Origin of the sequence: Sphingomonas sp. GC_Shp_5, from assembly GCF_026540855.1 — a bacterium.
Lineage (GTDB): Bacteria > Pseudomonadota > Alphaproteobacteria > Sphingomonadales > Sphingomonadaceae > Sphingomonas.
The window spans coordinates 54,397-103,373 of record NZ_JALNUP010000014.1; the positions used below are offsets into that span (position 1 = coordinate 54,397).

51 protein-coding genes (1 of these 51 running past the window's edge) are annotated in these 48,977 nt (G+C 68.7%); 21 read left to right on the top strand and 30 right to left on the bottom strand.

Annotated features, from left to right (window positions below; all coding sequences use genetic code 11):
* Positions 1-891, top strand: the 3' portion of a protein-coding gene (locus tag OXR60_RS12380) for a bile acid:sodium symporter family protein (RefSeq protein ID WP_267396218.1). 114 nt of this gene lie to the left of the window's left edge; only the last 891 of its 1,005 coding nucleotides appear in the window; its start codon lies beyond the left edge, outside the window; the stop codon is at positions 889-891.
* Positions 892-911: 20 nt separating this feature from the next.
* Here OXR60_RS12380 and OXR60_RS12385 read toward each other — a convergent pair whose 3' ends face one another.
* The 10 genes from OXR60_RS12385 to OXR60_RS12430 form a co-directional block, all read right to left on the bottom strand.
* A complete protein-coding gene (locus OXR60_RS12385) occupies positions 912-1,643 on the bottom strand; it encodes a 3'(2'),5'-bisphosphate nucleotidase CysQ (RefSeq protein WP_267396219.1) in 732 nt (243 codons plus the stop codon).
* A complete protein-coding gene (cysN, locus tag OXR60_RS12390) occupies positions 1,640-3,553 on the bottom strand; it encodes a sulfate adenylyltransferase subunit CysN (RefSeq protein ID WP_267396220.1) in 1,914 nt (637 codons plus the stop codon). The genes OXR60_RS12385 and cysN overlap by 4 nt, the downstream gene beginning before the upstream one ends.
* A gap of 40 nt (positions 3,554-3,593) precedes the next feature.
* Complete coding sequence (cysD, locus tag OXR60_RS12395) at positions 3,594-4,493, bottom strand: sulfate adenylyltransferase subunit CysD (protein WP_267396221.1); 900 nt, start codon at positions 4,491-4,493, stop codon at positions 3,594-3,596.
* 57 nt (positions 4,494-4,550) lie between these two features.
* On the bottom strand, positions 4,551-4,781 hold the full coding sequence (locus OXR60_RS12400) for a hypothetical protein (protein ID WP_267396222.1): 231 nt from the start codon (positions 4,779-4,781) through the stop codon (positions 4,551-4,553).
* 76 nt (positions 4,782-4,857) lie between these two features.
* Complete coding sequence (locus OXR60_RS12405; protein WP_267396223.1) at positions 4,858-6,099, bottom strand: N-succinylarginine dihydrolase; 1,242 nt, start codon at positions 6,097-6,099, stop codon at positions 4,858-4,860.
* An 8-nt stretch (positions 6,100-6,107) separates the two neighbouring features.
* Positions 6,108-7,124 (bottom strand): arginine N-succinyltransferase, encoded by a 1,017-nt coding sequence (locus tag OXR60_RS12410; protein WP_267396224.1) that lies wholly within the window; start codon positions 7,122-7,124, stop codon positions 6,108-6,110.
* Complete coding sequence (locus tag OXR60_RS12415) at positions 7,121-8,329, bottom strand: hydrolase (protein ID WP_267396225.1); 1,209 nt, start codon at positions 8,327-8,329, stop codon at positions 7,121-7,123. The genes OXR60_RS12410 and OXR60_RS12415 overlap by 4 nt, the downstream gene beginning before the upstream one ends.
* Positions 8,330-8,351: 22 nt before the next feature.
* Positions 8,352-9,269 (bottom strand): DUF481 domain-containing protein, encoded by a 918-nt coding sequence (locus OXR60_RS12420; RefSeq protein WP_267396226.1) that lies wholly within the window; start codon positions 9,267-9,269, stop codon positions 8,352-8,354.
* Between the two features lie 37 nt (positions 9,270-9,306).
* Positions 9,307-9,795 (bottom strand): RNA pyrophosphohydrolase, encoded by a 489-nt coding sequence (locus tag OXR60_RS12425; protein ID WP_267396227.1) that lies wholly within the window; start codon positions 9,793-9,795, stop codon positions 9,307-9,309.
* The gene (locus OXR60_RS12430; protein WP_267396228.1) at positions 9,792-10,775 is read right to left on the bottom strand and encodes an alpha/beta hydrolase; all 984 of its coding nucleotides are present in this window, start codon (positions 10,773-10,775) and stop codon (positions 9,792-9,794) included. Before OXR60_RS12430 ends, OXR60_RS12425 begins: the two co-directional genes overlap by 4 nt.
* A gap of 53 nt (positions 10,776-10,828) precedes the next feature.
* On the opposite strand from OXR60_RS12430, the gene OXR60_RS12435 reads away from it, so the two are divergent.
* Both OXR60_RS12435 and OXR60_RS12440 read left to right on the top strand, forming a co-directional pair.
* Complete coding sequence (locus OXR60_RS12435; RefSeq protein WP_267396229.1) at positions 10,829-11,728, top strand: histone deacetylase; 900 nt, start codon at positions 10,829-10,831, stop codon at positions 11,726-11,728.
* A 64-nt stretch (positions 11,729-11,792) separates the two neighbouring features.
* The gene (locus OXR60_RS12440; protein WP_267396230.1) at positions 11,793-13,010 is read left to right on the top strand and encodes a cyclopropane-fatty-acyl-phospholipid synthase family protein; all 1,218 of its coding nucleotides are present in this window, start codon (positions 11,793-11,795) and stop codon (positions 13,008-13,010) included.
* A 95-nt stretch (positions 13,011-13,105) separates the two neighbouring features.
* Here OXR60_RS12440 and OXR60_RS12445 read toward each other — a convergent pair whose 3' ends face one another.
* Together OXR60_RS12445 and purF are read right to left on the bottom strand one after the other, a co-directional pair.
* Positions 13,106-13,816, bottom strand: coding sequence for an SDR family NAD(P)-dependent oxidoreductase (locus OXR60_RS12445; protein ID WP_267396231.1), 711 nt, complete (start codon positions 13,814-13,816; stop codon positions 13,106-13,108).
* Positions 13,817-13,824: 8 nt separating this feature from the next.
* Positions 13,825-15,282 (bottom strand): amidophosphoribosyltransferase, encoded by a 1,458-nt coding sequence (gene purF, locus OXR60_RS12450; protein ID WP_267396232.1) that lies wholly within the window; start codon positions 15,280-15,282, stop codon positions 13,825-13,827.
* A 145-nt stretch (positions 15,283-15,427) separates the two neighbouring features.
* Between purF and OXR60_RS12455 the strand changes: the two genes are divergently transcribed.
* From OXR60_RS12455 to OXR60_RS12475, 5 genes are read left to right on the top strand one after another with little or no spacing between them, the layout of a single operon-like run.
* A complete protein-coding gene (locus OXR60_RS12455; protein ID WP_267396233.1) occupies positions 15,428-15,679 on the top strand; it encodes a Rho termination factor in 252 nt (83 codons plus the stop codon).
* A gap of 59 nt (positions 15,680-15,738) precedes the next feature.
* Positions 15,739-16,098: a phosphoribosyl-AMP cyclohydrolase gene (gene hisI, locus OXR60_RS12460; protein WP_267396234.1), complete on the top strand. Its 360-nt coding sequence runs from the start codon at positions 15,739-15,741 to the stop codon at positions 16,096-16,098.
* Positions 16,095-16,595 (top strand): hypothetical protein, encoded by a 501-nt coding sequence (locus OXR60_RS12465; protein WP_267396235.1) that lies wholly within the window; start codon positions 16,095-16,097, stop codon positions 16,593-16,595. The genes hisI and OXR60_RS12465 overlap by 4 nt, the downstream gene beginning before the upstream one ends.
* Positions 16,596-16,625: 30 nt before the next feature.
* Complete coding sequence (locus OXR60_RS12470) at positions 16,626-17,051, top strand: MerR family DNA-binding transcriptional regulator (RefSeq protein ID WP_267396236.1); 426 nt, start codon at positions 16,626-16,628, stop codon at positions 17,049-17,051.
* A 4-nt stretch (positions 17,052-17,055) separates the two neighbouring features.
* A complete protein-coding gene (locus tag OXR60_RS12475; RefSeq protein WP_267396237.1) occupies positions 17,056-18,882 on the top strand; it encodes an acyl-CoA dehydrogenase C-terminal domain-containing protein in 1,827 nt (608 codons plus the stop codon).
* A gap of 232 nt (positions 18,883-19,114) precedes the next feature.
* Here the strand turns inward: OXR60_RS12475 and OXR60_RS12480 are convergent, their stop codons facing one another.
* From OXR60_RS12480 to OXR60_RS12490, 3 genes are read right to left on the bottom strand one after another with little or no spacing between them, the layout of a single operon-like run.
* Complete coding sequence (locus OXR60_RS12480; RefSeq protein ID WP_267396238.1) at positions 19,115-20,485, bottom strand: cell wall hydrolase; 1,371 nt, start codon at positions 20,483-20,485, stop codon at positions 19,115-19,117.
* Positions 20,482-21,402, bottom strand: a complete 921-nt coding sequence (gene cysK, locus OXR60_RS12485; RefSeq protein WP_267396239.1) for a cysteine synthase A — start codon at positions 21,400-21,402, stop codon at positions 20,482-20,484. Before cysK ends, OXR60_RS12480 begins: the two co-directional genes overlap by 4 nt.
* Entirely contained in the window at positions 21,399-22,712 is a 1,314-nt protein-coding gene (locus OXR60_RS12490; protein WP_267396240.1) for an MFS transporter, read from the bottom strand. Before OXR60_RS12490 ends, cysK begins: the two co-directional genes overlap by 4 nt.
* A gap of 235 nt (positions 22,713-22,947) precedes the next feature.
* Between OXR60_RS12490 and pdhA the strand changes: the two genes are divergently transcribed.
* Both pdhA and OXR60_RS12500 read left to right on the top strand, forming a co-directional pair.
* On the top strand, positions 22,948-23,982 hold the full coding sequence (gene pdhA / locus OXR60_RS12495; RefSeq protein WP_267396268.1) for a pyruvate dehydrogenase (acetyl-transferring) E1 component subunit alpha: 1,035 nt from the start codon (positions 22,948-22,950) through the stop codon (positions 23,980-23,982).
* A complete protein-coding gene (locus tag OXR60_RS12500; RefSeq protein WP_267396241.1) occupies positions 23,982-25,400 on the top strand; it encodes a pyruvate dehydrogenase complex E1 component subunit beta in 1,419 nt (472 codons plus the stop codon). Before pdhA ends, OXR60_RS12500 begins: the two co-directional genes overlap by 1 nt.
* A gap of 100 nt (positions 25,401-25,500) precedes the next feature.
* Here OXR60_RS12500 and OXR60_RS12505 read toward each other — a convergent pair whose 3' ends face one another.
* The 4 genes from OXR60_RS12505 to OXR60_RS12520 form a co-directional block, all read right to left on the bottom strand.
* Positions 25,501-26,205, bottom strand: a complete 705-nt coding sequence (locus tag OXR60_RS12505) for a TadE family protein (protein WP_267396242.1) — start codon at positions 26,203-26,205, stop codon at positions 25,501-25,503.
* Entirely contained in the window at positions 26,196-26,570 is a 375-nt protein-coding gene (locus OXR60_RS12510; protein ID WP_267396243.1) for a hypothetical protein, read from the bottom strand. Before OXR60_RS12510 ends, OXR60_RS12505 begins: the two co-directional genes overlap by 10 nt.
* Before the next feature lie 105 nt (positions 26,571-26,675).
* Positions 26,676-26,786 carry a TadE/TadG family type IV pilus assembly protein gene (locus tag OXR60_RS12515; protein WP_267396244.1) on the bottom strand — a complete coding sequence of 37 codons (111 nt, stop codon included), beginning with the start codon at positions 26,784-26,786 and terminating at the stop codon, positions 26,676-26,678.
* A gap of 116 nt (positions 26,787-26,902) precedes the next feature.
* Positions 26,903-28,852: a TadE/TadG family type IV pilus assembly protein gene (locus OXR60_RS12520; RefSeq protein ID WP_267396245.1), complete on the bottom strand. Its 1,950-nt coding sequence runs from the start codon at positions 28,850-28,852 to the stop codon at positions 26,903-26,905.
* Positions 28,853-28,952: 100 nt separating this feature from the next.
* Between OXR60_RS12520 and OXR60_RS12525 the strand changes: the two genes are divergently transcribed.
* Positions 28,953-29,615 (top strand): squalene/phytoene synthase family protein, encoded by a 663-nt coding sequence (locus OXR60_RS12525; RefSeq protein WP_267396246.1) that lies wholly within the window; start codon positions 28,953-28,955, stop codon positions 29,613-29,615.
* Between the two features lie 66 nt (positions 29,616-29,681).
* Positions 29,682-30,158 carry an EF-hand domain-containing protein gene (locus tag OXR60_RS12530; protein WP_267396247.1) on the top strand — a complete coding sequence of 159 codons (477 nt, stop codon included), beginning with the start codon at positions 29,682-29,684 and terminating at the stop codon, positions 30,156-30,158.
* On the opposite strand, the gene trmFO is transcribed toward OXR60_RS12530, so the two are convergent.
* Positions 30,091-31,464 (bottom strand): methylenetetrahydrofolate--tRNA-(uracil(54)-C(5))-methyltransferase (FADH(2)-oxidizing) TrmFO, encoded by a 1,374-nt coding sequence (gene trmFO, locus OXR60_RS12535; RefSeq protein ID WP_267396248.1) that lies wholly within the window; start codon positions 31,462-31,464, stop codon positions 30,091-30,093. The two genes, OXR60_RS12530 and trmFO, sit on opposite strands and share 68 nt — an antisense overlap.
* Before the next feature lie 38 nt (positions 31,465-31,502).
* Between trmFO and OXR60_RS12540 the strand changes: the two genes are divergently transcribed.
* The 3 genes from OXR60_RS12540 to OXR60_RS12550 all read left to right on the top strand — a co-directional run bounded on the left by OXR60_RS12540 (position 31,503) and on the right by OXR60_RS12550 (position 33,469).
* Positions 31,503-31,937: a DUF488 domain-containing protein gene (locus OXR60_RS12540; protein ID WP_267396249.1), complete on the top strand. Its 435-nt coding sequence runs from the start codon at positions 31,503-31,505 to the stop codon at positions 31,935-31,937.
* A 130-nt stretch (positions 31,938-32,067) separates the two neighbouring features.
* Positions 32,068-33,045, top strand: coding sequence for a quinone oxidoreductase (locus OXR60_RS12545; protein WP_267396250.1), 978 nt, complete (start codon positions 32,068-32,070; stop codon positions 33,043-33,045).
* Between the two features lie 13 nt (positions 33,046-33,058).
* On the top strand, positions 33,059-33,469 hold the full coding sequence (locus OXR60_RS12550) for a reverse transcriptase-like protein (RefSeq protein ID WP_267396251.1): 411 nt from the start codon (positions 33,059-33,061) through the stop codon (positions 33,467-33,469).
* A gap of 15 nt (positions 33,470-33,484) precedes the next feature.
* Here the strand turns inward: OXR60_RS12550 and OXR60_RS12555 are convergent, their stop codons facing one another.
* The 7 genes from OXR60_RS12555 to OXR60_RS12585 form a co-directional block, all read right to left on the bottom strand.
* Entirely contained in the window at positions 33,485-34,360 is an 876-nt protein-coding gene (locus OXR60_RS12555) for a D-alanyl-D-alanine carboxypeptidase family protein (RefSeq protein WP_267396252.1), read from the bottom strand.
* Positions 34,357-34,689, bottom strand: a complete 333-nt coding sequence (locus OXR60_RS12560; RefSeq protein ID WP_267396253.1) for a hypothetical protein — start codon at positions 34,687-34,689, stop codon at positions 34,357-34,359. Before OXR60_RS12560 ends, OXR60_RS12555 begins: the two co-directional genes overlap by 4 nt.
* Positions 34,690-34,700: 11 nt before the next feature.
* Positions 34,701-36,194, bottom strand: coding sequence for a L,D-transpeptidase family protein (locus OXR60_RS12565; protein WP_267396254.1), 1,494 nt, complete (start codon positions 36,192-36,194; stop codon positions 34,701-34,703).
* 110 nt (positions 36,195-36,304) lie between these two features.
* Positions 36,305-37,291, bottom strand: a complete 987-nt coding sequence (locus OXR60_RS12570; protein WP_267396255.1) for an FAD:protein FMN transferase — start codon at positions 37,289-37,291, stop codon at positions 36,305-36,307.
* Positions 37,288-38,241 (bottom strand): DUF4198 domain-containing protein, encoded by a 954-nt coding sequence (locus OXR60_RS12575; protein WP_267396256.1) that lies wholly within the window; start codon positions 38,239-38,241, stop codon positions 37,288-37,290. Before OXR60_RS12575 ends, OXR60_RS12570 begins: the two co-directional genes overlap by 4 nt.
* Positions 38,242-38,252: 11 nt before the next feature.
* Positions 38,253-38,723: a DUF2271 domain-containing protein gene (locus tag OXR60_RS12580; RefSeq protein ID WP_267396257.1), complete on the bottom strand. Its 471-nt coding sequence runs from the start codon at positions 38,721-38,723 to the stop codon at positions 38,253-38,255.
* A 28-nt stretch (positions 38,724-38,751) separates the two neighbouring features.
* Positions 38,752-39,477 carry a PepSY-associated TM helix domain-containing protein gene (locus OXR60_RS12585; protein WP_267396258.1) on the bottom strand — a complete coding sequence of 242 codons (726 nt, stop codon included), beginning with the start codon at positions 39,475-39,477 and terminating at the stop codon, positions 38,752-38,754.
* 254 nt (positions 39,478-39,731) lie between these two features.
* Between OXR60_RS12585 and OXR60_RS12590 the strand changes: the two genes are divergently transcribed.
* The gene (locus tag OXR60_RS12590) at positions 39,732-41,528 is read left to right on the top strand and encodes a DUF885 domain-containing protein (RefSeq protein ID WP_267396269.1); all 1,797 of its coding nucleotides are present in this window, start codon (positions 39,732-39,734) and stop codon (positions 41,526-41,528) included.
* A gap of 141 nt (positions 41,529-41,669) precedes the next feature.
* Here OXR60_RS12590 and OXR60_RS12595 read toward each other — a convergent pair whose 3' ends face one another.
* Both OXR60_RS12595 and OXR60_RS12600 read right to left on the bottom strand, forming a co-directional pair.
* On the bottom strand, positions 41,670-42,443 hold the full coding sequence (locus OXR60_RS12595) for a phytanoyl-CoA dioxygenase family protein (protein ID WP_267396259.1): 774 nt from the start codon (positions 42,441-42,443) through the stop codon (positions 41,670-41,672).
* Between the two features lies 1 nt (position 42,444).
* Complete coding sequence (locus tag OXR60_RS12600) at positions 42,445-43,230, bottom strand: phosphocholine cytidylyltransferase family protein (RefSeq protein ID WP_267396260.1); 786 nt, start codon at positions 43,228-43,230, stop codon at positions 42,445-42,447.
* A gap of 98 nt (positions 43,231-43,328) precedes the next feature.
* Here OXR60_RS12600 and aepX point away from each other — a divergent pair, with 98 nt between their 5' ends.
* Genes aepX through OXR60_RS12620 form a run of 4 tightly spaced genes read left to right on the top strand, consistent with a single transcriptional unit; the run spans position 43,329 to position 48,140 of the window.
* Positions 43,329-44,960 (top strand): phosphoenolpyruvate mutase, encoded by a 1,632-nt coding sequence (gene aepX / locus OXR60_RS12605; protein WP_267396261.1) that lies wholly within the window; start codon positions 43,329-43,331, stop codon positions 44,958-44,960.
* Positions 44,960-46,096 (top strand): phosphonopyruvate decarboxylase, encoded by a 1,137-nt coding sequence (gene aepY / locus OXR60_RS12610; RefSeq protein WP_267396262.1) that lies wholly within the window; start codon positions 44,960-44,962, stop codon positions 46,094-46,096. The genes aepX and aepY overlap by 1 nt, the downstream gene beginning before the upstream one ends.
* Positions 46,093-47,046, top strand: a complete 954-nt coding sequence (locus tag OXR60_RS12615; protein WP_267396263.1) for a lysylphosphatidylglycerol synthase domain-containing protein — start codon at positions 46,093-46,095, stop codon at positions 47,044-47,046. The genes aepY and OXR60_RS12615 overlap by 4 nt, the downstream gene beginning before the upstream one ends.
* Before the next feature lie 2 nt (positions 47,047-47,048).
* Entirely contained in the window at positions 47,049-48,140 is a 1,092-nt protein-coding gene (locus tag OXR60_RS12620; RefSeq protein ID WP_267396264.1) for a 2-aminoethylphosphonate--pyruvate transaminase, read from the top strand.
* Here the strand turns inward: OXR60_RS12620 and OXR60_RS12625 are convergent.
* Positions 48,120-48,704, bottom strand: a complete 585-nt coding sequence (locus OXR60_RS12625) for a CDP-alcohol phosphatidyltransferase family protein (protein WP_267396265.1) — start codon at positions 48,702-48,704, stop codon at positions 48,120-48,122. The two genes, OXR60_RS12620 and OXR60_RS12625, sit on opposite strands and share 21 nt — an antisense overlap.
* Positions 48,705-48,832: 128 nt before the next feature.
* Between OXR60_RS12625 and OXR60_RS12630 the strand changes: the two genes are divergently transcribed.
* Positions 48,833-48,977: 1-deoxy-D-xylulose-5-phosphate synthase N-terminal domain-containing protein (locus OXR60_RS12630; protein WP_267396270.1), on the top strand; the 145-nt coding region annotated here is incomplete at its 3' end.

A 48,977-nucleotide genomic window follows, 5' to 3' on the forward strand; every position in this document is an offset into this window, starting at 1 on the left:
GCCGCCGACATCGGCATCGTGCTGCTGTTCTTCCTTCATGGCGCCAAGCTGTCGCGCGAGGCAATCTGGGAGGGCGCGCGCAACTGGCGGCTGCACGCTGCGGTGCTGGCGACCACCTTCGTGCTGTTTCCGTTGCTGGGGATCGCGATGAGCCACGTGCCCGGGCTCACCGCGCCGGTTGCGATCGGCATGGTGTTCCTCACCCTGCTGCCCTCGACGGTGCAATCCTCGATCGCCTTCACCGCGATCGCGCGCGGCAACGTCGCCGCGGCAGTGTGCAGCGCGTCCTTCTCCAACCTGATCGGCATCGTGCTGACCCCGGCGCTGGTCGCGGTGCTGATCGGCGGGATGGGCGGCGGCGGCAGCGGCATCTCGCTCGGCGCCGTCGAGTCGATCGTGCTGCAGCTGCTGGTGCCGTTCGTCGCCGGGCAGTTGCTGCGGCCGTGGATCGGCGGCTTCGTCAGCCGCCACAAGGCGCTGCTCGGCGTGGTCGATCGCGGGTCGATCCTGCTGGTGGTCTATAGTGCGTTCGGCGCCGCGGTGGTCGAGGGGCTGTGGCACCGGGTGTCGCCCGCAAGCCTCGGCGTCATCCTGCTGCTGTGCGCGATCCTGCTCGCCGTGGTGCTGGCGGTGACCTGGCTGGTCGGGCGGGCGCTGAGCTTCAGCCGCGAGGATGCGATCGTGCTGCTGTTCTGCGGCTCGAAGAAGAGCCTCGCGTCGGGCGTGCCGATGGCCGGCGTGCTGTTTCCGCCGGCGCAGGTCGGCGTGGTGCTGCTGCCGATCATGCTGTTCCATCAGATCCAGCTGATCGCCTGCGCGCTGATCGCGCGGCGCTATGCGGGCGCGCGCCCGGCGGGGGAGGACGTCCAACGGCAACCGACGAACGGGTGAGCGGCATTCGCCCGGTCTGGTCAGCCCGCTGCGGCGATCGCGGCGAGCACCGGGGCGGCGAGGTCGCGGCGGCAGATCAGCAGGTCGGGCAACAGCGGGTTGTGGCAATTGTAGACCAGCGGCGCGCCGTCGATCCGCGACGCGTGCAGCCCGGCGGCGAGCGCGACTGCGGCGGGCGCGCAATTGTCCCATTCGAACTGGCCGCCGTCATGCAGGTAGATATCGGCGCGGCCGTCGACCACCGCCATCGCCTTGGCACCGGCCGAGCCCATCGGGATCAGCGTCGCGCCGAGCGCCTCGACGACGCGGCGGGCGACGTCGGGCGCACGCGTGCGGCTGACCACCATCCGCGGCGGGTTGCTGCAGGGGTGGTCATAAGGCGCGTCGCCGGTGACATAGACCTTGCCGGCGGCAGGCACCGCGACCGCGCCGATGCTGGGGCGGCCGTCCACCGCGAGGCCGATGTGGACCGCCCAGTCGGCGAGCCCTTCGGCATATTCGCGGGTGCCGTCGAGCGGATCGACGATCCACACCCGGCTGGCGGCACAGCGGGCGGTGTCGTCGATCGACTCCTCCGAGAGGATGAAATCGGCCGGGCGCGCGGCGCGCAGGCGCCTGATGATCAGCTGGTTGGCATCCTCGTCACCGCGGTCGCCCAGCGTGCGGCCGGTGCAGCCGCTGTGGGCGCGGATGTCGAGCAGCAGCGCGCCGGCCTCGAGCGCGATCGCGCGGGCAAGATCGGCATCAGTCACAGGTCGGGGCTCCACACGCCGAGCACATGCTCGACGATCCGCTCGGCAGCGGCCTCCGGGCTCTCGCGCCGGGTGTCGATGCGGATCTCGGGCGCCTCGGGTGCCTCATACGGGCTGGAGATGCCCGTGAAATGCGCGATCTCTCCGGCGCGCGCCTTGGCGTACAATCCCTTCACGTCGCGAGCTTCCGCGGTTTCCAGGGGCGTGTCGACGAAAATCTCGACGAACTCGCCGGCGGGCAGCAGGCTGCGGACCAGCGCGCGCTCGGCGCGGAACGGCGAGATGAAGGCGGTCAGCACGATCAGCCCGGCATCGGTCATCAGCTTGGCGACCTCGCCGACCCGGCGGATGTTCTCGATTCGGTCGGCATCGTTGAAGCCGAGATCCTTGTTGAGGCCATGGCGGACGTTGTCGCCGTCAAGCAGGAAGCTGTGGCGGCCGAGCGCGTGGAGCTTCTTCTCGACGAGGTTGGCAATGGTCGACTTGCCCGAGCCCGACAGGCCGGTGAACCACAGCAGCCGCGGTGCCTGGCCCTTCTGGCGGGCGTGCGCCTCGCGGCCGATGTCGATCGACTGCCAGTGGACGTTCTGCGCACGGCGCAGCGCGTGGGCGATCATGCCGGCGGCAACGGTGGCGTTGGTCTCGCGATCGATCAGGATGAAGCCGCCGAGCTCCTGCGACTCGGCATAAGCCGCGAACACGACCGGCCGGTCGGTGAACACCTCGGCGACGCCGATGTCGTTGAGCGCCAGCGTCTTGGCGGAGAGCTCGGCCTGGGTGTTGACGTCGACCACGTGGCGCGGCGGCTGGACGGTGGCGCCGACCGTCTGGGTGCCGAGCTTGAGCCAATAGCCGCGGCCGGGAACCAGCGGATTGTCGGCGAGCCAGACCATCGTTGCCAGGAATTGGTTGGCGGCCTCGGGCGGGTGATCGGCCGCGGCGATGACGTCGCCGCGCGAGCAATCGACCTCGTCGGCGAGCACCAGGGTAACCGCGTCGCCGGCGCTCGCCTGGTCGCGGTCGCCGGCGAAGCTGACGATCCTCGCGATGCTGGTGGTGCGGCCGGAGGGCACCAGGCGCACTGCGTCGCCGGGGCGGACCGTGCCGCTGGCGATCGTGCCGGCAAAGCCGCGGAAGTCGAGGTTGGGGCGGTTGACCCATTGCACCGGCATGCGGAACGGCGCCGCGGCGGCGCGATCAGCTTCGACCGGGATCGCCTCGAGATGCGGCAGCAGCGCCGGGCCGGTGTACCAGGGCATGTCTGGCGAGGCGCTCGCGACATTGGCGCCGCTGAGGCCGGACAGGGGGATAGCGGTGAAGGAGGCGACGCCGATCGAGGCGGCGAAATCGCCATAATCGGCGACAATAGCGTCGAAACGCGCCTGATCATGGCCGACAAGATCCATCTTGTTCACCGCGAGCACGATGTGGCGGATGCCGATCAGATGCGCGAGAAACGAGTGGCGCCGCGTTTGGGTGAGCACGCCCTTGCGCGCGTCGATCAGGATCACCGCGCAATCGGCGGTCGACGCGCCGGTGATCATGTTGCGGGTATATTGTTCGTGACCCGGGGTATCGGCGACGATGAACTTGCGCTTCTCGGTGGCGAAGAAGCGATAGGCGACGTCGATGGTGATGCCCTGCTCGCGCTCGGCGGCGAGGCCGTCGACCAGCAAGGCAAAATCGATGTTCTGCCCCTGCGTGCCGAGCCGGCGGCTGTCCGCCTCGAGCGCGGCGAGCTGGTCCTCGAAGATCGTCTTGGAATCGTAAAGCAGGCGACCGATCAGCGTCGACTTGCCGTCGTCGACCGAGCCGCAGGTGATAAACCGCAGCATCGACTTGCGCGCGTGAAGGTCGAGATAGGCGTGAATGTCGGCGGCGACCAGCGCGTCGGGGGTGTAGGCGGTCATGCGTCTGCCCCGGCGACGCGGACGCGGGAGGAGTGGCCCATCAGAAATACCCCTCGCGCTTCTTCTTTTCCATGCTCGCACTCTGATCGTGGTCGATCGCCCGGCCCTGGCGTTCGGAGGTGGTGGTGAGCAGCATCTCCTGGATCACCGCGGTCAGCGTGGTCGCCTCGCTCTCCACCGCACCGGTCAACGGATAGCAGCCGAGGGTGCGGAAGCGGATCGAGCGCTGGACCGGCACCTCACCGTCGCGCAGCCTGAAACGATCGTCGTCGACCATCAGCAGCATGCCGTCGCGCTCCACCGTTGGTCGCGGTGCGGCGAGGTAGAGCGGCACGATCTCGATGCCCTCGGCGAGGATGTACTGCCAGATGTCGAGCTCGGTCCAGTTCGACAGCGGGAAGACGCGGATGCTCTCGCCGCGGTGGATGCGGGCGTTGTAGAGATGCCAGAGCTCGGGACGTTGCGCCTTGGGATCCCAGCCGTGGCCAGCCGAACGGAACGAGAAGATCCGCTCCTTGGCACGGCTCTTCTCCTCGTCGCGCCGGGCGCCGCCAAACGCCGCATCATAGCCGCCGGCGGTGAGCGCCTGCTTCAGCCCCTCGGTCTTCCACAGGTCGGTGTGGCGGCTGCCATGATCGAACGGGTTGATCCCGGCCGTCTCGGCATCGGGGTTCTTGTGGACGATGAGCTCCATGCCCGCCGCCGCCGCGGCGCGGTCGCGCAGCGCATACATCGCCTGGAACTTCCAGGTGGTGTCGACATGGAGCAACGGAAACGGCGGCCGTGCCGGGAAGAAGGCCTTGCGCGCGAGATGCAGCATCACCGCGGAATCCTTGCCGATCGAATAGAGCATCACCGGGCGCTCGGCCTCGGCGACGACTTCACGCAGGATGTGGATGCTCTCGGCTTCGAGGCGATCGAGATGGGTGGGCCCGCTCATGCCACCTCAAATAGTGGCCGGTTCGCCGCGCGCGATCAACTTATCCTGTGCCGCGCCCTAGCGGGCGTGCGGGTCTGCCTGCCGGCGCTCGACCGAATCGATCAGCTGGCCGCCGGCCATGAACACCGCGATCGGGCAGACCGCGAACAGCAGCCAGCCGCCATAGCCGGGATATTGCTGGAGATAGTGCATGCCCCGTTCCACCGCGCCGAGCCCGAGGCCGTAGATGATGAGGAAGGCCTCGAACTTGGTCTTGATGATGAACAGGCGACGGATACGATTCCACATGCCGGGTGATCAGCAAGGACAATGCCAATCGCGCAAATGCGCCACTCCAGCCGAGGCTGACATGGTTAGCTGTCAGTTAACCCGACAGGTGCAACGTTTCCAATAGAGCGGCACGCGCGGCCTCGACATTGCGGATCAGCGCGTCGCGGCCGAGATCGCCGGGATCGATCTCGCTCGGCCAAGTGGCGGTGACGGTCGCGGCGATCCGATCGAGCGCGGCCTCGTCGACCAGGAAGCGCGGATCGACCGTGGCCGGAGCGGCGACGACGCGCAGTCGCAGGCACGCCGGGCCACCGCCGTTCGCCATCGATTCGGTGACGTCGACCACCTCGACCCGGCGGATCGGGCCGTTGCCGGCGACGTGGCGCTTCAGCCAGCCCCATACCGCGAGGTTGGCACGCGCCTCGCTCGGCACCACCAGCGCCATGCCGGCGGCGGTTGTCACCAGTTGCGCATTGAACAGATAGGAAGCGATTGCATCGGCGAGGCTGACCTCGGCAGCGGGCACCTCGACGATTTCGACCTCGGGCAGCAGGCGGCGGCAATCGGCGTAGAAGCCGTCCCGGTCGGCGAACGCCTGTTCGTGCGCAAACAGCACGCGCTCGTTGGCGACCGCGACGACGTCATTGTGGAAGGCGCCGGCGGCGATCGCCTCAGGTGATTGCTGGACCAGGAGGGTGCGCGCCGGATCGAGCCGGTGGGCGCGCGCGACCGCCTCGCTGGCATCGCGATGCTGGCGCGCGGGGAAGGGGCCACCGGGCAGGGTGTAGACGAAGATCTCGATCCCCGGCGTGTCGTGGCGCGCGCACAGCCGCATGTGGTTGGCGGCACCCTCGTCGCCGAACGGCGCCGGGATCGGGCCGTGGACGGCAAAGGCGTCGGCGGCGAAGGCGAGGCGGAGCTGGGCGAGCGTCTCGGGCCACTCGTGGCTGCGATGCGGCATCGTCATCAGATTGGCGACCGAGAGGTGGCAGCGGCCGTCGGCAGTGTCGGGCGCGGGCGATACAGTCGCGGCATTGGCGGCCCACATCGCCGAGGCGGACATCGCCTGCGCCTGGAAGTGCCGGGGAGCGTCGGCCTGGGTGGTGGCGAGCGCCGCCAGCCAGCGGTGATCGGGGCGGGGATGAGGCAGCAGGATACCCTGGACGAGCCCGAGCGCGAGGTTGGCGCGCATCTTGGCAATGCCCTGCAGCGCGGCGGCGCGGGGGCGCGACAGCTGCCCGGCATGCGCGGTGGCGGCGAGGTTGCCCGGCGACAGGCCGGCATAATTGTGGCTCGGCCCGACGATGCCGTCGAAATTGATCTCGACCAGCTTCATCCCGGCGCTCACCAGCGGCCCACGTGAAGCACGTCATCGTCCTCGTTGACGCCGAGCGCCCAGGCGCAGTCGGTGGAGAGCACCACGGTGTCGCCCACCGTGCGCACCTGCCCGAAGGTGCAGCGGAAGTCCGCCAACCGGCCGGTGGCGACCAGCGATTCCACCCCGCCATCGGCATCAATCGCGATCACCGAGGCGTGCTTCGCCTCGGCCACCGAGCGCACCCGATCGGTGCGCGCGGTCATAGTCGGCCCGCCATCGAAAATGTCGACGTAATTGTCGAAGGCGAAGCCTTCGTTCTCGAGCATGCGCATCGCGGCGCGGCCGTTGGGATGCGGCAGGCCGATCGCGGCGCGAGCGGTGTCGGTGAGCATGGCGATGTACACCGGGTGCTTGGGCATCAGATCGGCGATGAACTGGTGGCCGTTGATCGCGTTGAATTCGTCGGCATCCTGGAAGTTCATGCCGAAGAAGCGGCCGGCGATCCCGTCCCAGAACGGCGAGCCGCCGGCCTCGTCGATGATTCCGCGCAGTTCGGCGAGGATGCGATCGGCAAAGCGCGCGCGGTGCGCGGCGATAAACAGGTAGCGGCTGCGCGCGAGCAGCAGGCCAAGCCCGCCGGCGCGCTCGCCGGGGTGGAGGAACAGCCCGCCGACCTCGCAGCTTCCCTCCAGATCGGTCGCGAGCGAGAGCATCTCGGCACGGAAGGTGCGGCCGAGCTCCTTGCTATGCTGGGTCAGCGTGCCGCGCCGATAGCTGTAGAAGGGGTGACGCTGCCCGACCTGGGTGAACAATTGGCAGGTGCCGCGGACGTCGCCAGTGGCGACATTCTCGAGCACCAGCACGAAGGCCTCGTCGGCCAGGCTGTCGTCGGTGCGGGCGAACGCCTCGTCGCTGCGCTCGAGCTTGGCGCGCAGCGCGCGGCGGTCGGGAGGCAGGTTGGTGAAGCCGCCGCCGGTGAGCTTGGCCATTTCGTAGAGATGCTGGAGATCGTCGACGGTGGCGGCGCGAATGCGAAAGCTCATGGCCGGCCCCGTGCGGCAAGGCGCAGGATGGTGACGGCGGACAGCGCCGCGCGTTCGGCGAGGCTGTCGACGATCATATATTCGTCGGCTGAATGGATTGCACCGCCGCGAACCCCCATCGTATCCACCACCGGTACCCCTGCTGCCGCGATGTTGTTGCCGTCGCACACCCCGCCGGTCGCGCGCCAGCCGATATGGAGTCCGAGATCACCGCCGGCTTCGCGGATCAGCGCGAACAGGCGGGCGGCGCCCGCGTCGATCGGCTTGGGCGGGCGGTTGAAGCTACCGTGGAGCTCGAGGTGGACGTCGTGCCGCGCGGCGACCGCGGCGATGGCTTCGTCGATATGTGCCTCGGCGCGGACGATTTCGTCCATATTCGCCGGGCGGAAGTTGACGCGCACCACCGCGAGGTCGGGGACGACGTTGTTGGGGCCACCGCCATCGATCCGGGCGGGGTTGACCGACAGGTGCGGGCTGCGCGCCTCGGCGAGGCGGAGCACGAGATCGGCGGCGGCGACGATCGCATTGCGGCCATCATCGGGGTTGCGGCCGGCGTGGGCGCTGCGGCCGCGGACCAGGATCGAGAAATTGCCGGTGCCGCCGCGTGCGCCGGCGAGCGTGCCGTCGGCAAGCGCGGGCTCGTAGGTGAGTGCGGCGTGCTTGCCGCGCGCCGCCTCGGCGAGCAGCGATGCCGATGACAGCGACCCGGTTTCCTCGTCGCTGTTGATCACGATCTCATAGCCGAGGTCGGCCGCCGCAGGACTGGTCTCAACCGCATCGAGCGCGGCGAGCATCACCGCAAGGCCGCCCTTCATGTCGGCAACGCCGGGACCGTTGAGCGTGCCGTCGTCGCGATGACGGAGGGCCTGGAACGGGTGATCGCGGCCGTAGACCGTGTCCATATGGCCGGTGAACAGCAGTTGTACCGGCGCCTGCGGGCGGACCACCGCGTGAAGATGCTGGCCGTGCGCCAGGGCATCGACCCGGCCGTCGGCGTCGAGCGCGTCGACCGGCGCTGGTGCGACGAGGCGGATGGTGGCGGGCAGCGCGGCGGCCGCGTCGGCGAGCAGGCCGGCCATGGTGGCAACGCCGGCGAGGTTGCGGGTGCCGCTGTTAATGGCCGACCAATGTTCCACCCGGGCAAGCATCGCTGCCTGGTCGATCCGGTCGACTGCTGCCTGTTCCGCCGGTGAAAGCCCTGTCATCGCGGCATCCTAGCGGCAAGGATCAGAAGCTGTACACCAGCGATGCGCGGGTCGCGGTGTCGGTGGAGACCGATCCCACCGGCGGCTCGCTTTCATATTGGAGATTGTACGACAGCGAGGCGGAGAGCGGCCCGATCAGCTTGGCAATGACCGCGGTGGTGCTGCTCAGCGTCGAATTGGCGCTCTGGAAATAGCCATTGGCGTTCTCGGTGACCGACAGGCCGGGGAGGATCTTCCAGCTGAACACCGCCGAGCCGCGCGCGGCAACGTTGCTCTGGATCGTGTCATCGGTGAAGGAGGTATAGCGATAGGCGGGCCCGAGCTCGACATCGAGCCGGATCGCAGGCGACTTGATCGCGCTGTAGCCGAACCCCGTCGAGGCCGAATAACGATCGAAATAGCCGAGGAAGCGGTCGCTTTCATATTGCGCCGAGCCGTAGATATAGAGCCGGTCGTCGATCTTGAGATTGGGCTCGTAGCTCGCGAGATAATGCTCGCGGTTGGTGATGTTGTCGTTTTCCTGGTAATCGGCCTGGGCGTGGAACTTGTGGCGCCAGCGCAGGCCTTCGCGGACGAGATCGAGGACCGCGCTGCCACCCGCCGACTTGGTGTTGCCGGTGGTGAGATAGCCGCCGAGCTCGGCCTTGCCGGTCCACAGATCGAACACCCGGGCCTGCTTGATCTTCTCGTTGCGCGCGGTGGCCCGGTCGCTGCGCCACTTCTGGGCGATGGCGAGCACGGCATCGGCGCTCGCAGGATCAGCGAGACGGGCATATTTCACCACCACCGATACGTCGCCGTCGTTGCCGGACTGGATCGCGGCATCAAGCATCGAGCGGATCGCCGCCGGGATCGGCACCGGATCATTGCCCGGCGCTCCAGGCGCGGCTGCATTGGCGAGCAGCAGCGGCACGGCGAACAAAACAAGCAAATTACGCACGGCTACACCCTTAGCCAGGCCGATCGGCAGCGACATCCTAGCGCGCGGCGGCTGCGCCGAGCTGTGGTGCGAATGCGGCGAGTATCTGCTCGTACAGCGTCTTCTTGAACGGCACGATCATCGCCGGGAGGTCGGCGGGGTCGCTCCAGCGCCAGGCGCGAAACTCCGGGTGATCGGTGGCGATGTTCACGTCGCTGTCCTCGCCGAGGAAGCGGAACAGGAACCAGCGCTGGCGCTGGCCGCGCCACTTGCCGTGCCACACCTTGCCGACGAGATCCGCCGGCAAATCGTAGAACAATTCGTCGGGGGCGACGGCGATCAGCTCGACCTTGTCGGGGGCGACGCCGGTTTCCTCGCCGAGCTCGCGGATCGCGGCGGTGGCCGCCTCCTCGCCGGGATCGATCCCGCCCTGCGGCATCTGCCAGGCCTCGACGGTGGTATCGATGCGCTGGCCGACGAACACCTGGCCCTGGGCGTTGATCAGCATCACGCCGGCGCAGGGACGATAAGGGAGAGAATCACTCATGCCGCCGCCTGTAGCATCACCCGTGCGGCTTCGGCTTCCCCGATCGTCGCCTTGAGCGCGGCGAGGAAGCCGGCGATGTCGCCGCGGCTCGACGGGATCGCGCGGCGCAGGGTGGCGAAGCCATGGATGGTGCCCGCCGCTTCGCGGAACACGACCGGGACGCCAGCGGCGGCGAGCGCGCCGGCATAGGCCCGGCCCTGATCGCGGAGCGGATCGAGCCCGGCGGTGAGCACCACCGCCGGCGGCAGGCCAGCCAGATCGCCCGCCATCGGTGAGCCGCGGTGATGACCGACATCGGCGGCATAGGCATCCGCGAACCACCTCATCGTGTCGCGGCTGAGCAGATAGCCGTCGCCGAACTCGGCAAAGGAGGGGTAGTGCGTGGCGGTGTCGGCGGCCGGGTAGATCGGGCCCTGGGCGATCACCGGCACCGCGGCGGGGGCATTGCGCAGGTCGATCGCGGTGACGATCGCCAGCGTACCGCCGGCGCTGTCGCCGGCAAGGACGAGGCTGGTGACGCTGCGGCCGAGCACGGCGGGGCTGCCCGCTACCCAGCGCGCCGCGGCCTCGCAATCGTCGGGGGCGGCGGGCCAGCGATGCTCGGGCGCCAGGCGGTAATCGACCGAAATCACCGGCAGATCGAGTACCCGCGCGAATTCGGCGCACAGGCTGGCATGGGTTTCGATGTTGCCGATGACGAAGCCGCCGCCGTGGAAGAACACCAGCGCCGGCCCCGGCTCGCGCGCCGCGCGGGCGTCGAACAGGCGGGCGGGGATGGCGCCCGCCGGGCCGGGAATCGCCAGGTCGACGATCGTCGCCAGCTCGCCGACCAGCAGATCGGCGACGTCCTTCATCGCCACGAACTGCCGGCGCGCCTCGTCAGGCGTCATCTGGTGAGTATGCGGCCCGGGCAGATTGTTGAGATAGCCGAGGAAGCTCGCGACGTCGGGGCGAACGGGAGGGGCGGCGGGATCGGTCATGCAGCACTCCGGCGCCGCTTGGGGCGAGGCGGCAGGCTTCCTACCTAGGCGGGGTGATTCCGATCGTCCACCACCCCGCCTATGTCGCGCCCGCGCCGGCGCGCTCCACCTATCGCTGGAACAAGAACGGGCTGATCCGCGACCTGCTCGTCGCCGCGGGAACCCGGGTCGGCTGGCACCAGCCCGAGCCGATGCCGCTCGCCTGGCTGGAGGCGGTGCACGATCCCGACTATGTCGCCGAGGTGATGGAAGCGCGGGTGCCGCCCGCCAAGACGCGGCGGATCGGCTTTCCGGTGACGCCCGAGGTGGCGCGGCGCGCGCAGGCGGTGCCCGGCGGCACCTGGCTCGCGGGCCGGCTGGCGCTGGCGCATGGCTTTGCCGCCAATACCGCCGGTGGCAGCCACCATGCGCTCGCCTACACCGGCGCGGGCTATTGCGTGTTCAACGATCTCGCGCTCGCCGCGGTGCGGCTGGTGGAGGAGGGCGAGGTCGAGCGAATCGCGGTGGTGGATTGCGACGTCCACCAGGGCGACGGCACCGCCTCGCTGCTAGCCGGTCGGCCGGGGATTGCGACCTATTCGATCCACGCCGAGAAGAACTTCCCGGCGCGCAAGGCCCGTTCGACGCTCGACGTGCCACTGGCGGACGCGACCGGCGACGACGATTACTGCCGGCGGCTCGCCGAGACGCTGGCGCCGTTCCTCGACGAGGTGCGGCCGCAGCTGATCCTCTACCAGGCGGGGATCGACCCGCTCGCGGTCGACCGGCTGGGTCGGCTGGCGCTGAGCGACGACGGGCTGGCGCGCCGCGAGCGGCTGGTGGCGGGGCTGGCGCGTGAACGAGGCGTGCCGCTGGCGAGCACGGTGGGCGGTGGCTATGGCGATGACGCGCTGGTGCTGGCGGAACGGCACGTGCGCGCGATCATGACGCTGGGGGAAGCGTTCGAGCTATAGCGGGGAAGGTGGACCCAGCATTGCCATCTTCCCCATCGGGCTGCGCTGCGGCATGAGCCGCGCCATGAACGCCCGGGCCACGATCCAGCAACATAACCGCCCGCGCCGCGCCGCCCGCTTGGTCGCGCCGATCTTTCATCGCTTCCTAGACCGGATCGATGCCGGCCTGGAGGCGGGCGGCATCGAGGCCCGGCTGCCGGACGGGTCGCAGCGGCTGCTCGGCGGGCGCAAGCCCGGGCCGGTGCCGATCGTGGTGATCAGCCGCTGGCGGGCGCTGGTGCGGCTCGCCACCGGCGGCTCGGTGGGCTGGTACGAAGGCTGGGCCGCGGGCGACTGGACCAGCCCCGATCCGGTGCCGTTGTTCGACCTGTTCATGCGCAACCGCGTGCCGCTGGCAAGCGTGGCGCGCGCCGGCGGCCTGTCGCGGCTGGCGTTGCGCTTCTATCACTATCTGCGCCGGAACAGCCGCACCGGATCGCGCCGCAACATCGCCGACCATTACGACCTCGGCAACGATTTCTACCGCGAGTGGCTCGACCCGAGCATGACCTATTCAAGCGCGATGTTCGCGCGCGGCGACACGCTGGAAACGGGGCAGGCGCGCAAGCTTGCCGCGGTGCTCGCGCGGACCGGTACCAAGCCGGGCGAGGCCATTCTCGAGATCGGCTGCGGCTGGGGATCGTTCGCCGCGGCGGCGAGCGCCGGCGGCAGGCGGGTCCACGGGCTGACCTTGTCGACCGAGCAGAAAGCGGTGGTGGATGCCCAAGCGCTGCCCGGGGTGAGCGTGGCGCTGACCGACTATCGCGACGTCACCGGCAGCTATGACGCGGTCGCCAGCATCGAGATGGTGGAAGCGGTGGGGCAGCGCTACTGGCCTGCCTATCTCGACACGATCGCCCGGGTGCTCAAACCCGGCGGCCACGCGGCGATCCAATATATCAGCATCGCCGACGACGTGTTCCCCGCCTATGCCGACGGCGTCGATTTCATCCAGCGCTATATCTTCCCCGGCGGCATGCTGCTCTCCGACAGCCGCTTTCGCGCGCTCGCCGAGGCTCGCGGGCTGGTATGGACCGATCACGAGGCGTTCGGGATCGATTATGCGCAAACGCTGCGCCACTGGTACGAACGGTTCGATGCGGCCGATCACGACGGGCGACTACCGGCGCGGCTCGACCGGCGGTTTCGGGCGCTGTGGCGCTATTATCTGATGTATTGCGAGGGCGGTTTTCGCGGGCGCGGGATCGATGTCGCGCTGGTCACGCTGGTGAAGCAGGGCTGAGCCGCATCGCCATCCCAGCGAACACTGGGGTCTTTTGCCGATGGAGCGGAAAGAGGCGCTGGATACCCCAGCCGGCGCTGGGGTGACGGTGCCCGTCAGGCTTCGACGCGCTCGACATGGCCTTCGGCAAAGCCCTCGATTGCCAGCGCGACGATGCGGTCCGCGACCACCGCGGGTTCCTTCACCGACTGGGGATCCTCGCCCGGGTAGGCGCGCGCGCGCATCTTGGTGCGGGTGGCGCCGGGATCGATGATCGCGGTGCGGATGCGGCTGATCTCGGACACCTCGTCGCCATAGGCGCCGAGCAGCGTCTCGAACGCCGCCTTGGAGGCGCCATAGGCGCCCCAATAGGCACGCGGGCGGCGGCCGACGCTGGAGGTGAGGCCGATAATCTTGCCGGCCCGCGCACGGCGCAGCATCGGATCGAACGCCGCGATCATCGCTGCCTGCGCGCTGATGTTTAGGGTGAGGACCTGCGCCAGTTCCTTGGGGTCGATTGCCGGCACCGCGGCCAGGCTGCCGAGCATCGCCGCATTGAGCACGAGCAGGTCGAGCGCCTGCCAGCGCTCGCCGATCGCGGCGGCGAGCCGCGCGATGCTGTCGGTCTGGGTGAGGTCGAGCGGCGCGATCGTCGCCGAGCCGCCAGCGGCGAAGATCGCCTCCTCCACCGCCTCGAGATCCTTGGCGGTGCGGGCGGTGAGAACGATGTGCGCGCCCTGTGCCGCCAGCGCGATCGCGGTCGCGGCGCCGATGCCACGGCTGGCGCCGGTGACGATCGCGATCTGGTCCTGGAGAGGCTTGGTCACGCCGATGGTCAGATCACGCGCTCGGCGAGCATCTGGAACTGGTCGACCGGCGAGGTGTCGTCATGATCGGTCAGCGTCGTCGGATAGTCGCCGGTGAAGCAGGCGTCGCAATATTTGGGGCGGATCTCGGCGCGGCGGGCTTCGCCGAGCGCCTTGTAGAGGCCGTCGATCGAGACGAATTCGAGGCTGTCGGCATGGATGAAGTCGGTCATCCCGCCGAGATCGAGCTTGGCGGCGAGCAGCTTCGCGCGCTCGGGGGTGTCGACGCCGTAGAAGCAGCTATGCCGCGTCGGCGGGGAAGCGATGCGCATATGGATCTCCGCCGCACCGGCATCGCGCATCATCTGCACGATCTTGAGACTGGTGGTGCCGCGCACGATCGAATCATCGATGAGGATGATGCGCTTGCCCTTGATCAGCGCACGATTGGCATTGTGCTTGAGCTTGACGCCGAGGTGGCGGACCTTGTCGCCCGGCTGGATGAAGGTGCGGCCGACATAATGCGAGCGGATGATGCCGAGCTCGAACGGGATGCCCGATTGCTGGGCATAGCCGATCGCCGCGGGCACGCCCGAATCGGGCACCGGGATGACCAGATCGGCCTCGACCGGCGATTCGATCGCGAGCTGGGCACCGATCGCCTTGCGCACCGTGTAGATCGACTGATCGCCCGCGATCGAGTCGGGGCGCGAGAAATAGACCCATTCGAAGATGCACGGCCGCGGCGCCATCGGCGCGAACGGGCGAATCGAGCGGACCTCGTCGCCCTGGACGATGACGAGTTCGCCGGGCTCGATCTGGCGCTCGAAGGTGGCGCCGCAGACGTCGAGCGCGACGGTTTCGGAGGCGAAGATCACCGCGCCATCCAGCCGGCCCATCACCAGCGGGCGAATGCCAAGCGGATCGCGGCAGCCGATCATGCCCTCGGGCGTCATTACCACCAGCGCATAGGCGCCCTCAATCTGCTTCAGCGCATCGATGAAGCGATCGAGCAGGGTGCGATAGTTGGAGGTGGCGACGAGATGGATGATCGTCTCGGTGTCGCTGGTCGACTGGAAGATCGAGCCGCGGCGGATCAGCTCGCGGCGCAGCTTCATCGCATTGGAGATGTTGCCGTTGTGCGCGACCGCGAAGCCGCCGCTAGCGAGCTCGGCATAGAGCGGCTGGACGTTGCGCAGCGCCGTTTCGCCGGTGGTGGAATAACGGACGTGGCCGACGGCATGGTCGCCGGGCAGCGCACGGATGACGTCGTCGCGGTCGAAGTTGCCGGCGACATGACCCATCGCGCGATGGGTGTGGAAATGGTGGCCGTCGAAGCTGGTGATGCCGGCCGCCTCCTGGCCCCGGTGCTGCAGCGCGTGGAGGCCCAGCGCCACGAGCGCGGCGGCGCTGTCGCTACCGGAGACACCGAATACCCCGCACTCTTCGCGGAGTTTGTCGTCGTCGAACGGATGAGTAGTCAGCATGGCAGGGCTCACGTGATGCGGGGCGGCAGGTGGGGCGTGCGAGGCGCCATATAGGCACCGCGGGCGGATTTGTCGCGTGTTTGTCACAGGAAAACGAACCCATCCGTCTCATCGCGGGTTTTTGCACCCCGGAAGGAGAGAGCTCATGGCCAAGGATCACGGTCCGCAGATCAAGGATGACGCGCTGTACGAAGAGCTGCGCAGCCAAGGCAATTCGGCGGAAAAGGCGGCCCGGATCGCCAACGCCAAGGCCAATGGCTCGCTCGATCACCGCAGCACCAAGCTGGACGAGCGCAGCAAGGCGGACCTGCTGGCGGAGGCGCGCACGATCGGGATCGCCGGGCGCTCCAAGCTGGACAAGGCGGGCCTTGCAAAGGCGATCCGGGACCACAAGTAGAAGGAGCCGGGACCAGCGGCGGCGCTTCCGTCGCGGCGGCGGTCGGGATAGGGAGCGTCATGGCCGATCCCCGCGAAACCGAACTTGTCCTCGATCCCAAATATGACACCGCCGGGCTGATCACCGCGGTGGTGACCGACCGGGCCGGTGCGCTGCTGATGGTCGCGCACATGAACGCCGAGGCGTTGGTCATTACCAGGGCGAGCGGCGAGGCGACCTTCTGGTCGCGCAGCCGCGCCCGGCTGTGGAAGAAGGGCGAAACCTCGGGCAACGTGCTGCGCGTGGTCGAGATGCGGATCGACTGCGACCAGGATGCGCTGTGGGTGATCGCCGACCCCGCCGGCCCCGCCTGCCACACCGGCGCGGCGAGCTGCTTCTATCGCCGGCTGGAGGGGGACGCGCTCGTGCCGGTGCCATGAGGCGCAGCGCGATCATCGCGGCGCTAATGCTGGCGGCGTGCGGCGACCAGCCCGCGGCGGTGGATCGCTCGCCCGGCGCGCAGCTGGAGCAGGCGGCGCGAGCGGCAGGGATTGTCGCCGATCCGGCGCACGCGAGCCTTGTCGGCTCCTGGGCGCGCGAGACCGACCGGATGTGCGTGGTGCCTGCCGCCGCCGGCGACAGCCGCAATCTCCGGCTCGGCGTGCTGATCGATTATGGCGAGGGCCAGGGCTGCGTCGCATCGGGGACCGCGCGGCAACATGGCGACAAGGTGGCGGTGAGCCTCGGCGGCTGCCGGTTTGATGCCCCGTTCGACGGCGAGCGGCTGAGCTTTCCCGCCGAATTGCCCGCCGCCTGCGACGCGCTCTGCACCGGTCGCGCAACGCTGTCGGCGGTGTCGGTGGAACGTCTCAGCGCCTCCGTATCCGAGGCGGAGACGCTGCGCGCGCCCAGCGGCAAGCCGCTCTGCACAGGTTGACGTTGACGTAAAGGTCAGGTAGTTCGGGCCATGGCCACGTCACCTGCTTATGCCGTGATCGACCCTCGCGACGATCGCGAGTCGTTCTCCATATCCGACCTGTCCGCGGAGTTCGACGTCACCGCGCGGGCGCTGCGTTTCTACGAGGATGAGGGGCTGATCGCGCCCGAGCGCCGCGGCACCCAGCGGATCTATTCGCACCGCGATCGCGCGCGGCTCGCCTGGATCCTGCGCGGCAAGCGGGTGGGCTTCAGCCTTGGCGAGATTCGCGAGATGATCGATCTCTACGATCTCGGCGATGGCCGCCGCGCCCAGCGCCAGACCGCGATCGACCGGTGCCGCGCGCGGGTGGAAACGCTCGAGCGGCAGAAGCACGACATCGATGCCGCGATCACCGAACTGACCGAATTCGTGGACCTGCTCGAAGCAGGCCGCGCCCAAGACGAGAGAGGATAAACCCATGCCGAGCTATACGCCCCCTGTCCGCGATACCCGCTTCGTGCTCGAGCATGTCGTCGGCCTCGAGCGCCATGCCAATGTGCCGGGCTTCGAGGCGGCGACTCCCGACGTGGTCGATGCGGTGCTGGAGGAAGGCGGCCGCTTCGTCGCCGAGGTGCTGTTCCCGCTCAACCTGTCGGGCGACCAGCAGGGCTGCACGCGCCACGACGACGGCACCGTCACCACGCCCGACGGCTTCAAGGAAGCCTATCAGCAATATGTCGAGAGCGGCTGGGCGACGCTCGGCAACCAGCCCGAGCATGGCGGCCAGGGCATGCCGCACGTCGTGTCGACGGCGTTCCAGGAATATATGATCTCGTCCAACATGGCCTTCGCCATGTACCCGGGGCTGACCCATGGCGCGATCGCGGCGCTGGTGGCGCAGGGCTCGGCCGAGCAGCAGGCGCTCTACGTGCCCAAGATGGTGTCGGGCGAATGGGGCGGGACCATGAACCTCACCGAACCGCAATGCGGCACCGATCTGGGCCTGATCCGCACGAAGGCCGAGCCGCAGGCCGATGGCTCCTATGCGATCACCGGGACCAAGATCTTCATCTCGGCGGGCGAGCATGACCTGACCGACAACATCATCCATCTGGTGCTGGCGAAGACGCCGGGCGCGCCCGACAGCTCGAAGGGCATCTCGCTGTTCGTGGTGCCCAAGGTGCTGGTCAATGACGACGGCAGCCTCGGCGCGCGCAACGCGGTGAGCTGCGGGTCGATCGAGCACAAGATGGGCATCCACGCCAACTCGACCTGCGTGATGAACTATGATGCGGCCAAGGGCTGGCTGGTCGGCGAGGAGATGAAGGGCCTCGCCGCGATGTTCATCATGATGAATGCGGCGCGGCTGGGCGTCGGCCTGCAGGGCCTGGGTATCGCCGAGGTCGCCTATCAGAATGCGGTGATCTATGCCGGCGACCGCCGCCAGGGCCGCGCGCTGACCGGGCCCAAGGAGCCGAGCGAGAAGGCCGATCCGTTGTTCGTCCACCCCGACATCCGCCGCATGCTGATGGAGGGCAAGGCCTGGACCGAGGGGCTGCGCGCGCTTTGCCTGTGGGGTGCGCTCCAGGTCGATCTCGAGCATCGCGCGGTCGACGAGGACGAGCGGCAGATGGCCGCCGATCTGATCGGGCTGCTGACCCCGGTGATCAAGGGCGTCGGCACCGACAAGGGCTATGAGATCGCGACCAATGCGCAGCAGGTCTATGGCGGCCACGGCTATATCGCCGAATGGGGCATGGAACAGTATGTCCGCGATGCGCGGATCGCGATGATCTACGAGGGCACCAATGGCGTGCAGGCGATGGATCTGGTCGGCCGCAAGCTCGCCCAGAAGGGCGGCCGCGCGGTGCAGGCGTTCTTCGCGATCGTCGCCGAGGAGGCGGCGGCGGGCAAGGACGACGAGGCGACCGCCGCCATCGCGACGGGGCTGGAAAAGGCGCTCGGCCAGCTGCAGGCGGCGACGATGTGGTTCATGGCCAATGGCATGCAGAACCCCGACCATGTCGGCGCCGGCGCAGTGAGCTACATGCATCTGATGGGGATCGTCGCGGTCGGGCTGATGTGGCTGCGGATGGCGCGGGCGGCGGCGGCGCTGAAGGCGGGCGGTGAGGGTAATGACGGGGGCGACGGCCAGTTCAGCGCCGGGTTCCTCGACGCCAAGCTGGTGACAGCGCGCTTCTTCGCCGAGCGGATCATGCCCGATGCCGGCGCGCTGCGGCGCAAGATCGAGGGCGGCGCGGACTCGCTGATGGCGCTGCCGCCGGAGATGTTTCGGGCGGCGTGAGCCCGGCGCCGAGGCTAGGGACTCGATGCTGGCGAAGGGCGGATCGCATAACCTCCGCCCGTTCGTGTTGAGCCTGTCGAAGCAGCTGGCGACCCAGGTCCTTCGACAGGCTCAGGGCGAACGGAGGAGGGGGGCGCCGACACATCCCGCCGTTCGTGCTGAGCCTGTCGAAGCAGCTTGAGGCTCACGCGTATCTACAAGCTCAGGGCGAACGGGGGAGAGCGGGCGCAGGCTAGTCGGTGCCGCCGATCGGTAGCCTGGAAGGCGCGCGGCGGATGATCGTCGAGCGGCGTTCCTTGGCAGGGGCGTCGGTCTTCGCCGGCGCGGGTGTCTCGGCGGTCGCGGTCTTGCGGCGCACGCCGTCGAGCACCGCCGGGCCATCGGCGGGTGTTGCCGTCGCCATCGGCGTCGCTGCGGCAACCGGCACCGCGGTGACCAGCACCTGCTGCTTCATGCACTGGCTGCGGTCGGGCCGGCGGACCTGCTGGCAGTTCCACAGCGCCTTGTCGACGCCGGTGGCCCGGTCGCGCAGATAGCTGAAGGTCATCGCCGCGATCTGGGCGGGCTCGAGCGGCAGCGCGGTCGGGGTCGCCGCCGGATCCGCCCAGGCGGAATATTTGCACGACGGCCGCTCGCCGCACGCCTGCTTGGCGAGCGCGGGATAGCCCTCGGCAAGCGTGCCGCGCGGGATGGTCACGAGGAAGCTCGCATTGTCGCTCGCCACCGGGGTCGGCGCGGCGCCGGTGACGGTCGCCACCTCGGTCAGGGCCGCCGCGGCCTCTTCGAGCGCGGCGCCGGTCTTGTGCGCGTCGGACAGGACGCCGAGCTGCGCGATCACCGGCTCATGGGGATCGACATGGCGGTTGAACGCCGGCGGCGTGCCCCACCAGCCGCTCCAGCGGAAGAACAGATGGGTGTGGACCGCGGCGATCTTGTCGAGGCTCGACTGCCAATAGGGCACCACCCAGTCGGTATGGTAATGGGTTGCATAGCCGACCGGTGCGTAGACCGATCCGGCGAGGGCCAGCGTCGCCACCTCGCGGGCGCGGCGCCAACCGGCATCCGACGGCTTCCACCGGGTCAGCGCGCCGTCGCAGGAGAAGGTGAACTGGCAGCCGGTGCTGCGCTCGGCACCCTCGAACACCACGCCGCACACCGTCTTGGGGAAGGCGGGATGGCGCAGCCGGTTGAGGATCACCTGCGCCACCGCGCGCTCGCCGGTGGCATCGTCGCCGGCCTCGTAGATCACGCCGGCGGCGAGGCAGTCGGTGGCGCGGGCGCGTTCCTCGTCGCTGCCGATGAAGCGGAACGGGCGCGCCGCCGGATTGGGCTCGGTCGAGAACGGGACCTCGGCATTGTAGGCGCGGGCATCGTCGGGGCTGAGGTCGACGAAGGCGACCGGCTCCACCGCCGGCACCTCGGCGGCCGGCACCACCCGCGGCGGCGGCAGCACCACGCGGGGCCGATGGCGGTGCGGCATCGCCGGCGCATGGGTGACGACATAGGCCGGCACCGCGATCGCGGCGACCGCGGTCGCGAGGAGGATCGCGCGCAGCCCCCCGGTGACGGTGGCAGGGCTGCGCGCCAGGGCAAGAGCGCTCACTGCTCGGGCAGGAAGTCCGGCACCGACAGATAGCGCTCGCCGGTATCGTAGTTGAAGCCGAGCACGCGGACGCCATCGGGCAGGTCGGGCAGCTTCTGGAGGATCGCGGCGAGCGTCGCGCCCGACGAGATGCCGACCAGCAGGCCCTCCTCGGTCGCCGAGCGGCGCGCCATGTCCTTGGCGACCGCGGCGTCGACCTCGATTACGCCGTCGATCGCCTGGGTGTGCAGGTTCTTGGGGATGAAGCCCGCGCCGATCCCCTGGATCGGATGCGGCCCCGGCTGGCCGCCGGCGATCACCGGCGAGGCGGCGGGCTCGACCGCGAACACCTTGAGGTTGGGCCAGCTCTTCTTGAGAGTCTCGGCGACGCCGGTGATGTGGCCGCCGGTGCCGACGCCGGTAATCAGCACGTCGATCGGCGAGTCGGCAAAATCGGCGAGGATCTCCTGCGCGGTGGTGCGGACGTGGACGTCGATGTTGGCCGGGTTCTCGAACTGTTGCGGCATCCACGCATCGGGCGTCTGCTCGACCAGCTCGATCGCACGCTCGATCGCGCCCTTCATGCCCTTTTCGCGCGGGGTGAGATCGAAGGTGGCGCCATAAGCGAGCATCAGCCGGCGCCGCTCGAGCGACATCGATTCGGGCATGACGAGGACGAGCTTATAGCCCTTCACCGCGGCGACCATGGCAAGGCCGACGCCGGTGTTGCCGCTGGTCGGCTCGATGATCGTGCCGCCCGGCTTGAGATCGCCGGCGGCTTCCGCCGCCTCGATCATCGCGAGCGCGATGCGGTCCTTGATCGAGCCGCCGGGGTTCGCCCGCTCGGACTTGATCCAGACTTCGGAGTTGGGGAACAGCCGCTGGATGCGGATGTGCGGGGTGTTGCCGATGGTCTCAAGGACAGTGGTGGCCTTCATCGTGCTTGCTCCGTTTCCTTGATGTCGATGGGGTTGAGCTTGGGCTGGTCGGGGATCGGATCGATCAACGTCGGGGGCGGATCGAAGGTCCGTGCGTTGCGCAGCGACGGGAACAGGAAGGTCCAGATCAGGGTGACGAGCACCGCGCCGCCGCCGCCGACCAGCACCGCACCGACGGGGCCCAACGCGGCGGCGAGGAAGCCCGATTCGGCCTCGCCGAGCTCGTTGGACGCCGAGATGGTGAGCTGCGAGGCGGCGCCGACCCGGCCGCGCATCGTGTCGGGCGTGTAGAGCTGGATCAGTGACTGGCGGATGTAGACCGAGAACATGTCGGCGGCGCCGGCGAGCGCGAGCGCGGCGAGGCTGAGCGGCAGCCAGGTGGAGATGCCGAACATCATCGTCGCGAGGCCATAGACGACGACCGCGCCGAGCATCTTGGGGCCGACATTCGTCTTCAGCGGCCGGATTGAGAAGAAGGTCGCGGTCAGCATCGCGCCGACCCCGGGGGCGCCGGCGAGCGCGCTGAGGCCGCCTTCGCCGACCTTGAGGATGTCGGCAGCGTAGATCGGCAGCAGCGCGGTGGTGCCGGCAAGGAACACCGCGAACAGATCGAGCGTGATCGCGCCGAGCACCAGCTTGTTGCGGCCCACATAGACGAGGCCCTCGACGATTTGGCGGAGCGGGTGAGCCTTGCCGGGGGTAATGCTGCGCGCCACCGGGCCGATCAGGAACATCGCGACCGCGGCAAGCGCGAACAGGCCGCTGGCAAGGGAATAGGCGAGGCCCGGCGAGTGGCCATAGGCATAACCGATCAGCGCCGGGCCGACGATCGCGCCGACCTGCCACGAGGTGGAGCTGAGCGCGATCGCGGTCGGCAGCACCTCGCGCGGCACCAGATTGGGAGCAAGCGCGCCGAGCGCCGGGCCGGCGAAGGCGCGGGCGAGCCCCAGCGCCACCGCGACCGAGAAGATCACCGGCAGGCCGATCGTGCCCTGATAGGTGGTCACTGCCAGCACCAGCGCGCAGGCGAGCTGCAGCGAAATCGTGAGCCGCGCGATCCAGCGCCGATCGAACCGGTCCGCCACCCAGCCGGTGATCGGCGTCGACAGGAACAGCGGCAGGAACTGGAGCAGGCCGATCAGCCCCAGTTGCGCGGCGGCCTGCGACGGGGTCATCGTCCGCTTGGCGATCGCGTAGGTCTGCCAGCCGATGATGATGATCATGCCATTCTGGGCCAGCGTCATCGACAGGCGCGCGGCCCAATAGGCACGGAAGTTGGCGATCCGGAACGGATGCGGAGCGTGGGTCATCGGCGCCGGCTTTGGCGCGGGGGCGGGCAAAGGGCAACAAACTTGGCGTTTGCGGCGGTGAGGGGGAACGACGGGGCAAGGAATAACGGCGGCATTCCATCCGGTTGTGCGCCAACGGACTGTCCCGAAACCAACCGTAACGGCGAACCGGCATACCGGGGAATTGATGTTGCGGGCGAACCGGGCCTATAGGCGCCACATCTCCCCAGGACCTCCGAGGTAACCCGTGGCCAAAATGCCCGTCCGTACTGCCGAACCGCCTGCGCCCAACCGCGAGCGCCCGAACGAGCCCAGGCCGTTCGACGCCACCCGCGACGATCTGCTCAAATTTTACAAGGACATGCTCCTGATCCGCCGCTTCGAGGAGAAGGCGGGCCAGCTCTACGGGCTCGGCTTCATCGGCGGCTTCTGCCATCTCTATATCGGCCAGGAAGCGGTCGCGGTGGGCCTCCAGTCGGCGCTCGACGGCGACAAGGACTCGGTGATCACCGGTTACCGCGATCACGGTCACATGCTCGCCTACGGCATCGACCCCAAGGTGATCATGGCCGAGCTGACCGGGCGCGAGGCCGGCATCAGCCGCGGCAAGGGCGGCTCGATGCACATGTTCTCCACCGAGCATAAGTTCTACGGCGGCCACGGCATCGTCGGCGCGCAGGTGAGCCTGGGCACGGGCCTCGCCTTCAAGCACAAGTACAGCAACGACGGTGGCGTCTGCATGGCCTATTTCGGCGATGGCGCGTCGAACCAGGGCCAGGTGTACGAGAGCTTCAACATGGCCGAGCTGTGGAAGCTGCCGATCGTCTATGTGATCGAGAACAACCAATATGCGATGGGCACGAGCGTCAACCGCTCGTCCGCCGAGGACCAGCTCTATCGCCGCGGCGAGAGCTTCCGCATTCCCGGCATCCAGGTGGACGGCATGGACGTGCTCGCCTGCCGCGGTGCCGCCGAGGAGGCGCTCGCCTGGGTGCGCGCCGGCAAGGGCCCGATCATCCTCGAGATGAAGACCTACCGCTATCGCGGCCACTCGATGTCCGACCCCGCCAAGTATCGCAGCCGCGAGGAAGTGCAGGCGGTGCGCGACAAGTCCGACCCCATCGAGTTCGTCAAGAAGTTGCTCGACGAGCAGGGCGTCAAGGAAGACGAGCTCAAGAAAATCGAACAGGAGATCCGCAAGGTCGTGAACGAAGCTGCCGATTTCGCCGAGAGCACGCCCGAGCCCAACCCGGCCGAGCTGTATACCGACGTCCTGGTGGAGTCCTACTGATGGCGATCGAGATCAAGATGCCCGCGCTGTCGCCGACGATGGAGGAAGGCACGCTGGCCAAGTGGCTCGTCAAGGAAGGCGACACCGTCAAGTCCGGCGACATCATGGCCGAGATCGAGACCGACAAGGCGACGATGGAGTTCGAAGCCGTCGACGAGGGCACGATCGGCAAGATTACCGTCGCCGAAGGCACCGATAACGTGAAGGTCGGCACCGTGATCGCGACGCTGCTCGAGGACGGCGAGAGCGCCGACTCGGCCGCTGCCGCGCCGGCCAAGGCCCCTGAGGCTGCGGCGCCGGCGCCGACGCCGTCGGACCAGAATACCGAAGTGCAGACCGACGCGCCCAAGGCGCAGGAAACCGGCACCACCCAGCTCGTCGCCGCGGCGGAAAAGCCGGGCAAGGCCGATCCGGCGATCCCGGCCGGCACCGAGATGGTCAAGCTCACCGTTCGCGAGGCGCTGCGCGACGCAATGGCCGAAGAGATGCGCGCCGACGACCGCGTGTTCGTGATGGGCGAGGAAGTCGCGCAATATCAGGGCGCGTACAAGGTTACCCAGGGGCTGCTCGAGGAGTTCGGCGAGCGCCGCGTGATCGACACGCCGATCACCGAATATGGCTTCGCCGGGATCGGCACCGGCGCGGCGATGGGCGGGCTCAAGCCGATCGTCGAGTTCATGACGTTCAACTTCGCGATGCAGGCGATCGACCACATCATCAACTCGGCCGCCAAGACCAACTATATGTCGGGCGGCCAGATGCGCTGCCCGATGGTGTTCCGCGGTCCCAACGGCGCGGCGAGCCGCGTCGGCGCGCAGCACAGCCAGAATTACGCGCCCTGGTATGCGAGCGTCCCCGGCCTGATCGTGATCGCGCCCTATGACGCGGCCGATGCCAAGGGCCTGCTGAAGGCGGCGATCCGCTCGGAGGACCCGGTGGTGTTCCTCGAGAACGAGCTGATGTACGGCCGCAGCTTCGAGGTGCCCAAGCTCGACGACTACGTGCTGCCGATCGGCAAGGCGCGGATCATGCGCGAGGGCAAGGACATCACCTTGGTAAGCTATTCGATCGGCGTCGGGCTCGCGCTCGAAGCCGCCGAGAAGCTCGCCGCCGAGGGCGTCGATGCCGAGGTGATCGACCTGCGCACGCTGCGCCCGCTCGACAAGCAGACGGTACTTGCAAGCCTCAAGAAGACCAATCGCCTGGTGGTGGTTGAAGAGGGCTGGCCGACCTGCTCGATCGCGTCGGAGATCACCGCGATCGTGATGGAGGAAGGCTTCGACGACCTCGACGCGCCGGTGCTGCGCGTCGCCAACGAGGACGTGCCGCTGCCTTATGCCGCCAACCTCGAGAAGCTCGCGCTGATAACCGCCGACAAGGTGATCGCGACGGTGCGCAAGATCATCCCCAAGGGGTGATCCACCGCCGAGCTTGAAGGTGCGAAGGGCGCGGGCAGCGAAGGCTACCGCGCCCTTCTTGTTGGTAGCCGCTTTGCCTACCCGAAGGTGGTTGCGCCGATCAGGTCGCCGACAGGTGATTGTTGTCGCAGAGCCGCTGGTTGGCAGTCGCGATGGCGGTGTTGTTGGTCAGGGTCTGCTGCGCGCGATCGCGCACCGGGAAGGTTTGCGTCGCATGGAGGTCGCGCTGGGCCATGAACGCCGGCGCGATCAGCGGATGATAGGTATAGGTGATCTCCGCGGTGATCAGCGCGCCATTGGGGGTGGGTACGGTGCCTTCCGCCACGTTGGTCGCCAGCCCGCCCGGCTTGACGCCGTAAGGAATGGCGGCGGTGGTCGCACCGGTCCCGGCGACGCCATAGTTGGAGGTGGTGCTCTTGGCGCCGAAGCAGCGCTGCCAGTCGATCTTGTAGCCGGCCTTGTTGCCGGTCTGGCCATTGGCCTGCAGGCTGGAGATGATCACCCGGCCGTAATTGCCGAACTTGATCCCCGAGCCGGCGAAGCGCATCCCGGTCATGATCTCGTTGATGTCGGTGTCGTCGATCGAGCTGCGGACGCGCGCGGCGTTGTCCGCTGCCAGCATCGCCAGCTGGTTCACCCGCAGCACAGTGATGGCGAGATTGGCGACCTCGGTGCCGGCGAGCGCAATCGTAAGCAGCAGCGGTAGCGCATAGGCAAATTCGATCAGCGCGAGCCCGGAGTGGTCGGTACCGACACGCCGGGCGAGGGCGGCGGCGCGCGCGATGCCGTGAAGGGTCACGAGCATCGGATCACGACCTGCTGGGCACCATAAGGCTGGTTGCGGATCAGCGTGCGCGTCGTGGCGACGACATTGGCGCCCCAGCCGATCCGCGAGGTGAAGCCGAACTGCCGCGGCGCGGTCGCGGTGACGGTGTAATAGACGATGTCGTCCGCGGTGCCGAGACCGCTGCCGCCACCGCCGGTGGCATCGTAATGGCCGTTGCCGTTGCGGTCTTCGTAGCAGTCGGTGCTGTTGTAGACGCCGACGGGCGCGGTATCGCCGGTGATCCGCTCGCCGCCGCCGACGCTGGAGAAGTTGTAATAGTTGAGCGGGGTCACCGAGATCGCATCGGGATCGTCGCGCACCGAGAGCGGCAGGATGGCGCGCACCTCGTTTCTGATCAACGTGACGATCTGTGCCTGGGTGCGGTTGCCGACCGTCGCCTGGCGCGCCGCGCGCTCGACCGCGCCGGTGACGGTGGCCCGCAGATAGGCCTAATAGCCCAGATCCATGCCGCCCATCAGCAGCAGCAGGAACGGGATCATGACGATGGCGAATTCAACGGCGGCGGCGCCGCGCTGGTCTTGGACGAGGGCGCGGTTCATTGCGAGAGCCTGAGACCGCCGATGGTCTGGGCGATCGCCTGGAAGCGGGCCTTGAGCTCGGCCGCGTTGTTCGACAGCGACCAATGATTGCTGTCGCTGGCGCATTCCTGCAGCTCCTAGGGCATAGTGGTGATGCCAAAGCCGACCACCCAGACGGTGAAGCCCTTCCCCTTCATGGCGTTGCAGATCATGCTGACGCGGCGGCGGTGGATATCTGTCAGCCCGTTCTGATCGGTCCCGGACGCGGCGACGCGACCCTCGAGGTTGTTGATCCCCCAGGCATCGTTGTTGTTGGTCCTGATTTCGAGTGTGCCATCGGTCATGAACACGATGTGCCGCGAGATCTGATAGCCGCCGGGACCTGTCGAATCGGCATTGGTCGCCGAAAAAATGCCGTCCGGCGACAGGAAACGCGCGCCCCAGATCAGCCCGATGTCGTGGGTCGTGAAACCGCCCGGCGCGAGTGCATCGACATAGCTGGTGAACGCGGCCGACGACTTGGTGCTGCTGACGTAATCGGAGGTGTATTGGGTGAGGGGGCTCGCCTGACGCGGGCAGGCGGCGTAATTGCTGCTTAACCAGCCCGAACTGCGGCCGAGCCAGTTGCCGCCGGCATCATATTGGATGTCGCGGAGGAACGGCTTCCACCTGGTGTCGGCGGAATTGGGCTTGAGATCGATCTGCAGGTCGTAGGCATCCGACGGAATGCTCAGCGACGACGTCGCGGTGATACCGCTGTTGGTGCGTGCCTCCTCGATGCAGCCGCCCCAGCCGACGGTGGTCGGCGCACCATCGGCATTGGGATTGGTGCCCGTGTAATAGCCGGACCAATAGGCCGGGTTGGTCATGGTGCCGTTCTGCACCACCGGCGACACGTCGATGTCGTTCCTGAGCACATATTCCCATCGCACGAACCGGTCGCGGACGGCCCAATTGACGGCACGGGTCGTGGTGGACGCGGTCGTCGTCGTATACGGGCCTGTGGTGTATTGGAGCTGGCACGTCCCCGTGGGATTGCTGCCGTTGCCGGTCTTCGTCCATTTGTATCGGTAGATGGTTCCGGTCTTGTTTTGCGTCGTGGTGTAAGAGCTGGTCTGGGTCGTGGTCGGGTAGCTCACCGCGTCCCTTCCGCTCAAGGCTGGTGCTGAGGCGGGATTGCTGCTCGTGGGGTTTGTCGTTGGCACCGTTTTCTGGTTGCAGGCGTCTTGCGTGATGTTCGTGTAGCTTGGCTGAGCGCTGCCGACGGCCTGGTTCTGGTTGCTCCAGCTGCCCGTGGTGGCGTTGGTCGCTGTGCCATTAGTGGGCGTGGTTTCGGGGCCGTATGACTCGATGTAGTTTTCGGGCGTGGTCACGGCACGGCGGGACCGATAGGACGGCTTCTCCGATCCGGCTCCCCCAGCGATGTAGCTCGGGCTGATTCCCTGCACGATCTTGCCGACGTTGACGTTGCTCGAATAGGGCATGAAGCCGTAGCGGATCCGCCCCGGGCCGCTTGCCGCGCCGGCGCCGAGCGCCGAGAAAAAGTCCTTCACCGCCTGCTTGAGCCCGTCGATCTTCGACACAGCGTCGCTGCCGGTGGTCTGGGCCATCGACCCGGTGACATCGAGCACGAACATGACGTCGGTATTGGGGATCAGCAGCGTCGACTGGCAGGTGACACTCAGCGTCTTATTGCCCATCCCGAACATGTGCATGATCGTCATCGGCATGCTGAGCGAGGCCCGGCCGTTGACGACGCCGACGTCGCCACGGGTGAAGACCGCGTTGATCGCGGTGGCCGAGTAGGTGCCGTCGGGGAAGTTGAAGGCGAAGAACTTCTTGGCTGTCTTCTGTTCGCTTTCAGCCAGAACGTTGACGTCGTTCATCGCGCGCCGCCCGGCGAGCGCGCCGGCGTCGCATGCCTGCTGCAGGCGGGTCTTGGCCATGTACAACCGGCTGAGATCAATTGCGCCGCCGATCATCGCCATCATCGGCACCAGCGCCGCCGCCGATAGGGCCAGGACGTTGCCACGCCGGTCGCGCGCCAGCCGGGTCAATCGTGGAGCATGGCGCGTAGGTCGGATCACGGCGGTAGATCTTTCAGTGGCGTTGGGGATTCCAACACCATCGGTGGCTACTCGCCGGCGGCGATAATTGCGGTAAAGCCTACCCTGTGGATAGTGCTGCATGACCGCCGCGAGTTCGTTTACCCCGATGATGGCGCTGGCGTTCGCGCCCGTGCCGCCGGCGTCCCGCGCCGCGCTCGAGGCGCTGGCAGCGTTCGATCGCGAGATGGGCGCGATCCTCGCCTCGACGCGCGAACCGCTGGTCGGGCAGATGCGGCTGACCTGGTGGCGCGAGGCGGTGATCGCGCTGGATCATGCGCGGCCGCCGGCGCAGCCGGTGCTGCAGGCGCTCGCCGGTGCGGTGATCCCGGCCGGGGTGATGGGCGCAAGCCTGGCGCGGGTAATCGACGGCTGGGAAATGCTGCTGCGCGAACCGCTCGACGGCGAGGCGGTGGCGCAGTTCGCCGAGGATCGCGGCGGCGGGCTGTTCGCCGCGATGGCGGCGGTGCTCGGCGCTAGCGACCAAGCGATCGAGCAGGCTGGCGAAGGCTGGGCGCTCGCCGATCTCGCCGGCCACGTCAGCGATCCGCGGATCGGCGATCTGGCCGCGACACGCTCTGGCGAGCGGGTGGATGCCGCGCTGGCTACGTCCTGGTCGCGGGCGGGCCGACCGCTGGCGGCGCTGGCGCTGCTCGCCCGCTTCGATCTTCAGCCGGCGCCCGGCCGCTGGGCGCGCGCGCGCCAGCTTGCGGCGCTGCTGCGGCTGCGCGCCACCGGACGCTGATCCCGTAATCGCCGCAGGTTGTCGCGTCCCTCGTGGCTGCTAGCTTCTCCGCGGGGGAGAGCGGCGATGTGGCGATATGTGGTGGGCGCAGGGGCAGTGGTAGCGGGGATCGCCGCGCTGGTGATGATCTTTGGCGGGAAGACCGAAACCCGTCGCTTGTTGCCTTTTGCCGCCGCGGGTGCCGCCGCGTCGCGCGGCACGGCGCAGGCCGCGGCACTGCCCGACACCGCGCCAGAGGCTACGCCTGAAACCCGTGAGGAGAAGCGCTTCAACCGCTACGACAAGGATCGCGACGGCAAGGTGACGCGCGACGAATATCTCGCGTCGCGGCGCAAAGCCTATGCTCGGCTCGACACCGATGGCGACGGTCGGCTGAGCTTCGACGAATGGGCGGCCAAGGCGACAGCCAAGTTCAACGCCGCCGACGGCGACAAATCGGGCGGCATGGACGCCACCGAATTCGCCACCACCGCGGTCAAGCGGAAAACGCCGGTTCGGGTGAAGTGTCCGCCGGCTGATCCGGCGGCAGACCAGGAGAGCTGAGCCATGCCGCCAGGGCGGCGCGGCCGCGCTCGGTGTACATCTTCTTGCGATCGGCCTTCTTGGTGCGGCCGGTGATCGGCGGGAACAGGCCGAAATTGACGTTCATCGGCTGGTAGGTCTCGGCATCGGCACCGCCGGTAATGTGGCCGAGCAAGGCGCCGAACGCGGTCTCCACCGGCGGCGGCGCGAGCGTGGTGCCGGCGAGCTCGGCGGCGGCGAACCGGCCGGCGAGCAGGCCGATCCCGGCGCTCTCGATATAGCCTTCGCAGCCGGTGATCTGGCCGGCGAAGCGGATGTTGGGCCGGCTCTTCAGCCGCAGCGTCGCGTCGAGCAATTCGGGCGAGCGGATGAAGGTGTTGCGGTGGAGCCCGCCCAATCGCGCGAACTCGGCGTTCTGCAGCCCGGGAATGGTGCGGAACAGCCTGACCTGCTCGGCATGCTTGAGCTTGGTCTGGAAGCCGACGATGTTCCACAACGTGCCCTGGGCATTGTCCTGGCGCAGCTGCACCACCGCATAGGGCCAGCGCCCGGTGCGCGGATCATCGAGGCCGACGGGCTTCATCGGCCCGTAGCGCAGCGTATCCACCCCGCGCTCCGCCATCACCTCGATCGGCATGCAGCCGTCGAAATAGGGCGTGTCCTTTTCCCATTCCTTGAACTCGGTCTTCTCGCCGCCGACCAGCCCGGCATGGAAGGCGAGATACTCGTCCTTGTTCATCGGGCAGTTGATGTAGTCCTTGCCCTCACCCTTGTCCCAGCGCGACTGGAACCAGGCGGTGTCCATGTCGATGCTGTCGCGGTGTACGATCGGCGCGAGCGCATCGAAGAAGGCGAGCGCCTCGCGCCCGGTCTCGGCGCCAATGCCCTCGGCAAGCGCGGGAGCGGTGAGCGGGCCGGTGGCGATGATCGCCGGGCCGTCCGGCAGCGCGTCGATCCGCTCGCGCACGAGGGTGACGCGCGGGTGGCTGTCTAGCGCCGCGGTGACGCTTTGCGAGAACAGGTCGCGATCCACCGCCAGCGCCGAGCCGGCGGGCACCTTGTGGCGGTCCGCCTCGCGCATGATCAGCGAGCCCATCGCGCGCATCTCCTGGTGAAGCAGCCCGACGGCGTTGCTGTCGGCATCGTCGGAGCGGAAGCTGTTCGAGCAGACAAGCTCGGCAAGCCCATCGGTCTTGTGCGCCGCGGTAGCCTCGCCGCTGCCGCGCATCTCGGACAGGCGAACGCTGAACCCGGCTTCGGCAAGCTGCCAGGCGGCCTCGGAGCCGGCCAGGCCGCCGCCGATGATATGGATGTCGTGGTTGGTCATGACATTGCCTGTAATCGCTCGCGCGCCATATTGCGACGATGACCACCATCTTCACCATCGGCTATGAAGCGACCACGATGAGCGAGTTCATCGCCGCGCTGGACAAGGCGGGCGTCAAGCGCGTGATCGACGTTCGCGCGCTGCCGCTGTCGCGCCGGCCGGGCTTCTCCAAAACGTCGCTGGCAGCATCGCTTGCCGAGGCGGGGATCGGCTATGTCCACCTCAAGGCGCTCGGCACGCCCAAGGCCGGCCGCGACGCCGCCAAGAAGGGCGATGTCGCGACGCTGGAGGCGGTCTATGACGGGCAACTTGCCTTGCCCGAGGCGCAGGCGCAGGCGGCGATCATGCTCGGGCTTGCCGCCGAGATGCCGAGCGCGTTGCTCTGCTACGAGCGCGATCCGTGCCACTGCCACCGCACCTTGCTGCTCGCGGCGGTTGCCGAGGATGCGGAGGTGGTTGACCTATTTGCCTGAGGCGCGGTGCAACCCGCGTTCGCGGCCAGGCGTTCGCCACGCGACCAGTTTTTCCGATCATGCGAGGATCTCCGACGATGACCCAGCCCGCCCGACGCCTTGCTGTGACCCTCGGCAGCGGAGCGCGGCGATGAGCGAGCGTGTCGCCCGCGTCGAGCAGGTCGGCGGCCCCGAGGTGATCCGCTGGGTGGATGTCGACCTGCCGGCGCCCGGCCCGGGCGAGGTGCGGATGCGCAACCATGCCGTCGGCCTCAACTATATCGACACCTATCATCGCAGCGGGGTCTACAAGATCGATCTGCCCACCGGGCTCGGCAGCGAGGCGGCCGGCGTGGTCGAGGCGGTCGGCGACGGTGTCGAGGGGTTCGCGCCGGGCGACCGGGTCGGCACCTTCGGGCCGACGCGGGGCGCCTATGCCACCGCGCGCAACCTGCCCGCGGCGGAGTTGATCCGCCTGCCCGACAACGTCACCGACGAGGTGGCGGCGGCGCTGCTGCTCAAGGGCAGCACAGTGGAGTGCCTGATTGAGCGGTGCGCGCGCGTCCAGCCCGGCCAGACCGTGCTGGTCTGGGCGGCGGCCGGCGGCGTCGGCCATCTGATGGTCGGCTGGCTGAAGGCGATCGGCGCCACCGTGATCGGCACCGCAGGCTCGGCCGACAAGGCGGCGCAGGCGACGGCGGCAGGCGCCGACCATGTCATCCGCCACCGCGACGAGGATGTCGCCAAGCGCGTCCGCGAGCTTACCGGTGGCGAGGGCGTGCCGGTGGTGTTCGACGGCGTCGGCATGGCGACCTGGCCGGCGACGCTCGACGCCACCGCGCGGCGCGGGCTGATCGTCAGCTATGGCAACGCCGGTGGCCCGATCGAGGGCGTTGCGATCGGGACGCTGGCGGCGAAGGGTTCGCTGTTCGTGACCCGGCCCACCTTGTTCGATTACTATCGCCGCCAGGACGAGCGCCAGGCGGGCACTGATCGGCTGTTCGCGATGCTCGCCTCGGGCGCGATCAGCCCCAGGATCGGCCAGCGGTTCGCGCTGGACGATGCCGCCGCTGCGCACCGCGCGCTCGAGGCAGGCGACACCGACGGCGCGACGGTGCTGATCCCGTGATCGCGCCGGCGCCATGAACGTGTTCTTCGACGGCGGCTGCCATCCCAACCCCGGGCCGATGGAGGCGGCGGCGGTGATCCGCGGCGAGCCGCATGTCCGTCTCGGCCTCGGCACGGGCGACAACAACCAAGCCGAGTGGCTGGCGTTGCTGCTGGCGCTCGAGCTCGCGACCGCGGCGGGGCTGCAGGACGTCACCTTTGTCGGCGATTCGACGGTGGTGGTGGAGCAGGCGCGGGGGCGCTGGCGCTGCACCAGCCCGCAGCTAGACCGCTATCTGGCTGCGTTCCGCGCCGGTGCCGCCGCGATCCCGCGGCTGCGGCTCAAACAGGTGCCGCGCGCCAAGAATCTTGCCGGTATCGTCCTCGCCCGCCGTCGCGATCCTGCGGCGCGGCAGGCGGCGATCGTCACCGACGCCGGCCAGTGACCGTCATTCTGGCTGCTACGGCGCGCCCACCGCGCTCTGCGTGTCGAGACTAGCGAAACCCTCGTCGAGCATCTGCGCCACCCGTTGGTCGCGCGCGGCGACGCTCTTTTCGCCGAGCACCACCGCGATCAGCCGGCGGCGGCCGCGCTTGGCGGAGGCGGCGAGGTTGAAGCCGGCCTCGACGGTATAGCCGGTCTTGATCCCGTCCAGCCCGTCGAACTTGCCGAGCAGGTGGTTGTGGTTCTGCAGGCGGCGGGGCCCCCAGTCGAAGGTCCGGGTGCTGAAATAGGCATAGCGCCGCGGATGCTGGTTGAGCAGCGCCATCGCCAGCTTGGCCATTTCGGTGGCGGTGGTAACGTTGGCGCCGGGCAGGCCGGTGACGTTGGTGAAGGCGGTTTCGTGCATGCCGAGCTTGTGCGCCTTGGCGGTCATCTGCGCCGCAAACGCGGCTTCGCTGCCGCCAAGCTTCTCGGCGAGCGCGACCGCGACGTCATTGGCCGAATTCACCGCAATGGCGCGGATCGCCTGATCGACGGTGATCGAGCTGCCGGGGCGCAAGCCGAGCTTGGATGGCTGCTGGCTCGCCGCCCTGCGCGAGATCGGCACGCGATCGCCGAGCGACAGCTTGCCGCTGTCAAGCGCGTCGAATGCGAGGAACAGCGTCATCATCTTGGTCAGCGACGCCGGCCGGCGGACGAGGTTGGCGCCCTGGGCATAAAGCACGTTGCCGTCACGGGCATCGACCAGGATCGCCGACACCGGCTGTACCGCGCGTGCTGTCGCCGGCGGGCTGAGCGCCGGCGCGGTGCGTGCTGCGGCGGCGGTGCCGAGCAGCAGCGCGGCCCCGGCTAGCACCACCGCCGGCCCTCGTCGCATGATCTGCCGGGTCACTGCGGTTCGGTGTTGTTCGCGGGCTGCTCGTCGCGCGGCATGTGCGCGGTCATGCCGGTGGCATCGGCATCGTCCTGCACCTGGACGTCGGGCGCGATCTCGGCCTCGGGCGGCGGGGTGGCGACGCTGGCGTTGGTCTCCACCGCCGGCTCGGGCGGCAGCTCGGGCGCCGGCGTCGGCGCTGCCTCCTCGGGCACGCCGGGGTCGTTGACGGCATTCTCCATCACCGGGGCGTCGTCGTGCGGCGCCTTCGAACAACCGGCAAGCGCCGCGGCGGTGAGCAGGGCGGTGGCCAGGCCGAGCCGGGTCTTGGTAGTCCTGATCGTCATCATCTGTCCCTTCACCGTGCCGCGAGCGCCTGGCGCGCCGACCGCGCCTCGATCTTCGCGGCGAGCGTGCCGTCCCAGCCATAGGGATCGTCACGGAAATTCATCTGGCCGTTGCCGCTGGCAAAAGCCGTCCAGTAGAGCAGGTACACCGCGACCGGCTTGGCGAGCCGCGCCCGGACGGTGTCGCCCTTGTCGACCGCCGCCCTCACCGCCTCGGGTGTCCAGGTCGCGTCGCCCTTGAGCAGCAGGTTCGCGAGCTCCTCGGGCTTCTCCAGGCGCACGCAGCCGTGGCTGGCGAGGCGGCTGAAGCTGGCGAACTTGGCGCGCGACGGCGTGTCGTGGAGATAGACCGAATAGGGATTGGCGAAATCGAACTTGAAGCGGCCGAGCGCGCTTTGGTCGCCGGCCTGCTGCTGCAGCCGCGTGCCATCGATCACCTTGAAGCCGTTGCGGCGGAAGTAGCCGGGATTGGCCTTCTCCTTGGGCCACAGCTCCTTGGTGGCGATCCCGGTCGGGACGTTCCACGGCGGGTTGATGACGACGCTGTGGATTGCCGAGGACAGCATCGGCGTCTCGTCACCGGGGCGGCCGGTGACGGCGCGCATCGAGGTGACCGGCTTGTCGCCGTCGAACACGGTGAGCACCGCGGCGGCGATGTTCACCTGGATACGGTCGCGCGGCAGATCCTGCGGCAGCCAGCGCCAGCGCTCCATGTTTGCCATGATCTGGTGGACGCGCTGCGCGGCGGGAACGTTGAGCGCGGCAAGCGTCTGGCCGGCGACGATGCCGCTCGGGTTGAGGCCGTAGCGGCGCTGCGCGCGGCGCACCGCCTCGACCAGCTCGAGATCGAACGTGTCGCCGCTCGCCGCCACCGACTTGTCCTCGATCGCGAGGCGCTTGCGCAACGCCGCAACGCGCGGACCGGTGGCGTTGATCGTCATGTCGGGGCCGGCGGCGAGCGTCGCCCACCCGCCGTCGGCGGCGATCTGGCGATAACGATCGAGCCCGGTCTTGAGGCTGTCATAGCCGGTATAGGGCGGCGGCAGCGCGGCGAACCAGGCCGCCAGCCGGTCGCGGCGTACCGCGTCGGTAAAGCCGGGCAGCGGATCGAAGGCGGGCGGGCGCAGGCCCCAGTCGCGCTGGAAATCGGCCTCGGCGAGGCGACCGGCGTGCACCGCGCGGGCGTGATCGAGCGCCTCGCGCACCAGCCTGTCGCTGTCGCCGGCGCCGACCGGCAGCGACGCCGAAGTGCTCAGCCCCTGCGCCAGGCGATCGGCATCGAGCAGCTTGGCGAGCTGCTTGGCCTGCGCGTCGCTCAACGTCGGCAACGGCGCGGCGGGCATCGGCGCGGGCAGCAGCGAGACCGGCGGCGGCGGGGTCTGGCCTTGGTCCACGGGCAACGGGTTGGTCTGGGCGACCACCGCCGAAAACGGCAGCGAGGCCAGCAGGGCGGTGGCCGCGACGGTGCGGATCAAGCGGGAAGTCGTCGTGGAGATGCTGTGCATATCGGCCCTTGTAGGATCGCGCAGACCCTCGCACGATCAACCTCGCTCTACGCTGAACGACAGCGGAAAACGACAGGGAAGATGCTCGATATTTTGGCCCGTCGACGCTGCTACAGCATCGCTGCCAGTGCCGGGCTCAGCCATTCGCGGCCCGATCGTGAGACGATCCGTGCGGCCAGCTGCTCGCGCGTCGCCAGCGCCAGCGCCGCCTCCGGTTCGATCACGGTGAGCGCGCTCGCCCAGGCATCGGCGATCATCGCGGAGGCGTGGAGCACGCTCACCGCCGCGGTGTCATGACCGATTGGTCGGCCGGTGCGCGGGTCGAGCGTGTGGGCGCCGCGGACATAATCGCCCGAGGTCGCGACCGCGAGTTGATGAAGCGCGACCCGCAACGGTGCCAGGGCGACGCCGGGCGGTGCCTCGAGCTCGACCCACCAGGGATCGCCATCGGGGCGGATGCCGCGCCCGACGCATTCGCCGCCCACTTCCACCAGCGCATGGCCATGTTCCGCTGCCGCTATCACCGCCGCGACGACGTCGGCGGCATGGCCCTTGGCGATGCCGGACAGGTCGAGCCACACGCCCCCGGGCTGGTGCAGGCGCCGCGCGGCGGGATCGAACGTGAGCCGCTGCCATCCCGACTCTGCCTGCGCGGCGGCGATCGCGTCGGCCGCCGGCGGCTGGGCAACGGTGCGCGGGCCGAGGCCCCAGCAATCGGTCAGCCGCCCCAGCGCAGGGTCGAACGCGCCGCCCGAGCGCGCCGCGATGTCGAGGGCCGCGGCCATGACATGGGCGAAATCGGGTGGGAGCACGGTCGCGCTGCCGGCGGGCGCCTGGTTGAACCGGCCCAGCGTCGACGTGGCCAGCCAGTGGCTCATTTCCGCGACCAGCCCGTCGAGCCGCTGCTGGATCGCCGTGTGCAGCGGCTCGACCGCGGCGCCCGGGCGCACGGCGACGAGCACCCGCCAGCCGGTGCCCATCGTCTCGCCGCCGAGCCGCGCGATCGTTGCCCCGGGATCGATCCCCGCCAAGGCATGGGGATCGATCGCCGGCGGCACGGCGAGGCGCGGAGTGGCGGCGTGCGCCGCCCCGATCACGGCGCGAGCACCTCCAGCGTGCTGGTGTAGCTCATCCGCCGCTGCGTCGCGCGTGGGCTGCTCGGATGGTTGTCGCTCGCAGTGACGTTGAGCCAGTACATGCCGGCGAACGGCCAGCGGATGGTGAGCACGCCATCGGCGCCGGTGGTGAGGTCCTGCGCGCCCTCGCTGTCGCGGTAGCGCTTGCCGCCCGGCACCACGGTTACCTTGAGCGCGCCGGCGGGCTTGCCGTCGATCAGGAAGCGGAACCGGGCGGGCTCGTTGGAGACCAGTTCGTCCGGGTGCGTCACCGGCACCATCTCCAGCCCCTTGTTGCTGGGCTTGAACACGGCCTGCGTGGGCGCACCGGCGGTGACGAAGATCGCGTTGCGGCTGATCGTCTCGGTGAGCTTGAGATCGGTCGCACCGGCCGGGATCTCGGCCAGCGTGGCGACGCTGTGCGCCGGCGGGATGCGGCCGCCCGGGCCGCCGGGCCCCTCTGCGCCGCCAGCAGCTTGCGCACGCGGCGGCATCGCCGCGCCTGCCGGCCGCTCGCGGCCTGCACCGGCGCCGGCACCCGCGCTGGCACCCGGCGGTGGCCCGCGACGGCGGCCGACTGCCCAGTCCTCGCCATTGACCTTGAAGGTGCCGCCGACGTTGACGTCCTCGGTGCCGATCTTCCAGGTGCCGGGCTTGTCGAGATGGACGTCGAATGTGGAGCGATAGCGTCCCTTGGCGGCATTCTCGATCTGGCCCGTCGAGCCATCGGGCGCCCAGACCTTGATGCCGTCGGTGCTCATCGGGAAATGGTCGGGGTAGAACAGGTCATTGGAGACGGCGGCGTCCACCGTCACCCAATCATCGGTGCCCGAGAAGGTGGTGGCGGACGGCACCAGCCAGGGGCGGTGCGCCGCGGCGGGGCCGGCGACCGCGATCAGCGCGGCGGCACGGAGCAATCGTTGCTTCAACATGGTGATGCCTTTCAACGGAGAGAGATCGCGCCGAGCTCGGTGGTGCCGGCGGCGCTCGCAGGAGCCCTGGTGGGGATGGAGATCGGTACCGACACCAATTCGCGCCCGCCGGTCTCGCGCGCCGCCTCGACGTGGAGGACATATTGGCCGGCGGGCAGGTTGGCGGGGAGCGGCACGGTATAGGTGCCGGGCGCGCGGGTTGCGCCGCTGACGCCGTCGGCGGGAAGGGCGAGGCTGCGCCCGCCCTTGCGCCACCAGCTGCGCAGATCGGCGAGCCATTTGGTGCCGGGCTCGTTGCCGCGCTTCTTGACGTCATACCAGACGAACAGCGTCTTCGCCGCGCCGCCGGCGGCGGGCTCCAGCCAGCCGGCCACGTAGGGGCGGTGATATTCCGCCACGGCCACGCGCGGGATGGTGACGCTGACCGTGCCCGCAGTAGCGGGCGCCGCGATCAGGCCGGTGAGGAGCAGGGATTTGTGCATCGTGTCGGGCACCTTTCGTGGGTGGTCGTCAGTGGATCAGGAACAGCGCGATCAGCACCGGGATGGCGAGGCTGACCGCGACCAGCGGCCAGGTGGAGGGCCGATGGCGCGCGTGAAGCTGGAGCAGCAGGAAACCGGTGAGGGTGAAGACGATGCAGGCGGCGGCAAAGGCATCGATGAACCAGAACCAGACCGTGCCGGCATTGCGGCCCTTGTGGAGGTCGTTGAGGTAGGACACCCAGCCACGATCGGTGATCTCGGCGGATACCGCGCCGGTGGTGCGATCGATGCTCACCCAGGCGTCGCGACCGGGGCCGGGCAGGGCAACATAGGCATCGTCGGACCATTCGGCGGGCTTGCCCGCGGGATCGAGGCTGACCGCCATGGCAAGATGCGCCGACACCGCGGCTGGCAGTGGCGCGTCGGCGGCAGGAGGCGTCTTCTTGAGCAGGGCGAGCAGCGGCGCCGGCAGCGTCGCTGCCCGCGTGGTCACGCGGGGCGTGGCGCCGATGCTGCCGGCGTGGTTGAGCGTGAGGCCGGTGACCGCGAACAGCAGCATGCCCGCGAGCGACAGCGCCGCGCTGATCCAGTGCCAGGTGTGGAGCTGCTTCAGCCACCAGGAGCGGAACTTGCGTTTGCGCTTGGCCGCCGCGGCTGTCGCCGGTGTGTCGACACCAGCCGCCGGCCGGCGCGCCGGTGCCGCCGTTGCGGCTGCCGCGCCCGCCCGCGCCGCGTCCATGCCCGTGCCGTCCAACCCCGATGCCCCCTTGCGTCTTGCGGCATCATCCCCGCCGCGCCTGTGCCATGGCATATAATGCAACTCAGTCGCAAGAGGCTGTGAGTTGCGGCACGGCGACAGGAGGCATGTCATTGCGCTGGACAGCGTCACGCGGTCTTGATTGCCTGCAACACAACCGCCCGATAGCATCGGCCGTTCGACTGCTCCCGCCACAAGGATCTGCTCCCGTGATCATGCGCCGCTCGCTTACCCTGTTGCTCGTCGGATCGATGGCGACTCCGATCGTGGCGGCCGTTCCGCAGGCATCCGCCCCGACTGTTCGCCCGGCGTCGACGACGGCCGCCGAGGACGCTCGCCTGCTCACCTTCCTGGACGCCGCGTTCGACCAGCAGATCGCGCTGAGCCCCCAGAGCATGACCAGCCTTGGCCTCAAAACCGATTACGACAAGCTCGACGATTACACCGACGCCGCCGCGGAGCGCCACCGGGCGCTTGAGGAGAAGCAGCTCGCCGATCTGCGCAAGAATTTCACGCTGGCGCGGCTGAGCCCCGGTGCGCGGCTCAGCTACCGGCTGTTCGAAAGCCAGGTGGAGACGGACCGTCGCCAGTTTGCGTTCCGCAACTATGATATTCCGGTGTCGACCAACGGCAGCCCGGCGGGCGACATTCCGGTGTTCCTGATCAACCAGCACCGCATCGACAGCGTCGCCGATGCCGAGGCGTACATCGCCCGGCTGCGCGACAGCCGGCGGGTGATGACCGAGGTCGCGGCGCGGATGCGCGACCAGGCGGCGCATGGCATCGTGCCGCCCAAGATGGTGTTCGCACCGGCGCGGGCGGACGCCCACAAGGTGATCACCGGCGCGCCGTTTGACAATGGCCCGGACAGCTCGCTGCTCGCCGACGTCAAGAAGAAGGTCGGCGCGCTCAAGGTGCCCGACGCGACCAAGCAGCGGCTGATCGCCGAGGCCAGCGCGGCCCTGACCGGGCCGTTCCGCGCCGGCTTCGACACGCTGTTCGCCGCGCTCGACGAGATCGAGCCCAAGGCGAAGGGCAATGACGGCGCCTGGAGCCTGCCCAATGGTGACGCTTATTATGCGGCGCGGCTCAACTATTACACCACCACCGCGCTGACCGCCGACCAGATCCACCAGATCGGCCTCGACCGGGTCAAGGCGATCACCGCCGAGATGGAGGCGGTGAAGCAGCGGATCGGCTTCAAGGGCACGCTCGGCGAATTCTTCACCGCGCTGCGCACGGATCCCAAGTTCAAATACCCCAACACCGATGCCGGTCGGCAGCAATATCTCGCCGACGCGCGCGCCTCGATCGCCGAGATCATGGCCGCGGCGCCGCGCTTCTTCAGCCGCCTGCCCAAGGCGCCGCTCGAGGTGCGCGCGGTGGAGACCTGGCGGCAGGACACCGCCGCGGTCGCCTTCTACGACCAGCCCGCGCCGGACGGGTCGCGGCCGGGCATCTTCTACGTCAACCTTGCCGACATGAACCAGGTGCAGAAACCCCAGGTGGAGGGCATCGCCCATCACGAGGGCGCGCCCGGCCACCACTTCCAGATCGCCCGCGCGCAGGAGCTGACCGGCGTGCCCAAGTTCCGCCGGTTCGGTTATTATGGCGCATATACCGAGGGCTGGGGGCTCTATTCGGAGCGGCTCGCCAAGGAGATGGGCGCCTATAAGGACCCCTATTCGGAATTCGGCATGCTCTCGCTGCAGATCTGGCGGGCGTGCCGGCTGGTGCTCGACACCGGCATCCACGCCAAGCATTGGTCACGCGAGCAGGCGATCGCCTATTTCACCGAGCACGCGCCCTTGTCGCAGCGCGACGTGGTCAAGGAAGTGGACCGCTACATCAACAACCCGGGCCAGGCGACCAGCTACATGGTCGGCCAGCTCAAGATCACCCAGCTGCGCCACAAGGCCGAGGCCGCACTCGGCCCGCGCTTCGATATCCGCGCCTTCCACGAAGTCGTGATAGGCAGCGGCGCGCTGCCGCTCGACGTGCTCGAGGAACAGGTCGACGGCTATATTGCGGCGAACAAGGCGGGATGAACCGGATTGGTTCGGGGCAGGATAACGTCCGCCTGCCCCGTTCGTGCTGAGCTTGTCGAAGCACAGTGAGACTCAGGGCCCTTCGACAAGCTCAGGGCGAGCGGTGGGGGCACTTGCCCGCATCCCGGGCGGCGCGCGCGTTTAAACCCTGAATTTGTACGTCGCGCCCGGCGCCCGCTCGATATCCGGGGGGAAGCTCGCGCGCTTGTCGTCATAATATTGGCGGCGGTGATCGCCGTCGGCAGCGGCGTTGTAGGTGAGATAGAGGATCCGGCGCTGCGCGTCGGTGAGGTTCGGCTTGGAGGCATGCGGCGCATAGCTGTCGAAGAACAGCACGTCGCCGGGCTCGGTGGGGATCGGGATCAGCGCGAAGGCGTCCATCTGCTCAGGCGTCAGCGGCTGCCATTCCTCGCCGACCATGGTCGTGATCCGCGGCGCGCTGGTCATCTCGAGGCAGCCGTTCTCGGCCGTCGCGCGATCGATCCCGACCAGCGCGGTGACGAACATCGGCGCATATCTGGTCCAGCCCGCCTGCTGGTCCTGGTGCGGCTCGAAGCCGGCGCCGCCCGCCTTCTTGAAGTTGATCTTTTCCTTGAACAGCAGCGACGGGCCACTGAGGAGCTGCGCCACCGCGTCGGACAACCGGCCGTGGCGGACGAGCGCGTCGAACGCGGGATGATAGGGGCAGAAATCCTCGATCCGCTGCATCACCCGCTCGCCGGGGGTGGTCACGCTGTCTTCGTAATAGACCATGTGCCGGCCCGGTTCCTCGGGCAGCGCGACCAGTTCGTCGGTCCAGCCGGCGATCTCGGCCGCCTCGGCCGGGGTGAACAGCCCGCGCTTGGCGACCCATCCGGTTTCGGCGAAGTGGGCGATGTCATCGGGCGTCAGGGGAAGGGGGTCGTGCAGCGACATATCAGCTCACCAGATGGGGGAGGATGGCGTCGCGGGCCTTGGCGACGTCTTCGGGGAAGTCGATTTCGGTCCAGGGCAGGTCCGTGACGTCGACGTAGGAAAAGCCGGCGGGGTCGGCGAGCATCAGATCGCGGATCGCTTCCTCATATTCGACGTCGGTGCGCCCCGCGGCGACATAACGCTCGCACGCGTCGGCGAGCCTTTCGGCCATCGCCGGCGCGAACTTGAAGAAGCCGACCGACTCGCCGTGCCAGTCATGGGCATGCTCGGGCCTCTTTCGAAAATCCACCATCGTCTCGCCACGGAAGCAGACCTTGACCGGCTCGTCGCCGGGCTCGAGCTCGCGATCGACCAGCAGCACCGCCTCGCCCGGCGCGGCGACCAGCCGCTCGAGCATCCGCCGGTCGTAGAGCACGTCGCCGTCCATCAGCAGCACCGGGCGGCCGGCGCGCAGCCGGTCGCGCTGCACCCACAAGGAGACCAGGCTGCCCTGACGAAAATCGGGGTTGAGCATCGTGCCGGCACGGGTGCCCAGCGCGGCGGCGAGCACCGGCGCGTCATGGCCGACGGTGACGACGATATCCGTCACCCCCACCGCAGCCAGCGCCTCGAGGTGGCGCTCGATCAGCGAGCGGCCGGCGAAATCGAGCAGCACCTTGGGGCCGTCATGCGTCTCGCCGAGTCGGCGGCCGACGCCCGCGGCAAGGAGGATCGCGATCGGCGCCGGGTCATCCTTCAGCGGATGCTGTGTTTCCGACGGGGACGGGCTGGCTTGGCTTGTCTGCATGGGCAAGCGGCTATAACGAGCGCCCTTGCCGCGGCCAAGGACACTGGGGGGCTTCGTCGCGACGCCCGTGATTATACCCACCGAAAGTCCCGCGCTTCATGAACGATCAACCGACCAGCTTCGCCACGCCCACCCCGGGCCTGAGCCGCGCCACCTTGCTGCGCAACGCCATCGAGGGGGCAGAGCTTGCCTTTCTGATGGAGGCGCATAGCGGCCTGTCGGCGAAGATCGTCGAGGAAGCCGGCTTTGGCGGCATCTGGGCCTCGGGCCTCAGCATTTCGGCGAGCCTCGGCCTGCGCGACAGCAACGAGGCGTCCTGGACCCAGGTGCTCGACGTGCTCGAATATATGTCGGACGCGACGACGTTGCCGATCCTGGTCGACGGTGACACCGGCTATGGCAATTTCAACAACGTCCGCCGCCTCGTCCGCAAGCTCGGCGAGCGCAACATCGCCGGCGTGTGCATTGAGGACAAGCTGTTCCCGAAGACCAATTCGTTCATCGGCGAGGAGCAGCCGCTCGCCGACATCGGCGAATTCTGCGGGCGGATCACCGCGGGCAAGGACAGCCAGACCAGCGACGATTTCGTCATCGTCGCGCGCGTCGAGGCGCTGATCTCGAGCCGGCCGATGGAAGAGGCGCTGCGCCGCGCCGAAGCCTATCATGCCGCCGGCGCCGACGCGATCCTGATCCATTCCAAGAAGGCGGACGGCAAGGAGATCTTCGAATTCTGCCGCCGCTGGGGCAATCGCGCGCCCGTCGTGATCGTGCCGACGACCTATTATCCGATCCCGACCGACCAGTTCCGCGAGGCGAACATCTCGACGGTGATCTGGGCCAACCATCTGATGCGCGCCTCGATCACCGCGATGCGCGAGACCGCGAAGACGATCCACGCCGAGCAGTCGCTGATGAACATCGAAGGCCGGGTCATCCCGGTCAAGGAAGTGTTCCGGCTGATGGGCAATGCCGAACTGGAAGAGGCCGAGAAGCGCTATCTGCCCGAGACGCCGCGCCCGCGTGCGGTGGTGCTCGCGGCCTCGGGCGGCGATCTCGGCGAGCTGACCCGCGACCGTCCCAAGTGCATGATCGACGTCCGCGGCCAGTCGCTGCTCGCCCGCCAGGTCGCGACCTTTGCCGACACCGGGATCCGCGACGTCACCGTGGTGCGTGGATTTGCCAAGGACGCCGTGGCGCTGAAGGGCATCAAGACCGTCGACAACGATCGTTTCGCCGAAACCGGCGAGGTGTTCTCGCTGGCGCAGGCGGCCGATGTGCTGTCCGGCGAGGTGGTGGTTTCCTACGGCGACGTACTGTTCCGCAACTACATCCTCGAGAGCCTGCTCTCGAGCAAGGCCGACATCGTCCTCGCCGTCGATGCGACGCCGCGTGAGGGCAAGGCGGTGCGCGATCTGGTGCTCGCCGATCATGCCTTCTCCGGCAGCTATCTCGACGAGGCACCCGCGCATCTCACCCGCATGGGCAGCGATCTCGGCGCCGCGGTCAGCGGCGAGTGGGTCGGCCTCGCGCGGTTCAGCGCTGCCGGCGCCGGCTGGCTGCGTGACGAGATCGCCGCACTCGACGCGGAAGGCCTGCTCGAGACCGCCGACCTACCGCTGCTGCTCAGCCGCATCGCTGCCAAGCATCCGGTGCGCGTCAAATATTTCACCGGCCACTGGATGGACGTCAACACGCTCGCCGACGTCGCCGACGCGCGCAACTTCACCTGATGATCACCGCCGATACGTTCATGAACGCGGCCTCGGCGGCCGGGTTCGATTTCTACACCGGGGTGCCGTGCAGCTATCTCACGCCGCTGATCAATGGCGTCCTGTCCAACCGGTCGCTGCGCTATGTTGGCGGGGCGAGCGAGGGCGAGGCCGTAGCGATTGCGGCGGGGGCGTGGCTCGCCGGCCGGCGGACGGTGGCGATGTGCCAGAACTCCGGCCTCGGCAACATGGTCAACCCGCTGACCTCGCTCAATGCGCCGTTCGCGATTCCGACGCTGCTGATCACCACCTGGCGCGGCCGCCCGGGCGAGCCCGACGAGCCGCAGCATGTGGTGATGGGCGAGATCACCCAGGACCTGCTCGGGCTGATGGGGCTCGAGCAGCGCCCGTTCCCGAACGACACCGATGACGTCGCGCCCGCGCTCGCCCAGGCGACCGCGGCGATGGCGGCGAGCAGCCAGCCGTTCGCCTTCGTAATGGCCAAGGGCGATGTCGCCGACACCGCGCTCGACCAGTCGCCGCGCGCGCTGCCCGAGCCCGGCGTCTATGCCGATCATCGCCGCCACGGCGAGCGCCCGACCCGCGTCGCGGTGCTCGAGCGCTTCCTCGCGCTGACCGACGATGACACCGCGGTGATCGCCACCACCGGCAAGTCGGGTCGCGAACTGTTCACCCTCGCCGATCGCGAGCAGCACCTCTATCAGGTCGGTTCGATGGGCGGCGCAGCGGGCATGGCGCTCGGGGTCGCGCTCAACACGCGCAAGCGCGTGGTGGTGATCGACGGCGACGGTGCCGCGCTGATGAAGCTCGGCACGCTCGCAACGATCGGTGCCGAGGCGCCGGCGAACCTCGTCCATCTGCTGCTCGACAATGGCGTGCACGATTCGACCGGCGGCCAGGCGACCGTCTCCGCCTCGGTCGATTTCGCCCGCATCGCGCTCGCCTGCGGCTATGCCCATGCCGCCTCGGTCGACGACCTTGCCGGGTTCGACGACGCCTGGGCCGAGGCCCATGCCGCAGCCGGCCCGGCGATGATCCACCTGCGCATCGCGCCGGGGTCGATGAAGACGCTCGGTCGCCCGACGGTGACGCCGGAGGCCGTGGCGCGGCGCTTCAAGGCGTTCCTGGCGCGGTGAAGCGGTCGGCGATCGTCGCCATCCTGATCGGCCTGATGCTGGCGGCGACGCTGATCGCCACCAACGATGTCGGCCAGATCGCGGGCGCGCTGCGCCATGCCGGCTGGGGGATACTGCTCGTGGCGTTGCTCCATGTGCCGCAGACCTTCGCCTCGGCGCTTGGCTGGAACGCGCTGTTCGCGCGGCGCGAGCGGCCGGGGCTCAGCCTTGCCTATCCGCTGCGCTGGATCCGCGAATCGGTCAACGCGCTGCTGCCGGTGGCGCAGATCGGCGGCGATCTGGTGCGCGCGCGATTGCTCGCCCAACGCGGCCCGACGATGGCGGCGAGCATGGCCACGGTGATGGTCGATCTGTCGATGGAGGCGGTCACCCAGGCGGTGTTCACCCTGCTCTGCGTCGGCCTGCTGATCCTCGGGCCCCACGGCGGCGAGGCAATCCCGCTGGCGGTCGGCGCGATCGTCGCCACCACCGTCATGGCCGGCGCGTTTGTCGCTGCCCAGCGCTTCGGGTTGTTCCGGCTGGTCGAACGTGCGGTTGCGCGCTGGACTGCCGGCCGCGACCTCGCCGGGCTTAACGCCGCGGTGATCGACCTCTATCGCCGGCCGCGGCGCTGGCTGCCGTCGGCGGGTTTCCACCTCGCCTCCTGGCTGCTCGGCGGGCTCGAGACCTGGGCCGCGCTTCATGTACTCGGCCTGTCATCATCGTTACGCGAAGCGATGATCATCGAGGGGCTGGGGCAGGCGGTGCGCGGCGTCGGCTTCCTCATTCCCGGCGCACTCGGGGTGCAGGAGGGCGGCTATCTACTAATCTGCGCGATGTTCGGCATCGCGCCGCAACAGGCACTCGCCCTGTCGCTGATCCGGCGGGTGCGCGAACTGGCGCTCGGGCTGCCGGGGCTCGCCATGTGGCACAGGATGGAGCGGGCGCCGGCCGCGCCTCAGGAAGGATGACGATGACCGACGCGCCGCTGCTGCTTACCCCCGGCCCGCTCACCACCGATCCCGCGGTACGCGGCGCGATGCTCGACGATTGGGGCTCGCGCGATCCGGCGTTTATCGCGCTCACCTTCGAGATGCGCCAGCGGCTGGTCGCTGTCGCGCGTGGCGAGGGATCCCATGTCGCGGTGCCGATCCAGGGCAGCGGCACCTATGCGCTCGAGGCCGCCGCGGGCACGCTGCTCGGGCCCGAGGATACGCTGCTGGTGCTGATCAACGGCGCCTATGGCGAGCGGATGGCGGCAATTGCGACTCGGCTCGGCCACCGGGTGGAGACGATGCGCTGGGACGAGAGCGATCCGGTCGATCCGGTCGCGGTGGCGCAGCGGCTCGCCGCGGATTCCGCGATCAGCCATGTCGCGCTCGTCCATGTCGAGACCACCACCGGGCTGCTCAACCCGCTGGAGGAGGTCGCACGCGCGGTGGCGGCGGAAGGGCGGCTGCTGATCGTCGACGCGATGGCGAGCTTCGGCGCGCTGCCGATCGACCTGCGCACGCTGCCGGCGGCGGCGGTGCTCGCCTCGAGCAACAAATGCCTCGAGGGCACACCGGGGATCGGCTTCGCGCTGGTCGACCGCGCGGTGCTGGCGGGCTACGCTGGCCGCAGCGCCTCGATGAGCCTCGATCTCCACGCGCAATGGCAGGGGTTCGAGGCGAACGGCCAGTGGCGCTTTACCCCGCCGGTGCAGGTGGTCGCGGCGCTGGTCGAGGCGCTGCGGCGGCTCGAGGCGGAAGGCGGCCCGGCGGCGCGGCTCGCGCGCTACACGGCCAATCTGGAGACGCTGCTGCGCGGCACTGCGGCGCTTGGCATCGAGCTGTATCTCGACGCCAAGCTGCAGGCGCCGATCATCGCGACCTTCCGCTCGCCGGCAGGGTTCGATTTCCACGCCTTCTACGCAGCGCTCGCCGCGGCGGGGTTTGTGATCTATCCGGGCAAGCTCACCAGGGGCGACTCGTTCCGGATCGGCTGCATCGGTGCGATCCCGCCGGGTGCGTTCGACCGGCTGGTCGCCGCGCTCGGCCCGGCGCTAGCGGCGGCGCGCAGCTAGCAGCGCCAGCACGATCGCCGCCGCCGGCGTGATGATCGCCGCCGCGATCGTCATCGGCCAGGCGAGCCCGCACCAGATCAGGATCGGCACCAGGATCATCGCATCGTCGGGATCAATCGTGATCCCGTCGGTGAGCTCGAATCCGCGGACATCGGCGAAGTTGAGGATGTTGAGCTCGGCGAACAGCGTGCCGATTCCGAGCCCGGCGACGATGCCGAGCCACACCGCGGCCATGCCATGACCGGCGGCGAGACCGAGCCCCAGCCCGATGAAGGTGGCGACGCTCGCCAGGCAATCGCAGGCGAGATCGTAGCGATAGCCCCACAGGCTCATCTGCCCAGTCTGGCGCGCGAGCTCGCCATCGGCGCGGTCGAGCAGCATCGACAACACGAAAACGCCGCCGCCCGCGACCATCCATCCACCCGGCCCACGCGCGAAGCAGCCCGCGGCGATAAGCCCGGTGATCAGCCGCACCGTCGTCACCTGGTTCGGAGTCGCGCCGGTCCGCGCCAGCAGCCTCACCGGGCGGCGAACGATACGATGGATGACGGTGTTGGTGCTCAAACGAACGGCTCCGAAACGGCGACAGGCGCCGATTGTCACGCGCATGCAGCTGCTTGCAAGGCCGACATTGAGGCGACGACCGGCAAACGGGCTTTGTGTTACCAAATTTGGTCGTTTAGGACACGGCCATGTCTTTGCTTCCCGCGACGCCGTTGCTCGATACGGTCGCCAATCCCCATGATCTCCGCAAGCTGCTGCCCGAACAGCTGACTCAATTAGCCGACGAGCTGCGCGCGGAGACGATCTCGGCGGTAGGCAGCACCGGCGGGCATC

Coding starts and splice junctions, on each gene's coding strand:
- cysN (WP_267396220.1), bottom strand. CDS start 3,553: ATGACCGCCTACACCCCCGACGCGCTGGTCGCCGCCGACATTCACGCC.
- cysD (WP_267396221.1), bottom strand. CDS start 4,493: ATGAGCGGGCCCACCCATCTCGATCGCCTCGAAGCCGAGAGCATCCAC.
- OXR60_RS12400 (WP_267396222.1), bottom strand. CDS start 4,781: ATGTGGAATCGTATCCGTCGCCTGTTCATCATCAAGACCAAGTTCGAG.
- OXR60_RS12405 (WP_267396223.1), bottom strand. CDS start 6,099: ATGAAGCTGGTCGAGATCAATTTCGACGGCATCGTCGGGCCGAGCCAC.
- OXR60_RS12410 (WP_267396224.1), bottom strand. CDS start 7,124: ATGAGCTTTCGCATTCGCGCCGCCACCGTCGACGATCTCCAGCATCTC.
- OXR60_RS12415 (WP_267396225.1), bottom strand. CDS start 8,329: ATGACAGGGCTTTCACCGGCGGAACAGGCAGCAGTCGACCGGATCGAC.
- OXR60_RS12425 (WP_267396227.1), bottom strand. CDS start 9,795: ATGAGTGATTCTCTCCCTTATCGTCCCTGCGCCGGCGTGATGCTGATC.
- OXR60_RS12430 (WP_267396228.1), bottom strand. CDS start 10,775: ATGACCGATCCCGCCGCCCCTCCCGTTCGCCCCGACGTCGCGAGCTTC.
- OXR60_RS12440 (WP_267396230.1), top strand. CDS start 11,793: ATGAACGCCCGGGCCACGATCCAGCAACATAACCGCCCGCGCCGCGCC.
- purF (WP_267396232.1), bottom strand. CDS start 15,282: ATGCTGACTACTCATCCGTTCGACGACGACAAACTCCGCGAAGAGTGC.
- OXR60_RS12455 (WP_267396233.1), top strand. CDS start 15,428: ATGGCCAAGGATCACGGTCCGCAGATCAAGGATGACGCGCTGTACGAA.
- hisI (WP_267396234.1), top strand. CDS start 15,739: ATGGCCGATCCCCGCGAAACCGAACTTGTCCTCGATCCCAAATATGAC.
- OXR60_RS12465 (WP_267396235.1), top strand. CDS start 16,095: ATGAGGCGCAGCGCGATCATCGCGGCGCTAATGCTGGCGGCGTGCGGC.
- OXR60_RS12470 (WP_267396236.1), top strand. CDS start 16,626: ATGGCCACGTCACCTGCTTATGCCGTGATCGACCCTCGCGACGATCGC.
- OXR60_RS12475 (WP_267396237.1), top strand. CDS start 17,056: ATGCCGAGCTATACGCCCCCTGTCCGCGATACCCGCTTCGTGCTCGAG.
- cysK (WP_267396239.1), bottom strand. CDS start 21,402: ATGAAGGCCACCACTGTCCTTGAGACCATCGGCAACACCCCGCACATC.
- OXR60_RS12490 (WP_267396240.1), bottom strand. CDS start 22,712: ATGACCCACGCTCCGCATCCGTTCCGGATCGCCAACTTCCGTGCCTAT.
- pdhA (WP_267396268.1), top strand. CDS start 22,948: ATGCCCGTCCGTACTGCCGAACCGCCTGCGCCCAACCGCGAGCGCCCG.
- OXR60_RS12500 (WP_267396241.1), top strand. CDS start 23,982: ATGGCGATCGAGATCAAGATGCCCGCGCTGTCGCCGACGATGGAGGAA.
- OXR60_RS12505 (WP_267396242.1), bottom strand. CDS start 26,205: ATGCTCGTGACCCTTCACGGCATCGCGCGCGCCGCCGCCCTCGCCCGG.
- OXR60_RS12515 (WP_267396244.1), bottom strand. CDS start 26,786: ATGAACCGCGCCCTCGTCCAAGACCAGCGCGGCGCCGCCGCCGTTGAA.
- OXR60_RS12525 (WP_267396246.1), top strand. CDS start 28,953: ATGACCGCCGCGAGTTCGTTTACCCCGATGATGGCGCTGGCGTTCGCG.
- OXR60_RS12530 (WP_267396247.1), top strand. CDS start 29,682: ATGTGGCGATATGTGGTGGGCGCAGGGGCAGTGGTAGCGGGGATCGCC.
- trmFO (WP_267396248.1), bottom strand. CDS start 31,464: ATGACCAACCACGACATCCATATCATCGGCGGCGGCCTGGCCGGCTCC.
- OXR60_RS12540 (WP_267396249.1), top strand. CDS start 31,503: ATGACCACCATCTTCACCATCGGCTATGAAGCGACCACGATGAGCGAG.
- OXR60_RS12545 (WP_267396250.1), top strand. CDS start 32,068: ATGAGCGAGCGTGTCGCCCGCGTCGAGCAGGTCGGCGGCCCCGAGGTG.
- OXR60_RS12550 (WP_267396251.1), top strand. CDS start 33,059: ATGAACGTGTTCTTCGACGGCGGCTGCCATCCCAACCCCGGGCCGATG.
- OXR60_RS12560 (WP_267396253.1), bottom strand. CDS start 34,689: ATGACGATCAGGACTACCAAGACCCGGCTCGGCCTGGCCACCGCCCTG.
- OXR60_RS12565 (WP_267396254.1), bottom strand. CDS start 36,194: ATGCACAGCATCTCCACGACGACTTCCCGCTTGATCCGCACCGTCGCG.
- OXR60_RS12575 (WP_267396256.1), bottom strand. CDS start 38,241: ATGTTGAAGCAACGATTGCTCCGTGCCGCCGCGCTGATCGCGGTCGCC.
- OXR60_RS12580 (WP_267396257.1), bottom strand. CDS start 38,723: ATGCACAAATCCCTGCTCCTCACCGGCCTGATCGCGGCGCCCGCTACT.
- OXR60_RS12590 (WP_267396269.1), top strand. CDS start 39,732: ATGGCGACTCCGATCGTGGCGGCCGTTCCGCAGGCATCCGCCCCGACT.
- OXR60_RS12595 (WP_267396259.1), bottom strand. CDS start 42,443: ATGTCGCTGCACGACCCCCTTCCCCTGACGCCCGATGACATCGCCCAC.
- OXR60_RS12600 (WP_267396260.1), bottom strand. CDS start 43,230: ATGCAGACAAGCCAAGCCAGCCCGTCCCCGTCGGAAACACAGCATCCG.
- aepX (WP_267396261.1), top strand. CDS start 43,329: ATGAACGATCAACCGACCAGCTTCGCCACGCCCACCCCGGGCCTGAGC.
- aepY (WP_267396262.1), top strand. CDS start 44,960: ATGATCACCGCCGATACGTTCATGAACGCGGCCTCGGCGGCCGGGTTC.
- OXR60_RS12620 (WP_267396264.1), top strand. CDS start 47,049: ATGACCGACGCGCCGCTGCTGCTTACCCCCGGCCCGCTCACCACCGAT.